The sequence below is a fragment of the Vibrio sp. 2433-A1 genome (assembly GCF_056726085.1).
Window position 1 is genome coordinate 1 of sequence record NZ_JBRESC010000027.1, and the last position, 50,044, is coordinate 50,044.

At 45.6% G+C, this 50,044-nt stretch carries 44 protein-coding genes and 6 tRNA genes; 12 read left to right on the forward strand and 38 right to left on the reverse strand.

Annotated elements, in window-relative coordinates:
• Position 1: 1 nt before the first annotated feature.
• The 9 genes from tuf to fkpA all read right to left on the reverse strand — a co-directional run bounded on the left by tuf (position 2) and on the right by fkpA (position 7,467).
• Positions 2 to 1,186 (reverse strand): elongation factor Tu, encoded by a 1,185-nt coding sequence (tuf, locus tag ACU01J_RS19390; protein WP_481087171.1) that lies wholly within the window; start codon positions 1,184 to 1,186, stop codon positions 2 to 4.
• A 153-nt stretch (positions 1,187 to 1,339) separates the two neighbouring features.
• Complete coding sequence (fusA, locus tag ACU01J_RS19395; protein WP_481087172.1) at positions 1,340 to 3,439, reverse strand: elongation factor G; 2,100 nt, start codon at positions 3,437 to 3,439, stop codon at positions 1,340 to 1,342.
• A 156-nt stretch (positions 3,440 to 3,595) separates the two neighbouring features.
• Positions 3,596 to 4,066: a 30S ribosomal protein S7 gene (gene rpsG, locus ACU01J_RS19400; protein WP_004415829.1), complete on the reverse strand. Its 471-nt coding sequence runs from the start codon at positions 4,064 to 4,066 to the stop codon at positions 3,596 to 3,598.
• A 118-nt stretch (positions 4,067 to 4,184) separates the two neighbouring features.
• Positions 4,185 to 4,559, reverse strand: coding sequence for a 30S ribosomal protein S12 (gene rpsL, locus ACU01J_RS19405; RefSeq protein WP_004399892.1), 375 nt, complete (start codon positions 4,557 to 4,559; stop codon positions 4,185 to 4,187).
• A 188-nt stretch (positions 4,560 to 4,747) separates the two neighbouring features.
• Positions 4,748 to 5,023 (reverse strand): sulfurtransferase complex subunit TusB, encoded by a 276-nt coding sequence (gene tusB / locus ACU01J_RS19410; protein ID WP_481087173.1) that lies wholly within the window; start codon positions 5,021 to 5,023, stop codon positions 4,748 to 4,750.
• Between the two features lie 7 nt (positions 5,024 to 5,030).
• Positions 5,031 to 5,387: a sulfurtransferase complex subunit TusC gene (tusC, locus tag ACU01J_RS19415; RefSeq protein WP_481087174.1), complete on the reverse strand. Its 357-nt coding sequence runs from the start codon at positions 5,385 to 5,387 to the stop codon at positions 5,031 to 5,033.
• Complete coding sequence (tusD, locus tag ACU01J_RS19420; protein ID WP_481087175.1) at positions 5,384 to 5,779, reverse strand: sulfurtransferase complex subunit TusD; 396 nt, start codon at positions 5,777 to 5,779, stop codon at positions 5,384 to 5,386. Before tusD ends, tusC begins: the two co-directional genes overlap by 4 nt.
• Positions 5,776 to 6,498 (reverse strand): helix-turn-helix transcriptional regulator, encoded by a 723-nt coding sequence (locus ACU01J_RS19425; protein ID WP_481087176.1) that lies wholly within the window; start codon positions 6,496 to 6,498, stop codon positions 5,776 to 5,778. The genes tusD and ACU01J_RS19425 overlap by 4 nt, the downstream gene beginning before the upstream one ends.
• Before the next feature lie 186 nt (positions 6,499 to 6,684).
• Positions 6,685 to 7,467: an FKBP-type peptidyl-prolyl cis-trans isomerase gene (gene fkpA, locus ACU01J_RS19430; protein ID WP_481087177.1), complete on the reverse strand. Its 783-nt coding sequence runs from the start codon at positions 7,465 to 7,467 to the stop codon at positions 6,685 to 6,687.
• A 130-nt stretch (positions 7,468 to 7,597) separates the two neighbouring features.
• Here fkpA and ACU01J_RS19435 point away from each other — a divergent pair, with 130 nt between their 5' ends.
• Positions 7,598 to 8,578, forward strand: coding sequence for a WD40 repeat domain-containing protein (locus tag ACU01J_RS19435; RefSeq protein ID WP_481087178.1), 981 nt, complete (start codon positions 7,598 to 7,600; stop codon positions 8,576 to 8,578).
• A 19-nt stretch (positions 8,579 to 8,597) separates the two neighbouring features.
• The gene (locus ACU01J_RS19440; protein ID WP_053441738.1) at positions 8,598 to 8,825 is read left to right on the forward strand and encodes a SlyX family protein; all 228 of its coding nucleotides are present in this window, start codon (positions 8,598 to 8,600) and stop codon (positions 8,823 to 8,825) included.
• Positions 8,826 to 8,851: 26 nt separating this feature from the next.
• On the opposite strand, the gene ACU01J_RS19445 is transcribed toward ACU01J_RS19440, so the two are convergent.
• From ACU01J_RS19445 to tsaE, 9 genes are all read right to left on the reverse strand, one after another.
• A complete protein-coding gene (locus tag ACU01J_RS19445) occupies positions 8,852 to 9,037 on the reverse strand; it encodes a DUF2065 domain-containing protein (protein WP_481087179.1) in 186 nt (61 codons plus the stop codon).
• A gap of 71 nt (positions 9,038 to 9,108) precedes the next feature.
• Positions 9,109 to 10,086: a protease modulator HflC gene (gene hflC / locus ACU01J_RS19450; RefSeq protein ID WP_481087180.1), complete on the reverse strand. Its 978-nt coding sequence runs from the start codon at positions 10,084 to 10,086 to the stop codon at positions 9,109 to 9,111.
• A 2-nt stretch (positions 10,087 to 10,088) separates the two neighbouring features.
• On the reverse strand, positions 10,089 to 11,276 hold the full coding sequence (gene hflK, locus ACU01J_RS19455) for an FtsH protease activity modulator HflK (RefSeq protein ID WP_481087181.1): 1,188 nt from the start codon (positions 11,274 to 11,276) through the stop codon (positions 10,089 to 10,091).
• Between the two features lie 45 nt (positions 11,277 to 11,321).
• Positions 11,322 to 12,611, reverse strand: coding sequence for a ribosome rescue GTPase HflX (gene hflX / locus ACU01J_RS19460; RefSeq protein WP_004415845.1), 1,290 nt, complete (start codon positions 12,609 to 12,611; stop codon positions 11,322 to 11,324).
• Between the two features lie 40 nt (positions 12,612 to 12,651).
• Complete coding sequence (hfq, locus tag ACU01J_RS19465) at positions 12,652 to 12,912, reverse strand: RNA chaperone Hfq (protein ID WP_004415850.1); 261 nt, start codon at positions 12,910 to 12,912, stop codon at positions 12,652 to 12,654.
• A 186-nt stretch (positions 12,913 to 13,098) separates the two neighbouring features.
• Entirely contained in the window at positions 13,099 to 14,049 is a 951-nt protein-coding gene (miaA, locus tag ACU01J_RS19470) for a tRNA (adenosine(37)-N6)-dimethylallyltransferase MiaA (RefSeq protein WP_481087182.1), read from the reverse strand.
• Positions 14,046 to 15,989 carry a DNA mismatch repair endonuclease MutL gene (gene mutL, locus ACU01J_RS19475; protein ID WP_481087183.1) on the reverse strand — a complete coding sequence of 648 codons (1,944 nt, stop codon included), beginning with the start codon at positions 15,987 to 15,989 and terminating at the stop codon, positions 14,046 to 14,048. Before mutL ends, miaA begins: the two co-directional genes overlap by 4 nt.
• A 14-nt stretch (positions 15,990 to 16,003) precedes the next feature.
• The gene (locus tag ACU01J_RS19480; protein ID WP_481087184.1) at positions 16,004 to 17,728 is read right to left on the reverse strand and encodes an N-acetylmuramoyl-L-alanine amidase; all 1,725 of its coding nucleotides are present in this window, start codon (positions 17,726 to 17,728) and stop codon (positions 16,004 to 16,006) included.
• Positions 17,722 to 18,186 (reverse strand): tRNA (adenosine(37)-N6)-threonylcarbamoyltransferase complex ATPase subunit type 1 TsaE, encoded by a 465-nt coding sequence (tsaE, locus tag ACU01J_RS19485; protein WP_481087185.1) that lies wholly within the window; start codon positions 18,184 to 18,186, stop codon positions 17,722 to 17,724. The genes ACU01J_RS19480 and tsaE overlap by 7 nt, the downstream gene beginning before the upstream one ends.
• Positions 18,187 to 18,390: 204 nt before the next feature.
• Here tsaE and queG point away from each other — a divergent pair, with 204 nt between their 5' ends.
• Entirely contained in the window at positions 18,391 to 19,503 is a 1,113-nt protein-coding gene (gene queG / locus ACU01J_RS19490; RefSeq protein WP_481087186.1) for a tRNA epoxyqueuosine(34) reductase QueG, read from the forward strand.
• Positions 19,504 to 20,116: 613 nt separating this feature from the next.
• Here queG and ACU01J_RS19495 read toward each other — a convergent pair.
• The 6 genes from ACU01J_RS19495 to ACU01J_RS19520 form a co-directional block, all read right to left on the reverse strand.
• Positions 20,117 to 20,192 (reverse strand) — tRNA-Gly (locus tag ACU01J_RS19495).
• Between the two features lie 36 nt (positions 20,193 to 20,228).
• Positions 20,229 to 20,304 (reverse strand) — tRNA-Gly (locus ACU01J_RS19500).
• Between the two features lie 2 nt (positions 20,305 to 20,306).
• Positions 20,307 to 20,383, reverse strand: a tRNA-Met gene (locus tag ACU01J_RS19505).
• Between the two features lie 186 nt (positions 20,384 to 20,569).
• Positions 20,570 to 20,645, reverse strand: a tRNA-Gly gene (locus ACU01J_RS19510).
• Positions 20,646 to 20,647: 2 nt separating this feature from the next.
• Positions 20,648 to 20,724: transfer RNA gene (locus tag ACU01J_RS19515), tRNA-Met, on the reverse strand.
• A gap of 57 nt (positions 20,725 to 20,781) precedes the next feature.
• Positions 20,782 to 20,857, reverse strand: a tRNA-Gly gene (locus ACU01J_RS19520).
• A gap of 294 nt (positions 20,858 to 21,151) precedes the next feature.
• Here ACU01J_RS19520 and ACU01J_RS19525 point away from each other — a divergent pair.
• Positions 21,152 to 21,862 carry a hypothetical protein gene (locus ACU01J_RS19525; protein ID WP_481087187.1) on the forward strand — a complete coding sequence of 237 codons (711 nt, stop codon included), beginning with the start codon at positions 21,152 to 21,154 and terminating at the stop codon, positions 21,860 to 21,862.
• A 41-nt stretch (positions 21,863 to 21,903) separates the two neighbouring features.
• Here the strand turns inward: ACU01J_RS19525 and orn are convergent, their stop codons facing one another.
• Positions 21,904 to 22,449, reverse strand: coding sequence for an oligoribonuclease (gene orn, locus ACU01J_RS19530; RefSeq protein WP_481087188.1), 546 nt, complete (start codon positions 22,447 to 22,449; stop codon positions 21,904 to 21,906).
• Positions 22,450 to 22,576: 127 nt separating this feature from the next.
• Here orn and rsgA point away from each other — a divergent pair, with 127 nt between their 5' ends.
• The 7 genes from rsgA to ACU01J_RS19565 all read left to right on the forward strand — a co-directional run bounded on the left by rsgA (position 22,577) and on the right by ACU01J_RS19565 (position 32,595).
• A complete protein-coding gene (gene rsgA / locus ACU01J_RS19535; RefSeq protein WP_481087189.1) occupies positions 22,577 to 23,632 on the forward strand; it encodes a small ribosomal subunit biogenesis GTPase RsgA in 1,056 nt (351 codons plus the stop codon).
• A gap of 378 nt (positions 23,633 to 24,010) precedes the next feature.
• Entirely contained in the window at positions 24,011 to 24,889 is an 879-nt protein-coding gene (gene asd / locus ACU01J_RS19540; RefSeq protein ID WP_481087190.1) for an archaetidylserine decarboxylase, read from the forward strand.
• A gap of 164 nt (positions 24,890 to 25,053) precedes the next feature.
• Positions 25,054 to 26,469, forward strand: a complete 1,416-nt coding sequence (locus ACU01J_RS19545) for an SLC13 family permease (protein ID WP_481087191.1) — start codon at positions 25,054 to 25,056, stop codon at positions 26,467 to 26,469.
• A 221-nt stretch (positions 26,470 to 26,690) separates the two neighbouring features.
• Positions 26,691 to 28,571, forward strand: a complete 1,881-nt coding sequence (locus tag ACU01J_RS19550) for a methyl-accepting chemotaxis protein (protein ID WP_481087192.1) — start codon at positions 26,691 to 26,693, stop codon at positions 28,569 to 28,571.
• 71 nt (positions 28,572 to 28,642) lie between these two features.
• Complete coding sequence (locus ACU01J_RS19555; protein WP_481087193.1) at positions 28,643 to 29,530, forward strand: DMT family transporter; 888 nt, start codon at positions 28,643 to 28,645, stop codon at positions 29,528 to 29,530.
• Positions 29,531 to 29,768: 238 nt separating this feature from the next.
• Entirely contained in the window at positions 29,769 to 31,301 is a 1,533-nt protein-coding gene (gpmM, locus tag ACU01J_RS19560; protein WP_481087194.1) for a 2,3-bisphosphoglycerate-independent phosphoglycerate mutase, read from the forward strand.
• A gap of 157 nt (positions 31,302 to 31,458) precedes the next feature.
• Positions 31,459 to 32,595, forward strand: a complete 1,137-nt coding sequence (locus ACU01J_RS19565) for a murein hydrolase activator EnvC family protein (RefSeq protein WP_481087195.1) — start codon at positions 31,459 to 31,461, stop codon at positions 32,593 to 32,595.
• A 56-nt stretch (positions 32,596 to 32,651) separates the two neighbouring features.
• On the opposite strand, the gene ACU01J_RS19570 is transcribed toward ACU01J_RS19565, so the two are convergent.
• The 4 genes from ACU01J_RS19570 to nudC form a co-directional block, all read right to left on the reverse strand.
• Entirely contained in the window at positions 32,652 to 33,617 is a 966-nt protein-coding gene (locus ACU01J_RS19570; RefSeq protein ID WP_481087196.1) for a DHHA1 domain-containing protein, read from the reverse strand.
• A 91-nt stretch (positions 33,618 to 33,708) separates the two neighbouring features.
• Positions 33,709 to 34,344, reverse strand: coding sequence for a TetR/AcrR family transcriptional regulator (locus tag ACU01J_RS19575; protein ID WP_134837064.1), 636 nt, complete (start codon positions 34,342 to 34,344; stop codon positions 33,709 to 33,711).
• A 120-nt stretch (positions 34,345 to 34,464) separates the two neighbouring features.
• Positions 34,465 to 35,532, reverse strand: coding sequence for a uroporphyrinogen decarboxylase (hemE, locus tag ACU01J_RS19580; protein ID WP_481087197.1), 1,068 nt, complete (start codon positions 35,530 to 35,532; stop codon positions 34,465 to 34,467).
• Positions 35,533 to 35,801: 269 nt separating this feature from the next.
• Entirely contained in the window at positions 35,802 to 36,575 is a 774-nt protein-coding gene (gene nudC, locus ACU01J_RS19585) for an NAD(+) diphosphatase (RefSeq protein WP_481087198.1), read from the reverse strand.
• 171 nt (positions 36,576 to 36,746) lie between these two features.
• Here nudC and rsd point away from each other — a divergent pair, with 171 nt between their 5' ends.
• Positions 36,747 to 37,241, forward strand: coding sequence for a sigma D regulator (gene rsd, locus ACU01J_RS19590; protein WP_481087199.1), 495 nt, complete (start codon positions 36,747 to 36,749; stop codon positions 37,239 to 37,241).
• Between the two features lie 397 nt (positions 37,242 to 37,638).
• On the opposite strand, the gene rpoC is transcribed toward rsd, so the two are convergent.
• The 9 genes from rpoC to ACU01J_RS19635 all read right to left on the reverse strand — a co-directional run.
• Positions 37,639 to 41,844 (reverse strand): DNA-directed RNA polymerase subunit beta', encoded by a 4,206-nt coding sequence (gene rpoC / locus ACU01J_RS19595; RefSeq protein WP_481087200.1) that lies wholly within the window; start codon positions 41,842 to 41,844, stop codon positions 37,639 to 37,641.
• Between the two features lie 87 nt (positions 41,845 to 41,931).
• Positions 41,932 to 45,960, reverse strand: a complete 4,029-nt coding sequence (gene rpoB / locus ACU01J_RS19600; protein WP_481087201.1) for a DNA-directed RNA polymerase subunit beta — start codon at positions 45,958 to 45,960, stop codon at positions 41,932 to 41,934.
• Between the two features lie 233 nt (positions 45,961 to 46,193).
• A complete protein-coding gene (rplL, locus tag ACU01J_RS19605) occupies positions 46,194 to 46,562 on the reverse strand; it encodes a 50S ribosomal protein L7/L12 (RefSeq protein ID WP_053441452.1) in 369 nt (122 codons plus the stop codon).
• A gap of 57 nt (positions 46,563 to 46,619) precedes the next feature.
• Positions 46,620 to 47,114 carry a 50S ribosomal protein L10 gene (gene rplJ / locus ACU01J_RS19610; RefSeq protein WP_004415880.1) on the reverse strand — a complete coding sequence of 165 codons (495 nt, stop codon included), beginning with the start codon at positions 47,112 to 47,114 and terminating at the stop codon, positions 46,620 to 46,622.
• A 287-nt stretch (positions 47,115 to 47,401) separates the two neighbouring features.
• Positions 47,402 to 48,106 carry a 50S ribosomal protein L1 gene (gene rplA, locus ACU01J_RS19615; RefSeq protein ID WP_008078230.1) on the reverse strand — a complete coding sequence of 235 codons (705 nt, stop codon included), beginning with the start codon at positions 48,104 to 48,106 and terminating at the stop codon, positions 47,402 to 47,404.
• Between the two features lie 4 nt (positions 48,107 to 48,110).
• Positions 48,111 to 48,539 (reverse strand): 50S ribosomal protein L11, encoded by a 429-nt coding sequence (gene rplK, locus ACU01J_RS19620; RefSeq protein ID WP_481087202.1) that lies wholly within the window; start codon positions 48,537 to 48,539, stop codon positions 48,111 to 48,113.
• A 160-nt stretch (positions 48,540 to 48,699) separates the two neighbouring features.
• Positions 48,700 to 49,248, reverse strand: a complete 549-nt coding sequence (gene nusG / locus ACU01J_RS19625) for a transcription termination/antitermination protein NusG (RefSeq protein WP_004415884.1) — start codon at positions 49,246 to 49,248, stop codon at positions 48,700 to 48,702.
• 13 nt (positions 49,249 to 49,261) lie between these two features.
• On the reverse strand, positions 49,262 to 49,642 hold the full coding sequence (gene secE, locus ACU01J_RS19630) for a preprotein translocase subunit SecE (protein ID WP_481087203.1): 381 nt from the start codon (positions 49,640 to 49,642) through the stop codon (positions 49,262 to 49,264).
• Positions 49,643 to 49,918: 276 nt separating this feature from the next.
• Positions 49,919 to 50,044, reverse strand: a 126-nt coding sequence (locus ACU01J_RS19635; protein ID WP_481087204.1) for an EF-Tu C-terminal domain-related protein, incomplete at its 5' end; no start/stop codon positions are given.

Sequence of the window (50,044 nt, forward strand, 5' to 3'; positions counted from 1 at the left end):
ATTAGTCGAAGATCTTAGCAACAACACCAGCACCTACTGTACGGCCACCTTCACGGATAGCGAAACGTAGGCCTTCATCCATTGCGATTGGAGCGATTAGCTCTACTTGCATTTGGATGTTGTCGCCAGGCATTACCATTTCTACGCCTTCTGGTAGAGAGATATCACCAGTTACGTCAGTTGTACGGAAGTAGAACTGTGGACGGTAGCCTTTGAAGAACGGAGTATGACGGCCGCCTTCGTCTTTAGAAAGTACGTATACTTCTGACTCAAACTTAGTGTGTGGGTTGATTGAACCAGGTGCAGCAAGTACTTGACCACGTTCAACTTCATCACGCTTAGTACCACGTAGTAGTGCACCAACGTTCTCACCTGCACGACCTTCGTCAAGCAGCTTACGGAACATTTCAACACCAGTACATGTAGTCGTTGTCGTTTCTTTGATACCAACGATTTCTACTTCGTCACCTACAGTTAGGATACCGCGCTCGATACGGCCAGTTACTACTGTACCACGACCTTGGATTGAGAATACGTCTTCGATTGGTAGTAGGAATGGTTGGTCTACTGCACGCTCTGGCTCTGGGATGTAAGAGTCTAGTGCTTCAGCAAGCTCAACGATTTTCGCTTCCCACTGCTCTTCGCCGTTTAGTGCGCCTAGTGCAGAACCTTGGATAACTGGTAGGTCATCACCTGGGAAGTCGTACTCAGATAGAAGTTCACGAACTTCCATTTCTACTAGCTCTAGAAGCTCTTCATCATCAACCATGTCACATTTGTTCATGAATACGATGATGTAAGGGATACCAACCTGACGGCCTAGTAGGATGTGCTCACGAGTTTGTGGCATTGGACCATCTGTTGCAGCAACAACTAGGATACCACCGTCCATCTGTGCAGCACCTGTGATCATGTTCTTAACATAATCCGCGTGTCCTGGACAGTCTACGTGTGCGTAGTGACGTGATGGAGTGTCGTACTCTACGTGAGAAGTAGCGATTGTGATACCGCGCTCACGCTCTTCTGGAGCGTTATCGATAGATGCGAAGTCTTTCGCAACACCGCCGTACACTTTTGCAAGTGTAGTACAGATAGCAGCAGTTAGAGTTGTTTTACCGTGGTCAACGTGGCCGATAGTACCAACGTTAACGTGCGGTTTAGTACGTTCAAATTTTTCTTTAGACACGATCGTGTTCCTTCCTAGTTATGATTCGCCACGATCCGAATTGATCGAGACGCGCCAGAAATTGCTATTTTATGCGCCAACGTCAGTCAGCGCAATATTTGGACGCATTGATCTTCAAAAAAAACCAGACTTTTTTCAGATCAAGACGTTTCATTAGTAACCACGCGCTGCAATGATTTTATCTGCAAAGTTTTTCGGTACTTCAGCGTACTCGTTAAACTCCATAGAGTAAGACGCACGGCCTTGAGTTGCAGAACGTAGGTCAGTTGCGTAACCAAACATCTCAGATAGAGGTACTTGAGCGCGGACGATCTTAATACCCGCCACACCGTCATCCATACCTTCGATCATGCCGCGGCGACGGTTAAGGTCACCAACAACATCACCCATCCAATCTTCAGGAGTCGTTACTTCAACATTCATCATAGGCTCAAGAAGCACAGGTTGCGCTTCAAGCGAACCTTTCTTGAATGCCATCGAACCGGCGATCTTAAACGCCATCTCGTTAGAGTCAACATCGTGGTAAGAACCATCGAACAGCGTTGCTTTAATATCTAGTACCGGGTAACCCGCTACCACACCGCTATTCATTTGCTCTTCGATACCTTTCGATACCGAGCTGATGTATTCCTTAGGAACCACACCACCCACAATTTCGTCAACAAAGACAAAACCTTCGCCAGGTTCAGATGGCTCCAGTTTGATCCATACGTGACCGTACTGACCACGACCACCAGATTGACGAACAAATTTACCTTCAACTTCCGCACTTCCACGGATCGTTTCACGGTAAGCAACCTGAGGTTTACCTACATTACAGTCAACGCTGAATTCGCGTTTCATACGGTCAACGATGATATCTAGGTGAAGCTCACCCATACCAGAAATCAGAGTCTGACCCGTTTCGTCGTCCGTTTCGACACGGAAAGATGGATCTTCTGCCGCTAGTTTACCTAGTGCAATAGCCATCTTTTCTTGATCGGCAACAGAGCGAGGCTCTACCGCGATCTGAATAACAGGATCAGGGAATTCCATGCGTTCCAGAATCACTTTATGGTTCTGGTCACACAACGTATCACCTGTAGTCACGTCTTTTAGGCCAATCGCAGCGGCGATATCACCCGCACGGACTTCTTTAATTTCGTCACGCTTATTTGAGTGCATCTGTACGATACGACCAAAGCGTTCTTTCTTCTGCTTAACCGAGTTGTAAACCGCATCACCTGAGTTCACGACACCAGAGTAAACACGCATAAAGGTTAGCGTACCTACGAATGGGTCAGTTGCGATCTTAAATGCAAGTGCTGAAAACGGTTCGTTGTCGTCTGCGTGACGCTCAACTTCATTTTCGTTTTCATCAATACCTTTAATCGCAGGAACATCTACAGGTGAAGGCAAGTATTCAACGACTGCATCTAGTACCGCTTGAACACCTTTGTTTTTAAACGCACTACCACAAGTGGCTAGTACGATTTCGTTGTTTAGTGTACGAGTACGTAGAGCTTGTTTGATCTCTGCTTCAGTCAGTTCGCCTTCTTCAAGGTACTTATCCATTAGCTCTTCAGTCGCTTCTGCAGCAGACTCAACAAGGTTGTTGCGCCACTCTTCAGCGATTTCTAGCATATCAGCTGGAATATCTTCGTATGTAAAGGTTGTACCTTGGTCTTCTTCGTTCCAGTTGATCATCTTCATCTTGATCAGGTCGATAACACCCTTGAAGTCTTCTTCCGCACCAACGTTAAGTTGAATTGGAACAGGATTCGCACCAAGACGGTTTTTGATTTGATCAACAACGCGTAGGAAGTCAGCACCTGCACGGTCCATCTTGTTGACAAACACCATACGTGGAACGTGGTACTTGTCTGCTTGACGCCATACAGTTTCAGATTGAGGTTCAACACCTGATGAACCACAGAACACAACAACCGCACCATCAAGTACGCGTAGTGAACGCTCTACTTCGATTGTGAAATCTACGTGTCCAGGGGTATCGATAATGTTGATGCGGTGGTCTTGGAATTGCGCTTCCATACCACGCCAGAAAGTTGTAGTTGCAGCTGAGGTGATTGTAATACCACGCTCTTGCTCCTGCTCCATCCAGTCCATGGTTGCAGCGCCATCGTGCACTTCACCGATTTTATGAGAAAGACCAGTATAGAACAGAATACGTTCACTTGTGGTTGTCTTACCTGCGTCTACATGAGCGACGATACCAATATTACGGTAGCGCTCAATAGGTGTTTTACGAGCCACGATTGAATCCTCTTGAATTAGGGACTATTGCTATCTCTAGTAGATTTTAGGACTGCATAACGCAATTTTCCTTACCCCTAGATATAGCAATAGTTCCTAGGCTTGCGCATAGGAACTAGAGTAGCGCCGCAGGGATCCCTGCGGCACAGAAAGGTATTACCAACGGTAATGTGCGAACGCTTTGTTTGCGTCAGCCATGCGGTGAACGTCTTCACGTTTCTTAACCGCAGTACCTTTGTTCTCAGACGCGTCTAGCATTTCAGCAGCTAGGCGTTGAGCCATAGATTTTTCACCACGCTTACGCGCAGCTTCAACCAACCAACGCATAGCAAGTGCGTTACGGCGAACCGGACGTACTTCTACAGGTACTTGGTAAGTTGAACCACCTACACGGCGAGATTTAACCTCTACCGCTGGGCGAACATTTTCAAGAGCTTCTTCAAATACAGCTAAGTGATCTTTACCAGATTTCTCAGCCATTGCATCTAGTGCAGTGTAAACAATTTTCTCTGCAGTAGATTTTTTACCGTCAACCATAAGGATGTTAACGAATTTTGCCAGCAATTCAGATTTGAATTTAGGATCTGGAAGGATCTTACGCTGACCGATGACGCGACGACGTGGCATGGAATTTCTCCGTTGTCTTATTCTTCAGGTTATCCAAAACTTTTCAGTTTCTTCAAAAATTAAAATTTAATTTTAGTGTTTGGCCTTACTTAACGCTTCTCTTTAAAAGAAAAGACGATTAAGACTTAGGACGCTTCACACCGTACTTAGAACGACCTTGTTTACGGTCATTTACGCCAGCACAGTCTAGTGCACCACGTACTGTGTGGTAACGCACACCCGGAAGGTCTTTTACACGACCGCCACGGATTAGAACAACTGAGTGCTCTTGAAGGTTGTGACCTTCACCACCGATGTACGAAGTTACTTCGAAACCGTTTGTTAGACGTACACGACAAACTTTACGTAGTGCCGAGTTAGGTTTTTTAGGTGTAGTAGTGTAAACACGAGTACATACACCACGTTTTTGTGGACACGCTTCTAGTGCAGGCACGTTGCTTTTAACAACTTGCTTTGCACGAGGCTTACGTACCAACTGGTTAATAGTTGCCATTAACTAGCTCCTGATTTACTTGAAAGTAAGCTTTGTGAAAAATCTATCCCTAACTACTAGTGGCAGTTAGGGACGCAAAATTCTATTCAGCAGTGAGAGGTGTGTCAAGAAATATACGGATCTTTTTTGCTCAACTCTGAGCAAAAAGCGTAAACATACGACGACACAAAGTGAGCGGTGAGATTCGGCTACTCCCAAGTCACCGAATTTGCGTGTGTGACGGTCAATTCAACGAAACCATCATAATCGACAAGCGTAATATTTGAGCTGATTCGATTTTCTATACCACGAGCTTTGGCATCACTGACCAATACAGAGATATCCAGCCCCTGGATTTGACGATATGCCTTATGCTGAGGGTTAGCAGCAAACGCCGCCTGCTCAATAAGAATCAAGCTATCGCCGTCACTAAAGACAGAAACCACCTCTTCTAACGCTTGTATGTTTTTAACGATATGGAGCATGAAACACCTAGAATGTAAGTAATTTACCAGCGCTATGAAGCAGTTCACTTATCTCAGGATGCGTCAGTGACTGAGCATCAATGACCAAATCAGCTTGCGCTAAGCCTCTTTCTTCCAGAGAGCTCTGGCAGACGAAGACTTGCTCGATATCATAGAGATCAAATAGCTTCATCATCGGCGAGTAGTCTTTGCTTAATATATCTGCCGTTTGCTGGCCATGTAGCAACTGATAGACGCCATCGCCCATAAAGATGACACTGATGTCTTCACAGTACGCTGAAGCCGCCAGCAAAGCATCAACCCCTTCGCGGCCCGAGGAAAGGCTATGAGGTGCACTACGGAAGAGATACGTTAACTGACTCAAAACTGTACTACCCTATCTTGAACTAACATCGCTTCCGCCAAGCTACCTAAACCCGCTTGATGAAAACCTTGCGCTAAGTTGCTTTGACTCAAGCCATGCTGATTCGCTTCATCCTGGCTGACAATGCCACGACGCAAAGCAGCTGCAACACAGGTTTCAAGACGAACATTGTGTTCGTGAGCAAGCTCTTGCCACGCTTTAACGAGGTCAAATTCGTCATTGGCAGGGACGGTCAACGCGCTGCCATTCGTTACGCCATCTTGATAAAAGAAAACGCTAACCAAGGTATGCCCTTTAGCTATCACAGCTTGAGCAAACTGATAGGCACTACGCGCAGATTGACTGCCGTAGACCGAGCCATTCACCACTAAGGTATAAGTCAATTGACTCAACTTTCTTCATCCTCAGTTTTACGTTGGCGAATATAGAGGTAAACGGTATGCTTAGAGATATTCAAGCGATCGGCTACACGGTTAATCGCATCTTTAATATCGAAGATACCTTTATCGTATAGCTCCATCACGATTTGACGATTCTTAGTATTGTTCGACACTGACTTATCGGCGTTGATTTCTTCAATCGTACGTTCAACCGTTTGATCCACCAGCTCTTCAACGTCACTTGCAAAGTTTACCGACGATGCGGCTTGTTTGGCCTCTTCGGTTGGCATGAACGATTGCAAAACCTGAGAAAAAGGTGCATCCAGATTAACGTTAATACAAAGCAAACCAATCACGCGGTTTTCACCGTTGCGGATAGCGACTGTGATCGACTTCATCAATACGCCACCTTTCGCTCGGGAAAAATACGAACGAGAAAAGTTGCGCTCTGAACCTTCGATATCACGCAGCATTTTTAGTGCTAAGTCAGTGATTGGCGAACCGACTTGACGACCGGTGTTTTCACCATTGGCGATCTTAATCGCTGAGGTATTCAAGTCTTCAAGCGAGTGAAGAACGATTTCACAAAACGGACCGATGAGACTCGCAATCCCATCGACGACAGCTTCATAAGATCTAAGAATAATTTTGTCGTGCTCACTAAATGGCATCACATTAACAGATTCCATTTCGAGCAGCATATCCGTGTTTACTGTTTCTGTAGTTGTCACTTCTTTGAGCCTTAGAGCGAAAAATCAACAAATTGGTGTAAGTTTATCAGAAATTTTGAATAGCACACCTAGCTAACCTGTCATCTAGTGATTTAGAACAAAAAATTCGTTAGTTATATTTCATCATAGCGAGAAATAAAAAAGGCTTGGAATCATCCAAGCCTTTAACATGTTCACTATTTAAGCTTATTTAGCTGCTTCACCGTTATCGATTTTCAGCAGTTCAACTTCAAACACTAGGGTAGAGTTTGCAGGAATAGTCGGCGTATCTTGCTCACCGTATGCAAGCTCTGGCGGAATAACAAACTTGAACTTAGAACCGACAGACATTAGCTGAACGCCTTCAGTCCAACCAGGAATTACACGGTTTAGTGGGAAGGTAGCTGGTTCACCACGATCGTAAGAACTATCAAATTGAGTACCATCAATCAAAGTACCTTTATAGTGCACTTGAACGGTATCGGTTTCTTTTGGTTTCTCACCTTTTGCTGGTGTAATTACTTGATACAGCAATCCAGAATCCGTTTTTACTACGCCTTCTTGTTTTTCAAACTCAGCACGGAATTTATCCCCTTTGCTCTTCGCTGCAGCGGCTTTTTCAGCGGCTTGCTTTTTCATTGTTTCAGCAACACGCTTGTCCAACGACTCGAGAGCAGCACGAGTTTCTTCTTCATTTAGCTCCGGCTTACCGGCAAATACGTGCTCAATACCTTTCAGTACAAGATCTTTATTTAGCTCAATACCAATCTCACTTGGCTTATCTAAACTTGTATTGAGGTAATTGGCAAAAGAGACACCAATTGCGTATGCCGCTTTGTCATCTTCTGTTTTAAAGTGAACCGCTTTGCCTGTTTCTGCTTGTACTTGCTCTGCTGCAGGTGTTGCATCTGTTTTAGGTTCTTCTTTTTGACAGCCAGCAGCTAGTGCTACAGTTGCAGCAAGCAGTGACACTTTAAAAAATGATTTCATTTAACTCTCCAGTTGAGACTTTTGTCTTTGTGCACAGTTCTTTAAGAAAGACTGGTACACATTCGCATGTTGTACCAATATAACCAATATGCATTTTAATTAAACGTAAACAAACGGATATTTGAACTTAATGCGTATAATTTTTAACTCACTAATCATTGCTGTTGTCATCTTTTCGTTAAATGGGTGTTTTTTCTCAACCCAAGATGCACAACGTTGGACCATCGAGCCTCAAGGCACTACTAGCTTTGCACTCAGCCGGGATGCACGCTTTGCCCTGCTCTACTCCAGAGAACACCAGTTAGTTCTTTGGGATCTTATTGAGAGTCAAGAGCTTGCTTCTCTAGGCCCACAAGATCCGCAATCGAGCACCGTTTCACAAATTCGAATCTCGGATAATGGACGCTTTGCCGTCACCGCAACCCAAATAAACTTTGCCGTATGGGATTTAGCTTGGACTCAAGCGCAAGGCTTATGGTCTATTTCTGATGGATTAATCCGTGACATTGATATTGCAAGTAACGGGGACCAAGTATTACTCGGCCTCTCAAATGGCAAAGCCATCTACGTAAACTTAGTCACCGGACGACGTCTAGAGTTCCTTGCTCACAATGAAAAAATTAATTCGGTGGCTCTTTCTCCCAATGGCCGCTTCGCTCTGTCAGGAGGAAACGACTATAAAGCATACCTTTGGAACACTGATACTGGGCAAATTATTCACACCTTTGAGCATGAACAAAGAGTCAATCGTGTGGCCTTACAGCGTGATGGTCAGTTAGCATTTACTTCTGACGGTGGTAACCAAGCGATCATATGGGAGCTCCCATCCGGAAAGAAACTCTCTCAACTGAGTAGTTTTTCACGCCAACTTATTTTCTCTACTGCGCGTTTTTCCGATGACGGCAAGTACTTAGTCACAGGAACACCTTCAAGCCGAATCATGGTTTGGGACACTCAAAGCGGTAAAAGGGTCGATGGTTTCGAAGCCGAGCCGCTAAAAGATACTCGCCCTCCTCGCGCAGTGGTGTATGATGCAGCCTTTGATAGCCAGAACCGCGTCATTACCGGCACATCCGCTGGGATAGCTCAAGCTTGGGACGTGGACTATTAACAACGAAGAACCGTTAACGATGACAGAAAAGCGAATTGAACAGTTAGAAAGCCGTGTAAATGACCTAGAGTGTCAGTTAGCTTTCCAAGAGCAAACTATTGAAGAATTGAATGATGCGCTGAGCCAGCAGCAGCTACTGATCACCAAGATGCGCGATCAGATGAAATACGTAGTTGGCAAAGTAAAAAACATGGACTCTTCAAATCTTGCCGATCAATCTGAAGAGACACCACCTCCTCACTACTAGTGAGTGACCACTTAGCGATTCCAAGGCTAACTAAATATATAAGCAATAACAGCTCCAGCAACGACCAGACAGCCGCCAATTCGACGTAATTGGTTGTCAGACTGTTGACTCATCTCAGCAACCATACGGCGCCAGCCATTAGGTGCGATCAGTGGGCCTAATCCTTCGACGATAAGTACTACCCCAAATGCCAACCATAATGAATTCGACATAGTTAACCTACTTGTACTAGAAACCAAAAATAAAGGCTCCATCAGGAGCCTTAATCATAACTGAATAGCCATTACTTCGCTGGTGCACCGTTGGCGTTATTCATGTACTGGAAGAAGTCACTCTTCGGATCCAATACTAGAATGTCACTCTTGTTGCTGAACGATTTCTCGTACGCTTTCAGAGAGCGCATAAAGCCATAGAACTCAGGATCTTTATTGTAAGCATCAGAGTAGATCTTTGCTGCTTTCGCGTCCGCATCACCACGTGTTACACGTGCTGTCTTATCTGCTTCAGCAAGAACTGTTGCCACTTCTAGTTCAGCTTGTGCACGGATCACTTCCGCACGCTCACGACCTTGAGAACGGTGTTTACGAGCAACCGACTCACGCTCTGCACGCATACGCTTGTAGATAGAGTCACTGATGTTATCAGGAAGGTTGATTTTCTTCATACGGAAATCAACAATCTCAACACCTAAGTCCGTTAGCGCACTGTCACGTGTACCTTCCAGTACATTTGCCATGATCTTGTCACGCTCACCATCAATCTCTAGTGCTTCTTTTGCCGCTTCTGTTGTTACTTCTTCACTGTCTACGCTATCAGGTAGAACATCGTTATTACGTGGACCAGACACAATCTGTTTGATTTCACGTGCACCGATTTCAGAACGAAGAACGTCAGTCACTTTACGCTCAAGCAGCGCTTCAGCCGTTAGTACATTACCGCCGCCAGTTGTCAGGTAGAAACGACCGAAGTCTTCGATACGCCACTTAACGTAAGTATCGATGATAACGTCTTTTTTCTCTGACGTTACGAAACGGTCAGAACGGCCATCCATTGTCTGAATACGCGCATCAAGTGTTTTCACACGGTCAAACAGAGGCATTTTGAAATGAAGGCCAGGTTCGTAGATCTTCGATACGCCATTGTCATCTAAGACACGACCGAATCGGATAACTAGGCCTCGTTCACCCTCTTGGATAACGAATACTGACATCAGCAGCAATGCAATCGTTACGACTAATACAGGGATCATTAACTTACGCATTCTTAATATCTCCCTTGACGTGAACCAGTTGTACGAGATTGCGAGTCTGAAGTTGTGTCATTTGACTGAGTTTCAAGCTCAATTTGGTCGTAAGCCGATGTTGTTTTCGCTTTACGTTTAGTTTGAGTTTGACCTTCGCCCGCTAACTTGTCGATTGGCAAGTAGAGTAAGTTGCCACTTGACTCTGAATCGATCAGAACCTTAGAAGTATTGCTGTAAACTTCTTCCATCGTATCTAGGTACAGACGGTTACGAGTAACTTCTGGAGCCGCTTGATATTCAGGTAGTAGTTTTTCAAACTGAGCTACTTGACCCAATGCTTCGTTTACAACGCGCTCAGAGTAACCCAGAGCTTCTTTCTTCAGACGCTCAGCACGACCTGTCGCTTTAGGAAGAATATCGTTACGGTAAGCTTCTGCTTCACGTTCGAAACGCTCCTCATCCTCACGAGCCGCGATAGCATCATCGAATGCATCTTTAACTTGCTCAGGTGGACGTGCAGACTGGAAGTTGACGTCAACGATGACAACACCCATGTCGTAGCTATCAATAATTTCATTCAGCGTTTCTTGCGTGCTTTGACGAATCTGTTGACGACCACTTGTCAGGATACTATCCATCAAAGAGTCACCCACAACAGCACGTAGCGCAGAATCGGTCGCTTGGCGTAAGCTGTCGTCTGCGTTCGTTACGCGGAATAGGTATTTGTATGGGTCTGCAACACGGTACTGGACATCCATTGCAACCGTCACAACGTTTTCATCTTTAGTCAGCATTAGACCTGATGAACGAAGAGAACGAATTGCCTGAACGTTAACGGCCTCATACTCGTCAATAAAACGAGGACGCCAGTTAAGACCAGGATCGACCACGCGATCATATTTACCTAGGCGTAGTACCACACCACGCTCAGCTTCACCGATAGTGTAAAAGCCGGCGAAGAACCAAATAGCTATTGCGATTGCTGCGATAACACCAAAACCTAGTGCACCACCGCCACCAATAGACGATCCTTTACCACCTTTGCCACCAAACTTTCCACCCAGTTTCTGACTTAGTTTATTAAATACTTCGTCCAAGTCTGGCGGTCCTTGATCACGGCCACCTTTGTTACCACGATTGTTATTACCCCAAGGGTCATTATCGCGGCCATTGTTGCCGTTGTTATTACCAGGCTCATTCCACGCCATTAGAAAGCTCCATCATTTGATATGACGTTATACTGTAGCAGTCATTTAAGTAACTATAAAGTCACGTAAAACTGCCTCATCTCTTTTTTCAAGTCTAGACCAATCCGCCTGTTGCATTCGAACTTCAATCAACAGGTTACCTTCTTGGTCATATTCTTCTCGTTGAATACACTTCATCTGAAAGAATGTACTACGAAGTCTGCCTTGATGTTGTGGCGGAATTCGCATTTGGTGCTGAACCATTTGACTTGCCAAACGTTCAGTCAGCGCGTCAAACAAGAGTTCAATCCCCTTGCCTTCCATTGCTGAAACCCAAACCGTTTGAGGGACACCTTCGTCATCCCTATCGATTCGAGGGTTCTGACCTTCGAGGTTATCGATCTTGTTCATGACAACCAACGCCGGAATTTCATCCGCATCGATTTCAGCTAGTACCTCATGAACAGCTTGAATATTCTCACGAAAACGCTCATCACTGGCATCAACAACATGTAACAAAATGTCAGCTTCTTGCGTTTCTTGAAGTGTTGCTTTAAACGCAGCAACCAAATCGTGTGGTAAGTGTCGAATGAAACCTACCGTGTCAGCCAAAATAGCCGGACCGACATCTGAAAGCTCGATCTTACGCAAAGTAGGATCCAAAGTAGCAAACAGTTGGTCAGCAGCATAAACACCCGCTTCGGTGATTCGGTTAAACAGCGTCGACTTCCCGGCGTTGGTATAACCCACGAGGGAAACAGTCGGGATTTCCGCTCGACTTCTTGCACGGCGACCTTGTTCACGTTGTTTAGCCACTTTCTCTAAACGACGTAATATCGTCTTAATACGTACACGCAATAAACGTCGGTCAGTTTCTAGCTGAGTTTCACCTGGACCACGTAAACCAATACCACCTTTCTGTCTTTCAAGGTGTGTCCAACCACGAATCAATCGAGTAGATATATGGCGTAGCTGAGCAAGTTCGACTTGTAGCTTACCTTCGTGGGTACGGGCACGCTGAGCAAAGATATCAAGAATTAGACCAGTACGGTCTAGTACGCGACATTTACACAACGCTTCAAGGTTACGTTCTTGGGCAGGAGAGAGGGAGTGATTAAAAATCACAATATCAGCACCAGCCAATTGCACGGCTTGTGCAATCTCTTGGGCTTTACCCTCTCCGACATAGTATTTAGGGTGTGGTGACTGGCGACTTCCTGTTACAACTTGTAACGTAGAAACGCCAGCAGAAGAGACCAGCATCTCAAATTCACTGAGATCTTCCCACTCCCCTTCTTGCGTGAAGTTGATATGAACAAGTACGGCTCGCTCACCGGCTTCATAACGGTCAAACAAGCAATCAACTCCTTAAAAACTAAATAGGTAATTCAGAAAATTAATCTTCTGATTTCTCTGGACGATCACCTTGTGGACGATCACCGCTATGGTGGCTCACTGGACGAGCAGGAACTACCGTAGAAATAGCGTGCTTGTACACCATTTGGTTAACTGTGTTTTTCAGCAAGATAACAAATTGGTCAAATGACTCGATCTGACCTTGTAGTTTAATTCCGTTTACAAGGTAGATAGATACTGGAATACGTTCACGACGTAATGCATTTAAGAACGGGTCTTGTAAAGATTGCCCCTTAGCCATTTTTATTTTCCTTATTTTGTAATTTTGTTTTAGTTATTTAGCTAGTGGTGCGCTGCACAAAGTGCGGCCTTTGCTCTGAGCTAAACGAATAAAATAACACCCTGTCGTTACCTGTTATGACGACTTTAAACCGAAATTTCAAGTAACAGATCCTTTACAGGGTACATTCACGCAAAAGCGATCACATTATACACAGCTAAAACCTTCAGATGCTATTGCATTTGAAACAGTTTCTAGCGCGTGTTCAATGTTCTCACTATCTAACCAAGTTAAATCATCCCAGCTGCGTAACCAGGTGATTTGTCGCTTGGCCAATTGACGAGTTGCACAGACACCTTTAAAGATAGCGTCATCTAACGTGCAATTCCCATCCAAATAGTCCCACATCTGCCTATAACCTACACAACGAATCGATGGTAGATCCGGATGAAGATCATCACGAGCATAAAGTGCTCGCATTTCATCTTCAAAACCCGCTTCTATCATTTTCTCGTAGCGTAGTTCAATTCGACGATGGAGCTCAGCCCTTTCCTTGGGAGCTATTGCAAACTGTTTAACTCGATAAGGCAGACTTTCGCCTTTGATTTGAGTCAACTCAGTAAGAGTTTTACCTGAAATTCGATAAACTTCCAATGCCCTAGACAATCTTTGTGGATCATTCGGGTGGATTCTCTCAGCGGAGACAGGATCAATCTCTTTCAGTTCATCGTGGAGCTTATCCCAGCCGTCAGTCAATGCTTCTTGCTCAATTTGCTGACGGATCTCTGGATTCGCAGCTGGAAGAGGTGATAAGCCTTCCAACAATGCCTTGTAGTAAAGCATTGTGCCCCCCACTAATAGTGGGATCTTGCCCTGCTTAACGATTTTGTTCATTTCATTCAACGCATCACGGCGAAAATCGGCGACTGAATAGGCTTCACGAGGATCTAAAATATCGATCAAACGGTGAGGTGCTAACGCCTGCTCTTGCGCATCAGGCTTAGCAGTACCTATGTCCATCCCTTTGTAAATCAAAGCTGAATCGACTGAGATTATCTCTACTGGGTACTTCTTTCTTAGGCGAATCGCTAAATCTGTTTTGCCTGATGCGGTTGGCCCCATTAAAAACAGAGCCAAAGGTAATTCTTTGTTTTTCATAATTCTAAAGCTGCAATAGTTGCAGAAAAATCAACAGGCCTGACGAAGGTGGCGTCCCCTAGTGGAAGCTGCCCCTGCCAAAGTTGTTCAATATCAGCAATGATTTGAATTGCTTCCGATAAAGTGTAGTCGCTTTTTACCTGAGTAATTTGATCACTTAACCAGTTTGCTAACTGGGCATGATCTAGTGGCTGTTCGCTGGCGACATACGAAGCGGCGTAAGATAACAGATCTGGCAACAGTTGTTGTAGATTTTGTTGTCGAAGCGGCTGCGGCACCCCCATGATCATCAACGCCTTGCTACCACGTGCTTTCAATTCAATGCCAAATACTTTCAACACTGGCTCTAGCTTATTGGCGGTATCAAGTAATTCATCATCCAATTTAAGAGATAACGGCACTAATAGTGGTTGGCTCTTTAAACTGCCGCGGTGTGTAGCTAATTGACCATTGACTCGCAGCCACTCTGCTTTCGCCAAGTTCACCAAGCAAGTACCTGTCTTACCGCCCATCACCAGATAATGCCCTTGAACCACATGCATCGCTTTACCTAAAGCTTCGACCACAGGCAATGGTGCTTGTTCCATAGTTTTTTCTTGCTTAGGCTGCTCTGCTTGAATGGGTTCGCACTCTGGCGTCTGCATTAGCTCTTGGTAGGCCTTTACTTCTCGCTGGCTTGGCGCAGGTTCGCTATAACGCTCAGTAACCCTTGGCTTACTGGTAGGGCGCGACTCATTCCACTCACTGCTAGGTCGCGCTTCACGAAGATTGTCTCTACTTTGTTGATAATCCGTTTTACCCGGATAGGAAGGGACCGATTCGATCGCTTGATATTCTTGCGAAGAGACTTGTGCTGACGACTCGACAGGAGCCACCTCAGACTCAGTATGCGCAGGCTCGATATGGAAAGCGGAAGCAGTTTGCTCTGGTTTGTCGATATGAGCGCTTTGCGCTAGAGCGTCACTTAGCGCTTGATAGATAAAATCATGCACTAGTCGTGCTTGATGGAAACGCACCTCATGCTTAGCAGGGTGAACGTTAACATCGACTTGGTGCGGATCAAGCTCAATAAACAATACATAGGTAGCAAATTGATCTGGGCGCAGGCTGGTTTCGTAACTCTGACGGATCGCGTGATTGATCAACTTGTCACGCATCATCCGCCCATTGACGTAGCAGTACTGAAGATCACTTTGTTGGCGAGCCCCTTCTGGCGCCGTAATCCAACCGTGAAGTTTTAACCCTTGGTGCTCCAGCTCAATTTTGAGCATATGACGAACAAACGCACTGCCGCACACTGCCGCGATACGTTTCTCTGCCTGTGCATCAGTTTTCGCTGCTCGGTACTGTTTGATCAACTTGCCGTTGTGTCTCACGTTGATCGTCACATCGAAGCGACTTAAAGCAATTCGCTTGAGCAGCTCATCAATATGGGCAAACTCGGTTTTTTCGGTACGGAGAAATTTACGCCGTGCTGGCGTATTGAAAAACAGATCGAGCACTTCTACTGTGGTGCCAATCGGGTGCGCTGCAGGTTGCAATTTGACCTGCATCTCTCGTCCTTCACTGTATGCAGACCAAGCTTGCTCTTGTGTCGCAGGGCGGGACGTCATCGTCAAACGAGAAACAGAGCTGATACTTGCCAGAGCTTCACCACGAAAGCCTAAACTGATGATGGCTTCAAGATCATCCAAGGTGTGAATCTTGGAGGTTGCATGACGACTAAGTGCAAGGCCAAGCTCATCTTTGACGATGCCTTTGCCGTTATCTCGCACGCGAATCAGCTTAGCGCCACCCTTCTCAATATCAATATCGATACGCGTAGCACCTGAATCTAAGCTGTTTTCCACCAACTCTTTGACAACAGAAGCGGGTCTCTCAACCACTTCACCCGCAGCTATTTGGTTAGCAAGACGAGCTGGAAGAATTTTAATCGTCATGTTTGATCACACTGTTAGTTACGAGGAATAATCAACACTTGGCCAACCGCCAATTGATCTGAACGTAGATTATTCGCTTTTCGAATGCCACTGACACTGACACTGTACTTGCTAGCAATCTTGCCAAGGAACTCGCCACGTTTCACAGTATGCTTACGCAGAGGTTGATCCTTCATGCTGACGGTAATATTAAGTTTCTGACCCAACTTAAGTGTGTCTGACTTCAAGTTGTTTTCACGTTTAATCGCCGAAACTGACACTTTATATTTAGCGGCAATCTTACCTAAGTAATCACCTTTTTCAACCACATGCGTGAGTGTTTTAGTCTCAACCGGGTTGCTAACTTTCGGTACACTAACAGGCTTAGATGTACCAGGGATAGTCAGCACTTGGCCAATGGCTAAACTACTGCTTTTTAGCTTATTGGTTTGCATAATCACCTTGGTCGATGTGCCATATTTCTTGGCGATGACAGACAATGACTCACCGCGCGACACTTTATGCTTAATGGTTTTACCACGGTTAGCAAATCTCGTCCCTTCTGGTGGGTTTGCTTCAAAATACTGAACGATCGCTTTGGCTAAAGAGCGAGCGATCTTATCTTGGTGACTACGCTGGAAAAGCAATCTCTCTTCAGTTGGATTAGAAATAAAGCCAGTCTCGACTAACACAGATGGAATATCTGGTGATTTCAGTACCGCAAGGCTTGCGTTCACAGGTTCTTTCTTATGTAAATAGATACCCGCATGCTTCATCTCTTTCAAAATCTTAGTCGCAACCTTGTAGCCCTCTTTTTGTGAGTGGCTAAATTGCAGATCAAGCAGCGTTTGACTGACATTTTTGTCATTGGTGTTCTTAGCAAGCACATCCCCAGCACCACCTAGTAACTGAGACTGTGCTTCATGGTTTTCAACCCAACGCGCTATTTCTGTATTCGCCCGGCGAGTATTCAACACGAATACCGAGCCGCCACGAGGCTTCGGTGAACGAAAAGCATCTGCGTGAATAGAAACTAATAAATGCGCCTTGTTTTTACGCGCAATAGCTGAACGCTTGTTGAGGTTTACGTAGTAATCACCTCTGCGGGTTAATACCGCTTTCATTCCTGGAATGGCATTAATTTGCGCTACAATTTTCTTTGAAATCGCTAACGTCACATGCTTTTCATATTTCTTACTTGGGCCGATCGATCCTGGGTCTTCACCACCGTGACCAGCATCAATTGCAACAACGATATCTGCAGTACCAAGTAACTGAGAGGCATCACGGCTCACCGTAGTTGGGCCGGTTGGTTTTGTAGTGACTGGGGTTGAGCCTTTTTGGCTACCATGAGGCATATCAATCACCAATCGGTGACCATACTGCCCGCCTGGAGTTGGGGCCAGTTTAAATAGCTGAGGCGTTACTTTGCGGCTCAGTTCAAACACCAAACGATAAGTGCCTTTATCTGGCGGAGAGCTCTTACGAATTTTTTTCAGAACTGGACTATCTGAGATATTGATAGGCAGTTTGGTGCTTAAAGTGGTCTTTTCCAGATCGACCACCAAGCGTGAAGGGCTAGAAAGCGTGAAATAGCTATATTCCGCTTCCGATTTCAGATCGATAACAACACGCGTCTCATCAGGGGATGGCCAAACACGAACGCCTTCTAAAGCGTTCGCAAAAGCCAAACTAGGTACTAAGGTAAGAGCGAGGAGAAACGGAAAGAAAACAGCTCTTAATAATCGACTCTTCAACATAACTCCAACTGTTCTAATAATTGACATCCATATTGATTGTTTGCAGTCAGCTCAACCACACGCTCTTCGCCTTGATAACGCAGGTCAATATCCAGATCGGGTTCAGGCAATAAACCATGCCCTTTTTCTGGCCACTCAACAAGACAGATTGCATCTGGAGTAAAGTAATCACGAATTCCCATAAACTCCAACTCTTCTGGATCAGCTAAGCGATAAAGATCAAAATGATAAACCTGCCATTGATCGAGCTGATACGGCTCAACCAAAGTGTAAGTTGGACTCTTTACATTACCTTGATGTCCTAGCGCACGTACAAAACCACGACTAAATGTGGTCTTTCCTGCACCAAGATCACCATGTAAGTAGATCGTGGTTTGCTGAGAACACTGGTTAGCCAAGGCTGTCCCTAATTGAATCGTCGCGTGTTCGTCTTTTAGGGCAAATTGTTTGGTGGTCATGAAGATCAATCTCTAGGGTCTAATGCGGTGACTATAAAAATCAAAAGAACAGGAATAGTAAACTGGGTTGGATTTGAGAGACAAGAGATCTTGTGTAAGTAAAACGAAAAATCAGCGATTTCTTGGTATTTTTCCCTATTAGCCGCCTAGATCCTATGAATAAGATCCGTTAAGATCCTGCCCCTTCAACTAAGGCGTATCCGCATGAACTATCAAGAGCTCGTCGAAAAGATCAAAGTTTGGGGTCAAGAACTTGGCTTCCAAAAAGTTGGTATCTGCGATGTAGACCTCTCAGCGCACGAACAAGAACTGCAAAGATGGTTAGATGCGGGCTACCACGGTGACATGGATTGGATGGCGCGCCACGGTATGATGAGAGCACGCCCAAATGAGCTACTGCCGGGGACGCTACGAGTCATTAGCGCGCGTATGGACTACTTACCCCCTGAAGCACGCTTTGCGGCAAATCTAGCCGATCCAAGCCAAGCTTATATTAGCCGCTACTCACTTGGTCGTGATTACCACAAGCTCATCCGTAATCAGTTGAAGAAGCTCGGCCAAAAAATTGAACAAGAGGTCGGCCAATTCGGTTATCGACCTTTTGTAGACTCAGCACCAATTCTAGAGCGTCCCTTAGCTCAAAAAGCGGGGCTTGGTTGGACTGGCAAGCATTCCTTAGTACTCGATAAAGAGTGCGGCTCGTGGTTCTTCTTGGGTGAGCTGCTGATCGACCTTCCTCTACCGATTGATGAACCGAGTGTAGATGAATGTGGAAAATGCAAAGCCTGCATCACTTCATGCCCAACGCAAGCTATCGTTGCTGACGGTGTTGTTGATGCAAGGCGCTGTATCTCATATCTGACGATAGAATTTGATGGTGTCATTCCCGAAGAGTTTCGTCAGGAGATGGGCAATCGCATCTATGGTTGCGATGATTGCCAATTGGTCTGCCCTTGGAATCGTTTTTCAGAGATAACTGAACAGAAAGACTTTCATCGACGCGAAGCGTTTGAAGATTCAAATTTAGTTACTCTGTTCCTATGGGATGAAGAGACTTTCTTAAAAAATATGGAAGGTTCAGCGATTCGTCGAATTGGCCACCTTCAATGGCTACGCAATTTATCTATTGCCATGGGAAATGCCCCTTTTTCACAATCGATTGTCGATGCACTCCAAACACGTATAGGACTTACTGAAGTTTTAGACGAACATATCCACTGGGCTTTAGCGCAGCAGCAGTCTCAACTGCCTCTCAGTTCAACAAAGCTCAATCGCCTTATCAGAATTGTCGAGAAAGGACTACCTAGAGATGCATAATACTTGCCGAAATTAGTTGTCGATAAGTTGATTTAGATCCAAAAATGAAAATGTGGAAAAAAGAAAGGATGATTACTCATTTTCTTACAGATAAAGAAGTTAATCACAATGCAAAGAAATGACTAGGATCAAAAAACAGTGACTTAATGATCGTAACACTATGTAGGGCCGAGTATGAAAAAATCGACATTTCATTTAAAAAACAATAACTTAAATACACAAACAACACAAGCAAGCAAGCTTAAAAAACAAAAAGATCTTTTTCGTCAAGCACTCTTTCTGAGTTAATTTTGGGTTACCCACCAAGTTATCCACAACGAGAAAAGTGTGGATAAGTCTGTTGACTGATGTGTAGATGCCTAGCTCACACAGGGTTTGCTATCGCTTTTTCATCAGCACATCCCGTGCTTATACAATAAATTCAGACATAAAAACGCCCACCTAATATATAGGAGGACTTCTTACGGTTTTTTGGGGTTCATGCTTCGCAGCATTAGCTAAAGAGCGGTGGCCTATGGCCGTTTCAAATGAATGTGTCATTTGAAGGGGATTTGGAGCGTCTCGGCTGGATTCAGTCACGAGGTTCCTCGTGTGAGCCAAGCACTCTAAAATTTGGAGCGACACACGAGGTTCGAACTCGTGACCTCAACCTTGGCAAGGTTGCGCTCTACCAACTGAGCTAGTGTCGCATTTTATCACCGTTAAGCACGATGAGGGCTATAAATTGGAGCGACACACGAGGTTCGAACTCGTGACCTCAACCTTGGCAAGGTTGCGCTCTACCAACTGAGCTAGTGTCGCTTTGGTTGCGGGGGCCGGATTTGAACCGACGACCTTCGGGTTATGAGCCCGACGAGCTACCAAGCTGCTCCACCCCGCGTCCGTATTCACCATTTGAGGCATGATGAGAGCCTTTTCCTTTCCACTTAAAGAAAAGTGGAGCGACACACGAGGTTTCCTATTCATAAGCAAAAAGGCGTGACCTCAACCTTGGTAAGGTTGCGCTCAATCAAACTGAGCGGGTGTTGCATCTTTATCACCGTTAAGCACGATGAGGGCTATAAATTGGAGCGACACACGAGGTTCGAACTCGTGACCTCAACCTTGGCAAGGTTGCGCTCTACCAACTGAGCTAGTGTCGCTTTGGTTGCGGGGGCCGGATTTGAACCGACGACCTTCGGGTTATGAGCCCGACGAGCTACCAAGCTGCTCCACCCCGCGTCCGTATTCACCATTTGAGGCATGATGAGAGCCTCTTCCTTTCCACTTAAAGAAAAGTGGAGCGACACACGAGGTTCGAACTCGTGACCTCAACCTTGGCAAGGTTGCGCTCTACCAACTGAGCTAGTGTCGCATCAACAACGTTTCCGTCATTCAGGGCTGCGAATTATAAGAGCATTTTTTTGTGATGCAAGTCCTTCATCAAAAAAATCATCTTTTTTTTTCTTATCGGATAAAAAGCACACACTTATCAATCAAAAAGCTTGAAAAATATACTAAATGTCAATTAGGCCTTGTGAGGAAACAACAAAGTGCGAGATTCAGCGGTGTTTTGAAGGTTACTCATCGCGAATGTTTTCCGTTTCTTATATAACTGTTCAGTATAAATTTTGCCCCCCCTGAAGCTACTTAAAAATAAGAGGCGCATATGCAATTCAGCGCAAGATTGTTTCAGCTCATCTGTACTGTATTACTGGCAGTAATAGTTACAGGCTGTGGCTCAATGCCTAAACCAATGCGAAACCTAGGGAAGAGCGACGTAGATTTTGTCATGGATGTTCATGCCAAACAGCTTAAAGTTCAAATGGTCGAGTTGACGCGTAAACTCTACGTTAGAAACCCAATTCAATTAAGTAAGAATCCCTCCGCTACCATCAACAGTCGTATTGAACAAATATTTGGGCCAGAAGAGAGTATTGCCCTACCGCCGCTGGTTTTTGATGAGCTTGGTGGTGTCACTGGGATTGACGCGATATTACTGAGTTTTGATGAGAGCTTCGAGGGCGATCGCGTGTTTGCTGCAACTGTTGGTCTATCGGAGATGCTAAGGCGCTCTTATAACCACCAGCAAGAATTTTTTATTCTCGATTCTTTGGATGAACAATCTCTGTATAACAGCGCAAGAAACATCGAGATATTTGTTTGGCGACTCTATCACCGCAAAGATGACAACGGCAACCCATTCATCTATACCAATCAAACGACAGAAAATGGCGGTGATATTAGCTTCGACCGTTTATTTACTAAGATGGTGATGATCCAAGATATGATGGCGCTGATTGTGGCGGACAAAACCAACCGCGGCATCACTAAAGTTGCACATGGTGTGGCGCAATTTGTCTTTTTACCGGTCCCATAAAAGAGCAGAAAAAAACCAGCATCGAGTGCTGGTTTTAATGATTAGATTGAGATAATCGTTTTGCGATAATATTGCAGCTCTGCAATCGACTCGCGAATATCATCTAGGGCTAGGTGGCTACCCGTCTTGCTAAACCCATCCAGTACTTCTGGTTTCCAACGGCGTGTTAGCTCTTTCAAAGTGCTCACATCGATATAACGGTAGTGGAAATACTCTTCCAACTCAGCCATATGTTTGTACAAGAAACGACGATCTTGACCAACGCTGTTACCACAAATCGGTGACTTACCTTTAGGGACCCATTTCTTTAGAAACTCGATGGTTTGACGAACCGCTTCTTGTTCATCAATTTTGCTTTCTTGTACGCGCTTGACCAAACCACTACCAGTATGAGTTGTGGTACACCACTCATCCATTTTTTGTAGTTCTTCTTCTGGCTGATGAATGGCAAGTACTGGTCCTTCAGCTAAAATATTCAATTCACTATCCGTGACAATGGTAGCAATTTCGATCACTTTGTGAGTTTCAGGGTCAAGTCCCGTCATCTCCAAATCAATCCAAATTAAATTTTGATCACTAAAGGACATAAATCGTTGCCTATTGGTTTTATGATAAAAGAGGTACTATACCCAAATTCCGATCCCCAAGATAGCGTGAGCTGCTCACCTTCTTGCTGGTATCACTCGATAAATTAATGAACTGAAGTAGAGAAACGTGGCTAAAAAGAAAAAGCTAACCAAAGGTCAGGTGAGACGAGTTCGTCACAACCAGAAGCGCAAACTTAAGCAAGAAGATTCCGTTCAATGGGATGAGTCCATGCTAGGTAGCAGTAAAACCGGCCTGGTTATCACCCGCTTTGGACAGCACGCTGATATCGAAGACAGCGAAACTGGTGAAGTCCAGCGCTGTAACCTTCGTCGTGGTATTGAGACTCTCGTTTCTGGCGATAAAGTAATTTGGCGCCCAGGACTAGAATCAATGGAAGGCATCAGTGGTGTTGTTGAAGCTGTTGAGCCTCGCACTTCAATTCTAACTCGTCCTGACTACTACGACGGTTTAAAACCTGTCGCTGCGAACGTTGATCAAATGATCATTGTCTCCTCAGTGCTGCCAGAATTATCGCTCAATATTATTGATCGCTACTTGGTTGCTTCAGAAACCCTCAACATCGCACCTATCCTAATGTTGAACAAAATCGATCTACTCGAACCAGAGCAATTAACACAGTACCGTGAGTGGCTTAAAGAGTACGAGCGTATTGGTTATAAAGTGTTATTCGTCAGTAAGCAGACTGGTGAAGGTATTGCTGAGCTTGAAGCAGAGCTTAAAGATCGTATCAATATTTTCGTTGGTCAATCAGGGGTGGGTAAATCGAGCTTAGTTAACGCGTTGATGCCACAGTTCAACGTTGAAGAAGGCGAGGTTTCTGAAAACTCAGGCCTTGGTCAACATACCACAACCGCTTCACGTCTTTATCATATCCCAACAGGTGGTGATCTGATTGACTCACCAGGAGTGCGCGAGTTTGGTTTGTGGCACTTAGAAGCAGAAGAAGTGACCAAAGCGTTTGTCGAGTTTCGACCTTTCCTTGGCGGCTGTAAGTTCCGTGATTGTAAACACAATGACGACCCGGGCTGTGTACTACGCCAAGCGGTAGAGGACGGAGAGATCAACGAGATCCGCTTCGCAAACTATCACCGTATTCTAGAGAGCATGGCGGAAGTGAAAGCCAATCGCCAATACTCCCGCAGCAAAAAAGCAGATTTGTAGCAGCAAATTTGCAAGCAAACTTTAGGGTCTGTTGACCTTTTGAGCTGATTTTTGCAGCGGTTTGTGGGTTCTTTATGCAAGGCAGAGGCTTTGAATTGTAGTAGCTCTACCTGATAAGCCGATAACGCAGCAGAAAGGAGCCACAAACGCTGCCCGAAGGGTTCGGCTAAAAGCGTTTTACTCTTTGTTGAGAGGTGTTTTGCTTAGAATGGCTAGGCGACAAACCTCTCGCCGCGACTAAAACGCTTTTATCTCGAACAAAATTTAACCGCAAAAGGTCAACAGACCCTAGTAACTACTGACTTTTGGGCACAATTTGAGTAACATCTCGCGCCCAGAATATAGTCAATCATGAAAATAGCATTGGAATTGAACACCATGGATAAGATTAAAGTTGGACTGCAATATTGGATCCCACAGCATGGGCTAACCCGCTTAGTGGGTAAGCTCGCTTCTGCAAAAGCTGGCGGTCTAACAACAGCAATCATTCGCTGGTTCATCAAACAATACAACGTCAATATGGATGAAGCACTGCATTCAGATCCAAAACATTTCAAGACGTTTAACGAGTTCTTTGTACGTGAGCTAAAAGAAGGCGCGCGTCCAATTACTGAAGAAGAAAGCGTAATCACCCACCCAGCTGACGCTTGCGTTAGCCAGTTTGGTCCAATTACGGACGGCAAGCTTATCCAAGCTAAAGGCCACGATTTCACAGCTCAAGAGCTACTGGGCGGTGATGCTGCACTTGCCGAAGAGTTCGCTGACGGTGAATTCGCTACCCTATACTTGTCACCACGTGATTACCACCGCGTTCACATGCCATGCGACGGTACACTGCGTCAGATGATTTATGTACCGGGCGATCTATTCTCAGTAAACCCACTGACGGCAGAAAATGTGCCTAACCTATTTGCACGTAATGAGCGTGTCGTATGTATTTTTGATACCGAGTTTGGCCCAATGGCACAAGTTCTTGTGGGTGCAACTATTGTTGGTAGTATCGAGCAAGTATGGGCAGGCACAGTAACACCACCACGTGGCAACTCAGTGTACAAGTGGGACTACCCTGCGGAAGGTGACAAAGCCGTGATCCTGAAAAAAGGTGAAGAGATGGGCCGCTTCAAGCTTGGCTCTACCGTAATCAACCTATTCGCTAAAGGTGCAATTACCTTTGATGAGACAATGCAAAATGGTCAATCGACTGTGATGGGCACGCCGTACGCACATACAGCACAAGCGGAATCAGAACAAGCTTAATATCCAATCCCTCTGTATAAGCCTCGATTCGTCGGGGCTTTTTTTGACCCAAAACAAACTCACTGCAACAATTTTAACTGTTTATTAAAACTCCAGACTCGGTCTAAGACACTCATTTTGTTGTAAATTAAGCTATAGCCTCAAACGTTGAAATTGAGGTTGATATGCCAAAGATAGATCTTGGGGTAATAGTTAAGCTACTGATTAGCTTCGGCTTGCCAATGGTCGTGCTGTTTATGCCAATTGACTGGATCCCAATCGATGATCTGACTCTCATTCAGCATCGATTATTGGCAATCTTCCTCCTCGCCGCTCTACTGTGGGTATTAGAGCCTGTCCCGGTTTTTGCTACCTCAATTTTGATCATCGCCCTAGAACTGGTCATGATCTCAGATAAAGGGCTGCACCTGTTTCGAACACCACCTGCCGGCCATGACCTTGGCGAGTTGATGAAATACACCGATATTTTTAGTGCCTTCTCTTCTCCCATTATCATCCTGTTTATGGGTGGTTTTGCGCTGGCCATTTCAGCCTCCAAATATGAGTTGGACAATAACCTTGCGCGAGTATTACTCAAACCATTTGGCCACCAGCCTAGATTCATCATGCTTGGCTTAATGCTGATCACTGCAGTGTTCTCAATGTTTATGTCTAATACCGCCACAACCGTAATGATGTTGGCACTACTAGGTCCAATTGTTGCTTCAGCACCAAAGGGCGATCTCGGCATCAAAGCGCTAGTGTTGTGTATTCCTATTGCGGCCAACACCGGCGGTATCGCGACTCCAATTGGTACGCCACCCAACGCCATTGCCCTTCAGTATTTAACCGGTGAGAACAGTATCGATTTTCTCAGCTGGATGATGATGGGTTTACCGTTCGTCATTATTCAGCTCACTATCGCTTGGTTCTTACTACAAAAGCTCTTTCCATCCGCACAGAAAGAGATGAAACTGAAACTGGAGGGTAAATTTCAAAGAAATTGGCGTGCTATCGTCGTCTATGCGACCTTTGCCTCAACTATCTTGCTGTGGATGACGACCAAACTTCACGGAATGAACACCTACGTCGTATCTATCCTCCCACTAGCGGTCTTTACGCTAACCGGAATTATGGGTAAAGCGGAGCTCAAACTGATTAACTGGGACGTTCTATGGCTGGTTGCCGGCGGTATTGCAATTGGTATTGGTTTAGATAAAACCGGACTCGCTTCAGCACTTGCTCATGCGATCGACTATGAATCCCTCTCTCCGATCGCGGTAATATTTACCCTTTCGATTGTCTGCTGGCTGATGGCGAACTTTATGTCAAACACGGCCACCGCTAACTTGTTGATGCCAATTGCTGCCGCGATCGGTGCTTCAATGGAAAGTCTTGCCACAGTTGGCGGACTGCAGGGTTTACTCGTGGTCGTGGCCTTCTCAGCGTCACTTGGCATGATCCTACCGGTATCCACCCCGCCTAACTCACTGGCCTACTCAACTGGCTTAATTGAAAGTAAAGACATGGCAAAAACCGGAGTTATCATCGGTGTGATAGGACTAGTTATTGTTTATGCCGCTAGCTTAATACTCACCTGATAAACAAATTAGATCGACCTCTAGCGTGCTGGGCTAGAGGTCACAGATTTTTACGTCTGTGAAGGGGTTTTATTAAAAGCAGCATATAGATCAACAATCTACATTCCCACCATCTATAACATTGTGCCGATATCACCATCAATGCCCCTTTTCATTGGTGTGAGGCAGTGGTGATGGGCTCTATTCTTCTCGTCCTGTTGTCTGAAAAATAAGGAAAGGCAATGAGAAATACAATAAAACTAAAAATGCAAATCGCTATTGCCGTAGTCATTGCTATCGTCAGTGGCGTGCAAGCTTGGATCTCTGTCAATCAACTGCAGCAAGAAACCACCTCTACACTCAATAGCGAAATGGCCAATATTAGCCACTCCACATCACGCTATATCAGCGATTGGCTGGCGATTCGTAGCGATATGATGCTGGCCAATGAAAAGCCTATCATTGAATCGAACAACTCTGATCGAGAATTGCTGCTTACCAAACGAGCAGGGGATTTTCTGTCGGTATACGCAGGGTTTGACGATGGTTCAATTGCCTATGGTGATAAAAGCGAAGATTGGCCTGCTGACTATGACCCTCGAACCCGTCCTTGGTATCAAGATGCGATGAACGCATCTGGATTGATCATTACAGAGCCGTACCAAGACTTCGATGGCAGCATCGTCGTCAGTTTCGCCAAAGCCTTTTCGGGCGACAAAAACGGTGTTCTCGCCGCTGACCTTACTGTCACCAATATCATCAATGAAGTTCTAAATGTCACTTTAGATAACGACGGTTTTACCTTCCTTGTCGACGGCAATAATAACATCGTCGCTTACCAAGATGAATCGCTAAGCCAGCAACCATTAACCAAGTTAAACCCTCAACTCTCTGCGACCCAAGTTCAAGATCTTGTCCGCAACTCATCAATTTCGACAATCAGTTGGCCTGAGCAAGGTGACAAACTTATTTACGTTACCAATGTCCCTTCAACAGATTGGTCGTTGGGCGTTGTGGTGGATAAAGAACTGGCATTTGCTTCAGTGAGTAAGCAAATTCAGTTCACCGCTATTGCCTCTCTAGTGTTGTACCTAATCATTGCGGCATTCAGCACCTACACCATTACTAAGCTGCTAAAACCGCTGCAAGATTTGTCATCTTCACTTTCACAGCTGGCAAAAGGTGAAGGCGATCTAACCCAGCGAATTGAGATTAAACGCCATGACGAAATTGGTGAGGTGGCTGAACACGTTAACCAGTTCCTCAGCCAGATGCAGCGCATGCTTGCTGATATTATCAATCACAGTGAGCAGTTAGTAAAGCAAGCAAGTCAAGCGAACGCCCTATCGATGCAGTCAGCGCAACAAGTGGAAGCTCAGCAGAATGACGTGAACCAAATTGCTACGGCAATCCATGAAATGTCTGCAACCGCCGCAGAGGTAGCAAGTCACGCTGAAATGACAGCCGATGCTTCTCAGACTTCGTCTAATGCTTGCCAAGACGGTCAAAAAGTCATTCAGAAAAACCGCGAATCAATTGTTGAACTAGCAGAGCAGGTCACCGCAGCCTCTAGCGTTATTTCTGAACTTGAACACAACACTCAAAGCATCAATCAGATCCTCTCGACCATTCAAGAAATTGCTGAACAAACCAACTTGTTAGCACTGAATGCCGCCATTGAGGCCGCGCGTGCAGGGGAACAAGGACGTGGCTTTGCCGTAGTGGCCGATGAAGTGCGCGTACTCAGTCAGCGTACTCACGGTTCAACCGAAGAAATTCGTCACATGATCGAAACGCTGCAAAACAATACTAAGCTTGCGGTAAATAGTATGAAGACGAGTACTACGTTAGCTGATACCAGTGTCGACTACGCCCAGCAGGCGGCGCAAAGTTTGACCGACATTACCGATGCGATCGATAAGATTAACGACATGGCGCTGCAAATTGCTAGTGCCGCGGAAGAGCAACGTGCCGTGAGTGAGGATATCAGCCGTAACACCCAAGGCATCAAGGATGCTTCCGACGTACTCGCTGGGCAAGCACAACAAAGTAGCGACAGCGCAGATAGTATGCGTGAGTCAGCGGAGAGCATGCGCATGGAGGTCACTCGCTTCAAGGTATAGCTTTGTTTTAGTCAACATTTAATGCATATTGTCAGCCTGGATTATTCCACACTCACAAGGATAACGTGTCGATGGGTTATGAATGGCTGGCACTTGCTGCAGCATTTCTTTGGGCAATAGCAAGCATACTTTCCGTCTTGCCTGCCCAACATTTAGGAACCTTTGCCTATAGCCGTTGGCGTATGGGCTGCACCTCGCTCATTTTAGGCTCTATGGCTGTCTACACTGGCGGCTGGAGCAGTGTTGAAATGAGCGCTATTTCAGCCATGATGCTATCAGGCGTCATCGGTATTTTTATTGGTGATACCGCTCTGTTTGCTTGCCTCAACCGTATGGGGCCAAGGCAAGCGGGTTTACTCTTCTCTTGTCACGCTGTTTTCTCAGCCGTACTTGGTTACTTTCTGTTTAGTGAAACCATGACTTCTATGGAGTTACTGGGGTCACTGCTGGTCTTCTCTGGCGTGTTAACAGCCATTTTCTTTGGCCGCCGCGGGCAAACTAACAATCAGCTAGAAGCTGTTAAAGGTAAAGTCTGGGTCGGAATCGGTTTAGGTTTACTGGCTGCGCTTTGCCAAGCGTTAGGTGGCATCATCGCTAAGCCAATTATGCAAACCAATATCGACCCAGTGGCTGCGTCAGCGATACGGATGATGACGGCCTTTGCCGCTCACTGCTTGTTTTTCTTCACTGGAGCAAAACTGGCGCGTGCAACTCAGCCAATGAACATCAAAATATTTTCGATTACCGCTCTCAACGGCTTTTTAGCCATGGCGGTAGGCATGACATTGATTCTGTATGCGCTGCAAGAAGGTAACGTCGGTATGGTTGCTTTACTCTCTTCGACAACACCTATCATGCTATTGCCTATACTATGGATTTATTCCGGAAAACGACCTAACCGCTTTGCTTGGATTGGCGCTATTGTCGCCGTCGTCGGGACCAGTATTTTGGTCTCTTAACCTATCGCAGCAATCGGCAATTCCCGCTTTATTTTTCTGTCTTATGCGAGAGAATAGAGCAAGAAAAAAGGTCCAAATTAACAGCTTGGCGTTGCACACACTCTTTGTAAGGTGAAAGATAACAACAATATTTCACAAACAATATTTGATCTTAACCTACAGTTTTGGTTAAAAAGTGTAGTAAAATTACGCTAATTTAGTTTCCAAAGTTACTTTGAAATTTGACGAGGTCATCACTATGACAGCTAAGAAGCCTATGGCTCTAGTTATTCTTGACGGTTACGGACACCGTGAAGATACAGCAAGCAACGCAATCGCGAACGCAAAAACTCCATTCCTTGATAGCCTGTTTGCTAACAAGCCAAACACTCTAATCTCTGCTTCTGGCATGGATGTTGGCCTACCTGATGGTCAAATGGGTAACTCAGAAGTTGGCCACACTAACATTGGCGCTGGCCGTGTTGTATACCAAGATCTTACTCGTATCACTAAATCTATCGCAGACGGTGAGTTCACTGAAACTCCAGCTCTAGTAGAAGCTATTGACTCTGCAGTAAAAGCAGACAAAGCAGTACACATCATGGGTCTTATGTCTCCAGGTGGCGTACACTCTCACGAAGACCACATCTACGCAGCCGTTGAAATGGCAGCAGCTCGTGGCGCAGAGAAGATTTACCTACACTGCTTCCTAGACGGTCGTGACACGCCACCGCGTAGCGCAGAGAACTCTCTACAGCGCTTCCAGGACCTATTCGCGACACTAGGCAAAGGCCGTGTGGCTTCTCTAGTCGGCCGTTACTACGCAATGGACCGTGACAACAACTGGGATCGCGTTCAAGTTGCTTACGATCTTCTAACTCAAGCTAAAGCTGAATTCACTTTCGATACAGCAGTAGCGGGCCTTAAAGCAGCATACGCTCGTGACGAGAACGATGAGTTCGTTAAAGCGACGGCGATCAAAGCAGAAGGTCAAGAAGATGCAGTAATCGCAGACGGCGATGCAGTGATTTTCATGAACTACCGTGCTGACCGTGCTCGTCAAATCACACGTACTTTCGTACCTGCATTCGACGGCTTCGAGCGCGCTGTATTCCCAGCGATCAACTTCGTGATGCTAACGCAATACGCAGCTGACATCCCGCTAGCAATCGCATTCCCACCAGCATCTCTAGAGAACACATACGGTGAGTGGCTATCTAAGCAAGGTCAAACTCAGCTACGTATCTCTGAAACTGAGAAATACGCACATGTAACTTTCTTCTTCAACGGTGGTGTTGAGAACGAATTTGAAGGCGAAGAGCGTCAACTTGTTGCTTCACCAAAAGTAGCAACTTACGACCTACAGCCAGAGATGAGCTCTGAAGAGCTAACTGAGAAAATGGTTGCTGCAATCAAGTCTGGCAAATACGACACGATCATCTGTAACTACCCTAACCCAGATATGGTTGGTCACACTGGCGTTTACGAAGCAGCTGAGCAAGCTATCGAAGCAATCGACGGTTGTGTAGCTAAAATTGTTGCGGCAATCGAAGAAGTGGGTGGTCAAATGCTGATCACTGCTGACCACGGTAACGCAGAGATGATGGTAGACCCAGAAACAGGTGGCACTCACACTGCTCACACTAATCTACCAGTACCTCTAATCTACGTTGGTGACAAAGAAGTTGAGTTCAAAGAGGGCGGTAAACTGTCTGACCTAGCACCAACTATGCTGTCTCTAACTGGTCTAGAAATCCCAGCTGAAATGACGGGTGAAGTACTAGTTAAGTAATTAACTCAGTTGCATCACAATTCTCAAGGCCCGAGCAATGCTTGGGCCTTTTCATTTTCATTTTGCGTCACCAGCAACTTTTGACATTCTCCTTTCTTCCAATCAAAAGGTTTGGGTATACTGGCTATCTCTCAAATAGTTAGGACAAATTTGAACAATGGCAATCACCCCATTCAGGACACTTCTCTCTCGCAAGTCTTGGTTTGCGCTCGGGTTGATACTTTCTGCCAACTCACTTTCCCCTAGCTATGCGGCAAGCAACGCTGAGCTCAAAGGTGTCAGTGGTGAAATCTCTCGTCAAAAGCAATCACTGTCCAGTCAGCAACAGAAGCTCGATACTTTACAGAAGTCGCTAAAAAGCCAAGAGACCACCATCAACCGTCTTGAACGAGAAATCAAACAGACCAAGGCTTCGCTGGCGACCACCAATGCTAATATCGCCAACTTAGACAAAAAGGTTGATCAGTTACTGGGTCAAAAAAAGCAGCAAAGCGACAAGCTAGCAGAGCTAATTCAAACCTACTACGTTACCCAGCGAGCTAAGAGTTCATCGAATATTCTCAATCAAGGTGTCGAAGAAGACCGGATTAGTCAGTATTTTCAGCACCTAGCTAAAGCCAGAGCCGAGACCATCAGTGAACTTGAAGCAACCGTCAGAGAGTTAGATGACGGCCAAGAGCAGCTTAAGCTTGAAAAAGAACAGCTGACTAGCTTGTTGAAACAGCAGACTCAAAAACGCGATCAGTTAGCTAAAACACAGTCTCAACGTAAAGGGACGGTATCTAAAATTCGTAAGAGCATCTCTAACGACAAAGTGTACCTGTCTGAACTACAACGCAACGAAACCCGCTTAAAAGCAGAAATTGCCAAGGCAGCGAAACGTAATGCCGTACCGATGGACGGTATTGCTCGTCAGAAAGGCAAGCTTCCTTGGCCAGTTAAAGGGCGTGTACTGCATAACTACGGCTCACGCCAAACAGGTCAAATCAATTGGAAAGGTGTCGTTATCGATGCTAACTATGGCCAGTCAGTTAAAGCGGTCTATTCAGGTACAGTTGTATTTGCCGACTACTTGCGTGGCTACGGTTTAGTGGTACTACTTGACCATGGTAAAGGCGATATGACTCTGTACGGCTTTAACCAGAGCCTATTGAAGAAAGAAGGCGATAAGGTGACAAAAGGCGAGACAATCGCCCTTGCCGGAGACACAGGTGGACAATCGCAAGCGTCACTCTATTTTGAGATTCGCCGTAACAGTAAACCGCAAAACCCGAAAAGCTGGTTAACGCGATAATCAGCTAAGCAGATACAAATAAGGCGTCTTTTCCTTTCGAAAAGACGCCTTATTTTTTAAGCTTCGCTACGATAGTGCTTTTCGACCGCATCAATGAACGCAGTTAGCTGCTCTTTCGGCAGGGCGTTAATGCCAGCAGCTGCAGCTCGACCTCCACCAGATGGGAATTGCGAGCAGATATCCCCTGCCCCTTGCTTATTGTTCAGCGGCGCACGCAAAGAAACGGTGTAAGTGCCATCACTGTTTTCCGTTAATACTGCGTGCGCAGAGTCTGGGGACTGATTCGCGAGTAGATTGCCGTAGACACCACTTATACGGCGTGATGACGCTTCATTAGGCAATTCAAATAGCCCCAAGGTAGCACTGTGATATTGAGGTTCTATTGCCAGAGCTTTGTCCATATCTTGCTGATAAGCAGATTGAAGATTATGAAAAGGCGAGCCTTGATCAGTAATGACAGCAAAAGGATCATCGTAGGCCAAAAGCTCTTTAAACAGTACCGCTGGGTCAAAATGAAGGTCTTCAAGCTTTGAGCCATAACCGTTGTAGTTAATCAAGGTGCCGAGCTCTTTAAGCTGCGCTTGCTGCTCGGCATTGAGCCCTGCTCTACTCGCTAACTGATCCGCTTTGGCAATTAAGTTGTCGCCATAAGCAGCGGTAATCGCCCAAGTGTGATAACGCCCTGCGAGCAACTCATCGACGATCAAGGCGGTACAGGTATTGGCATCCAAATCGATATGAGCCGTTAAGTTCTCATGCTGGGGAATATCACCAGATTTATGGTGATCGGCGTAAAAAACTTTAGCTCCTGCACTCAATATCGTTTCAAGGCCCGCTTTGTTCTTCTCCATCGAGATATCAAGCACCGTGACCGAATCCTCAGCGCTGACAGATAGCTTCTCTAGGAGCTGAATATCACGTTTAACGCCAGTAACCAGCGTGGAAGGCTTTGGCTGTGCAAGCCTAAGTTGCAGCAGCGCGATAATGCCATCAGCATCACCGTTAAAAACATCAAAATGCATAAAAGAAAACCCATTAAAATATCTTTCAATACTCTAATGGGTTCTGCATGTTTTAACAATTTCAGTTAGTTATAACTAGGATCCACACCTGTTATGCATGGATAGCTTTGACACCATCTTCCAATAACTGCAGTTGCTCTAAACCTTGTGCGGTTGCCTTTGGCTTCACTACTGAAATCATCTGTAGCATGCCTTGATGAATCACTTGCTCAGTAATCTGAGTACGTGGTGACATGGCTGCTTGATAACCTAACCAGCTAGAGGCGATTAAGTGCAATGTGGTTACCAGCGACTTCATCTCACTGTCTTCAACAGAAACTAACTCTAGATCGACAAACGCGCGCATAATGTTGATCAAGTTGGCTTGAAGCTTCTCTTGAACTTGAATGTATTCTTCATGCAGCTGTTCGTCACGCTGTAAGATCTCAGGCAGGTTGGCGTAGAAGAAGCGATATTTCCACATCAGGGTAAAGATAGAGTCAAGATAATGCTTCAAGAGTACGAGGCTTTCTTGCTGGCCTTGAATTGGCGTAAAACGCTCTAGCAACTCATTCGAATAGAGCGCAAAGATCTCGCGCACAATCTCTTGCTTATTGCGGAAATGATAGTAGAGGTTACCAGGGCTAATATCGATATGAGCTGCAATATGATTGGTTGTGATATTGCGCTCACCGTGCTCATTGAATAACTCTAGTGCTGCAAGCACGATTTTATCGCGTGTTTTCATTCTTTCCCGAACCCTATTCCATTAATCCAAACTGTGTAACTGTGTAACTGTGTAACTGTGTATATTAACCAATAACAAAAAAGCGCCTGATTAGACCAGACGCTTTCATGTGTTTCTTAGTTATTTGTGGTACGGCTTAGATAACTCGTGCACCGCTTCAACAAATACGCCCGCATTTTCAGGCGGCACATCCAAGTGGATACCATGGCCAAGGTTGAATACGTGGCCTGTCCCGGCATCACCGAAGCCTTCAAGGATAGTCGCGACTTCTTGACGAATACGCTCAGGAGAAGCGTAAAGCATTGATGGGTCCATGTTGCCTTGCAGTGCCACTTTATCGCCTACACGCTTCACAGCGTCTTGAATGTTGATTGTCCAGTCAAGGCCAACCGCGTCACAGCCTGTCGCAGCGATCTGCTCTAACCACATACCACCATTCTTAGTAAACAGTGTTACTGGTACGCGGCGACCATCGTTTTCACGGATTAGACCATCAACGATTTTGTGCATGTACTGTAGTGAGAACAGGTTGTAGTCACGTGGAGTCAGTACACCGCCCCAAGTATCAAATACCATGACAGATTGCGCACCCGCTTTGATCTGTGCATTTAGGTATTCGATCACGCTGTCTGCTAACTTATCAAGCAGTAGGTGTAGCGTTTGTGGCTCTGCATACATCATCTTTTTGATCTTAGTGAACGCTTTCGAGCTGCCACCTTCAACCATGTATGTCGCAAGAGTCCAAGGGCTACCAGAGAAACCAATCAGTGGTACGTCACCATTAAGGTCTTTGCGAATCTGACGAACAGCGTTCATCACGTACTGAAGCTCACCTTCAGGATCTGGCAGACCAATCTTTTCTACGTCCGCTTTACATGTGATTGGCTTATCAAACACAGGGCCTTCACCGGCTGCAAAACGTAATTCTAGACCCATTGCATCAGGGATAGTCAGAATGTCTGAAAATAGGATAGCGGCATCAAGAGGAAAACGGCGTAGTGGTTGGAGGGTTACTTCTGATGCAAGTTCTGCATTCTTACACAAAGACATGAAATCACCCGCTTCTGCGCGTGTCGCTTTGTATTCTGGAAGGTATCGACCTGCCTGACGCATCATCCATACTGGAGTGTAATCTACTGGCTCTTTTAGCAAGGCACGAAGATAGCGGTCATTCTTTAATTCAGTCATTCCGTTTTTCCGATTATTAGGCTTGTTTCTGTTGCGGCTATTCTAACACTGTTTGGTTCTCAAAAGCTGTGTGCTTTGCAACCTAGATCAAGTTATTAACTTTTAAATCAATGCTTAATTTGCACCCACCCAGTAACAGTGTTAAAAATCTGTTTGCTAGCGAAAACTACAATTATAAACCGAGTACTCAGTGCTTGGCATCTCATAACGACATCTTACTTACCCCCTCCTTCTGGAGGGTTTTTTTTACTTATTTTTCAGCAATATAATCAAAAATTACCACAAGTATGCTCGATCAATTCTCGGGCAATTGTTCCCTTAGGCGCGACATCAGGCAATGCGTTAAAGTCAAACCAACGCGCATCACTGAGTTCGCTATAATCGGGTTTAAGTTGTCCGGAATCGTATTCCGCGACAAACCCCATCATTAAGCTCGATGGGAATGCCCATGGCTGACTGCCGAAGTACTCGATATTTTTCACGTTTACCCCAGTCTCCTCTTTCACTTCACGAGCAACGCACTGCTCCAATGTCTCACCCACTTCAACAAAACCCGCAATCACGGTGTACATACCGTTTCGATGCCTTGGGTGTTGAGCCAATAATATTTGCCCCTGCTTACGTACGGCAACAATGATGCATGGGAATATGCGCGGATAATGCAATGTTCGACAATCACCACATTGCATCGCAAGTTGATTATGATTGAGGTGGTTTCGGCCACCACACAGCGGGCAAAAACGCAGACTCTGGGTCATATGACTGTATTGCACCGCCTTACTGAGTAAGAGGAATAGTTCTTGAGGGAAATGAAGGCACTCTCTCAGCGAAATAAGCTCAATTTCCGGCTCAAGCTCTGCTGCATTTAACCAAAATACTGGCGCTTTATTATAGCGACCAATTTCTATGGCAGAGCTTGTTGGCAGAGAAAAATCCTGTGCGATACCAAAAGGAATCGCATTATCAACCAACCAAACATCACTTCCTGATACAACGCACCAATAACAATTTTGCGTACGGTTTGTGTCACTTTTATTTAACATTCCACCCCCTCTTCACTTGCAGTCAGTCTATTTTACTGGCAATCTAAATTCATACCAGAGTTTGTAGTCCATCAATTTTGAGACTATAAATTCTAGTAAGGACAAGAGCTTGTATCTCTGCAAATGCTTTAAGCTTAATGGTCACCCAAGAAGTGACCCGATCATGAGGATATGGTCATGCTAAATAGATTCAAACAGACACAAGAACAATGGGGTGGCTCAAGCGAAGTCATCGATCACTGGCTAAAAACCCGTCAGTCACTTATCGTCGAGTACTGTAAGCTAGGTTCTCTTCAACCAGTCAATGGTCATGCGAACGTTGTCGAACTCCCTTCCCCTAAAGAAATCAGCTCATTCTGCGATCATGTAGTGGACTACATCTCCGAAGGTCATTTCAAGATCTACGATATGGTGATGGAAAAGTGGCAAGCCACTGGCTTCAAAACCAATGATGAGATCGATTCTGCCTACGCGAAAATCGTTCTGACCACTGAGCCTCTACTAGAATTTAATGACAAGTACGTCAAAGTAAGTGCCGATGATGAGCTACCTAATTTTGAAGTGGATATGTCAAAAGTGGGTGAACTGCTTGAAGTGCGTTTTGAAGTAGAAGATAACCTAATTCAGCTGATTGCCGATAGTTTAGCCATCCCGCCTGGTGCATAAGCCGAGAAGCGAGAAGCGAGAAGCGAGAAGCGAGAAGCGAGAAGCGAGAAGCGAGAAGCGAGAAGCGAGAAGCGAGAAGCGAGAAGCGAGAAGCGAGAAGCGAGAAGCGAGAAGCGAGAAGCGAGAAGCGAGAAAATCTTGGAAGGTTGACGTGAAAGCGTCAACCTTTTTTCTGTCTTTTAGACGTAAGTCCCTAACAAAAAACTCAGTGTCAGAGACTAACTCAGCAGCTATAACGCGCACCTCTCGAAGGACGAAGTCCGTTCTAGATTCTCGTAGGGCGAAGTCCTATCTCGAAGCGAAGCGTTCTAAACTCTCGCAGGGCGAAGCCCGTTCTAGTTCTCCATAAAACAAAAAAGGCACCCGAAGGTGCCTTTTATAACTTCATAGCTAGCGATTACTCGTCAACTGAGAAGCCTGCGTTAAGCAGTGCTGCAAGGTTATCAGTAGCTTGCTCAGCTGAAGGACCTTCTTGCTCTTCTACACGCTTAGCTTGACGCTCTTGGTGGTAAGCAAAACCTGTACCTGCTGGGATTAGACGACCAACAATTACGTTTTCTTTCAGACCACGTAGCTCATCACGCTTACCAGAAACTGCTGCTTCTGTTAGTACGCGAGTTGTCTCCTGGAACGATGCCGCAGAGATGAACGATTCAGTTGCTAGAGACGCTTTAGTGATACCTAATAGGTCACGTTCGAAGCGAACAAGCTCTTTACCTTCAGCTTCTAGCTGACGGTTAGCAATCTTAACATTCGCGTATTCAACCTGCTCACCCACTAGGAACTCTGTAGAGTCACCAGCGTGTGTGATTGTACACTTACGCAGCATCTGACGAACGATAGTTTCAATGTGCTTATCGTTAATCTTAACGCCTTGGAGACGGTATACTTCTTGAACTTCGTTCGCGATGTATTGAGTCACAGCGTGGATACCACGTAGACGTAGAATGTCATGCGGAGTTTCTGGACCATCTGCAATCACATCACCACGTTCAACCTTCTCGCCTTCGAATACGTTAAGCTGACGGTGCTTAGGAATCATCTCTTCGTAAGCATCACCGCCTTCACGAGTGATTACTAGACGACGTTTACCTTTCGTCTCTTTACCGAAGCTCACAGTACCTGTGTGCTCAGCAAGAATCGCAGGCTCTTTCGGCTTACGTGCTTCGAATAGGTCAGCTACGCGAGGTAGACCACCGGTGATATCTTTGTTACCGCCAGATTTCTGAGGGATACGTGAAAGTGTATCACCCACACCTACTTCAGCGCCGTCTTCGATGTTAACGATAGCTTTACCAGGTAGGAAGTAGTGAGCTGGCATTTCAGTACCAGGGATCATTACGTCGTTACCTTGCTCATCAACAAGTTTGATAGCTGGACGCATATCTTTACCTGCTGCTGGGCGAGCTGCCGCTTCAGTTACTTCGCTTGAAGATAGACCTGTTAGGTCATCTGTTTGGCGAGAAACTGTTACACCGTCGATCATGTCAACGAACTGGATGCGACCTGCCACTTCAGTGATGATTGGCATAGTGTGCGCTTCCCAGTTAGCTACTGTATCACCAGCTTCAACTGAGTCATTGTCGCCTTTAGACAGTAGAGAACCGTAAGGCAGTTTGTGTTTCTCTTTCGTACGGCCGAACTCATCAATGATAGTTAGTTCAGATGCACGAGAAGTGATTACAAGCTTGCCATCTTTGTTCGTTACATACTTAGCGTTATGTAGCTTAACTGTACCTGTTGTTTTCGCTTGGATGCTGTTCTCTGCTGCTGCAGTAGATGCCGCACCACCGATGTGGAACGTACGCATCGTAAGCTGTGTACCCGGTTCACCGATAGACTGAGCAGCGATAACGCCTACTGCTTCACCTTGGTTCACTAGGTGACCACGTGCTAGGTCACGACCGTAACACTGTGCACAACAACCGAAGTCCGCATCACAGGTAACTACAGAGCGCACTTTCATGCTGTCTACTGAGTTCTCTTCCATGATTTGACACCACTTCTCATCAATTAGAGTGTTACGTGGAATCAGAACTTCTTCAGTACCTGGCTTAAGAACATCTTCAGCAACTACACGACCTAGAGCTAGCTCAGAAAGTGCAACTTTAACGTCACCACCTTCGATGTGTGGCATCATGTTAACACCTTCGTGTGTGCCACAGTCATGTTCGTGTACTACAACGTCTTGAGCAACGTCTACTAGACGACGAGTTAGGTAACCCGAGTTCGCTGTTTTCAGTGCTGTATCCGCAAGACCCTTACGAGCACCGTGCGTTGAGATAAAGTACTGAAGTACGTTTAGACCTTCTTTAAAGTTCGCAGTGATAGGCGTTTCGATGATTGAACCATCTGGACGAGCCATCAGACCACGCATACCTGCTAGCTGACGAATCTGAGCCGCAGAACCACGTGCGCCCGAGTCGGCCATCATGTAGATGCTGTTGAATGACTCTTGTTGTTCCTCTTCACCTTCACGGTTGATTACCGTTTCAGATGAAAGGTTTTCCATCATCGCTTTCGCTACGCGATCGTTGGTCGATGCCCAAATATCGATCACTTTGTTGTAGCGCTCACCCGCAGTTACAAGACCAGATTGGTACTGTTCTTGAATTTCGCGAACTTCTGCTTCCGCTTCTTCGATCTCAGTGTACTTAGCTGCAGGTACAACCATATCGTCGATACCAACAGATACACCAGAAAGTGCTGCGTAAGCGAAACCTGTGTACATGATTTGGTCAGCAAAGATTACCGTGTCTTTAAGACCTAGCTTACGGTACGCTTCGTTAAGTAGGTTAGAAATTTGCTTCTTACCTAACTTTTGGTTAACGATGCTGTACGGTAGACCTTCCGGTACGATTTGCCATAGCATTGCACGACCGATAGTTGTATCAACCATCTTAGTCTCAGTAGTGCTATTACCATCTTCGTCTTTAACAGTCTCAGTGATACGAACTTTAACGCGAGCGTGTAGCTCAGCAGTCTTAGTGCGGTATGCCTTCTCAGCCTCAGCTGGGCTAGCAAGGTACATACCTTCGCCTTTCACGTTGATCTTGTCACGAGTCATGTAGTAAAGACCCAATACAACGTCCTGAGAAGGTACGATGATCGGATCACCTGACGCTGGCGACAGAATGTTGTTTGTCGACATCATCAGAGTACGAGCTTCAAGCTGTGCTTCTAGAGTTAGAGGCACGTGAACCGCCATTTGGTCACCATCGAAGTCGGCGTTGTATGCCGCACATACTAGTGGGTGAAGCTGAATCGCTTTACCTTCGATTAGTACTGGTTCGAACGCCTGGATACCTAGACGGTGAAGTGTAGGTGCACGGTTCAATAGTACTGGGTGTTCGCGGATTACTTCGTCTAGGATATCCCAAACGATCGCTTCTTCGCGCTCTACCATCTTCTTAGCTGCTTTGATTGTAGTCGCAAGACCACGAGTCTCTAGCTTGCTGTAGATAAATGGTTTAAACAGCTCAAGTGCCATCTTCTTAGGAAGACCACACTGGTGCAGACGAAGGTATGGACCTACTGTGATTACAGAACGGCCAGAGTAGTCTACACGCTTACCTAGAAGGTTCTGACGGAAACGACCTTGTTTACCCTTGATCATATCAGCAAGAGATTTCAGAGGACGCTTGTTCGAACCAGTGATCGCACGACCACGACGACCGTTATCTAGAAGTGCATCAACAGACTCTTGCAGCATACGTTTTTCGTTACGTACGATGATGTCCGGAGCAGCTAGCTCTAGAAGACGCTTCAAACGGTTGTTACGGTTGATTACGCGACGGTATAGGTCGTTCAGATCAGACGTCGCGAAGCGACCGCCGTCTAGTGGTACTAGAGGACGTAGATCTGGCGGAAGTACCGGAAGCACAGTTAGGATCATCCACTCTGGGTTGTTACCAGATTGAACGAACGCTTCAACTAGCTTAAGACGCTTAGTGATCTTCTTACGCTTAGTCTCTGAGTTAGTAGACTGAAGCTCTTCACGCATCTCTTCGATTTCAGCAGGCAGATCCATAGACGCAAGTAGGTCTTTGATCGCTTCCGCACCCATCTTAGCCGTGAACTCGTCACCCCACTCTTCTAGACGATCTAGATACTCTTCTTCAGTAAGCATCTGAGATTTTTCTAGATCAGTCATACCTGGTTCAGTTACTACGTACATTTCGAAGTAAAGAACACGTTCGATATCACGTAGAGGGATATCCATTAGTAGACCGATACGAGACGGTAGTGATTTTAGGAACCAGATGTGAGCAACTGGTGAAGCAAGCTCGATGTGTCCCATACGGTCACGACGAACTTTAGTTTGTGTAACTTCAACGCCACACTTCTCACAGATAACGCCACGGTGTTTTAGACGCTTATATTTGCCACAAAGACATTCGTAGTCTTTTACTGGACCAAAGATACGCGCACAGAACAGACCATCACGCTCAGGCTTGAACGTACGATAGTTGATCGTTTCAGGTTTCTTAACTTCACCGAAAGACCATGAACGAATCATGTCTGGTGAAGATAGACCGATTTTGATTGCATCAAATTCTTCGGTCTTATGCTGCGCTTTTAGAAAGTTTAATAAGTCTTTCACAATCAGCTCCTGTAAGGAGTTAAAAGGAGCTCACCCGCAAAAGTGAGCACCTTCTACCAAATAATCGTATTCTCTAAAGAGAAAGGATTACTCTTCGTCTTCTAGCTCGATGTTGATACCTAGCGAGCGGATCTCTTTCAACAATACGTTGAACGATTCAGGCATGCCAGGTTCCATGCTGTGGTTGCCATCTACGATGTTCTTATACATCTTAGTACGGCCGTTAACGTCATCCGACTTAACTGTTAGCATTTCTTGAAGCGTGTAAGCAGCACCGTATGCTTCTAGTGCCCATACTTCCATCTCACCGAAACGCTGACCACCGAACTGAGCTTTACCACCAAGTGGTTGCTGAGTTACTAGGCTGTACGAACCAGTTGAACGAGCGTGCATCTTGTCATCAACAAGGTGGTTCAGTTTCAGCATGTACATGTAACCAACAGTTACAGGACGCTCAAACGCATCACCTGTGCGACCATCAAATAGCGTTAGCTGACCAGATTCTGGTAGGTCACCTAGTTTTAGAAGCTCTTTGATTGAAGATTCGTTCGCACCGTCAAATACTGGAGTTGCGATCGGTAGACCACCACGTAGGTTCTTGATCAGCGTACGAACTTCGTCATCAGATAGAGACGCGATGTCTACTTTCTGACGAGTTTCACCAAGATCGTAAACCTTCTGTAGGAAGTCACGGAACTTAGCTAGCTCTTGCTGCTCTTTCACCATTTGGTTGATCTTGTCACCGATACCTTTCGCTGCCAGACCTAAGTGTACTTCTAGGATCTGACCGATGTTCATACGCGATGGTACACCCAGTGGGTTTAGTACGATGTCAACCGGCTGACCTTTCTCATCGTAAGGCATGTCTTCAACAGGGTTGATCTTAGAGATTACACCCTTGTTACCGTGACGACCCGCCATCTTATCACCAGGCTGGATACGACGTTTAACCGCTAGGTAAACCTTAACGATCTTCAGTACGCCAGGTGCTAGATCATCACCTTGTGTGATCTTACGACGCTTAGTTTCAAACTTCTTATCGAAGTCAGCTTTTAGCTCATCCCACTGCTCAGCAAGTTGCTCAAGCTGTGATTGTTGTGCATCGTCTTCAAGCGTTAGCTCTAGCCACTTCTTACGATCGATAGAGTCTAGTTTCGCTTCAGTGTAACCACCGTCGATTAGTACAGCTTTAACACGGTTTAGAAGGCCACCCTCAAGAATCTGGAATTCTTCAGTTAGGTCTTTCTTCGCTTCTTTCAGCTGCATCTGTTCAATTTCAAGTGCACGTTTGTCTTTTTCAACACCGTCACGAGTAAATACTTGAACGTCGATGATCGTACCTGATACAGAGTTTGGTACGCGTAGAGACGTATCTTTAACGTCTGACGCTTTCTCACCGAAGATAGCACGTAGTAGCTTCTCTTCTGGTGTTAGCTGAGTTTCACCTTTAGGCGTTACTTTACCTACAAGGATGTCACCGCCTTTCACTTCCGCACCGATGTAAACGATACCTGACTCGTCTAGTTTAGACAGAGCAGACTCACCTACGTTTGGAATGTCAGCAGTGATTTCTTCAGCACCAAGCTTAGTATCACGCGCCACACAAGATAGCTCTTGAATGTGGATAGTCGTGAAACGGTCCTCTTGAACTACGCGCTCAGATACTAAGATCGAGTCTTCGAAGTTGTAACCGTTCCAAGGCATGAATGCGATACGCATGTTCTGACCAAGCGCTAGCTCACCAAGGTCTGTTGAAGGACCATCAGCAAGAACGTCGCCACGTGCTACTGGTTCACCCGGCATCACACATGGACGCTGGTTGATACACGTGTTTTGGTTCGAACGAGTGTATTTAGTTAGGTTGTAGATATCGATACCTGCTTCACCAGGGATCAGCTCGTCTTCGTTAACTTTAACAACGATACGAGAAGCATCTACAGACTGGATTACACCACCACGTTTCGATACTGCTGTAACACCAGAGTCAACGGCGATGTTACGCTCGATACCAGTACCAACTAGAGGCTTATCAGCCTTAAGTGTTGGAACTGCCTGACGTTGCATGTTGGCACCCATCAATGCACGGTTCGCATCATCGTGTTCTAGGAACGGGATAAGCGATGCAGCGATAGATACAACCTGGTTAGTTGCAACGTCCATGTAGTCAACATGTTCGCGTGGGTGTAGGCCAGATTCACCTTTCTGACGAGCAGTGATTAGCTCTTCAGAGAATGTGCCTTCTTCAGTAAGAACAGTGTTCGCCTGAGCGATAACGTACTGACCTTCCTGAATAGCAGATAGGTAATCTACTTCGTCTGTTACTACGCCATCTACAACACGACGGTATGGCGTCTCTAGGAAACCGTACTCGTTACAACGTGCAAACGCAGATAGAGAGTTGATCAGACCGATGTTTGGACCTTCCGGCGTTTCGATAGGACATAGACGGCCGTAGTGAGTTACGTGTACGTCTCGAACTTCGAAGCCAGCGCGTTCACGAGTTAGACCGCCAGGACCCAATGCAGAAATACGACGCTTGTGCGTTACTTCTGATAACGGGTTGTTTTGGTCCATGAACTGTGAAAGCTGTGAAGAGCCAAAGAATTCTTTAACCGCAGCAGAGATCGGCTTAGCGTTGATAAGATCTTGAGGCATGATTGCATCAAGGTCACCAAGGCTTAGACGTTCTTTAACAGCACGTTCAACACGTACTAGACCAACGCGGAATTGGTTTTCTGCCATTTCGCCAACGCTGCGGATACGACGGTTACCTAGGTGGTCGATATCGTCCACTTCACCGATGCCGTTACGGATAGCGATTAGCTTCTTCATCACTTCAACGATATCAGTTTCGTCAAGAGTGCCTTGCTCTTGAGCATCTTCACGTTCGATAGAGCTGTTGAACTTCATACGACCAACAGTCGATAGATCGTAACGCTCTTCAGAGAAGAATAGGCTTTCGAATAGTGATTCAGCAGCTTCTTTCGTTGGCGGCTCGCCCGGGCGCATCATGCGGTAGATTTCTACCAGTGCAGAAATACGATCAACAGTGCTGTCGATGCGTAGTGTTTCTGACATGAACGGACCGTGGTCTAGATCGTTAGTAAATAACGTCTGTAGAGCTTTGTGGCCTGCCTGAGAAAGGTTAGCTAGCGCTTCAAGGCTGATTTCTTGGTTTGCACCAACAATGATCTCGCCAGTCGCTTCGTTGATGTAATCTTGCGATGCAACTTTGCCTACGATGTACTCAACTGGTACTTCGATATGCTCAACGCCATCTTTTTCAAGCTGACGGATATGGCGTGCAGTTACACGACGACCTGTTTCAACGTAAGTCTTGCCGTTAGCTTCGATATCGAATGACGCAGTTTCACCACGTAGACGATCAGGAACAAGCTCCATAAGTAGAGTTTGATCTTTAACTTCGAAGTTCACCTTCTCAAAGAAGATGTCCAGAATCTCTTCTGTCGTCTTACCTAGTGCGCGAAGAATGATAGATGCTGGTAGCTTACGACGGCGGTCGATACGTACGTATAGGTTATCCTTAGGATCAAACTCGAAATCAAGCCATGAACCACGGTAAGGAATAACACGTGCGTTATACAGAACTTTACCTGAAGAGTGAGTCTTACCCTTATCGCTGTCGAAGAATACGCCAGGGCTTCTATGAAGCTGGGATACGATAACTCGTTCAGTACCATTGATTACAAAGGTACCATTGTCTGTCATAAGCGGAATTTCGCCCATGTAGACTTCTTGTTCTTTGATGTCTTTAACGGTGCCTGCTGGCGCGTCTTTATCAAAAATAACTAGACGTAGTTTTACGCGTAGTGGCTTTGAGTACGTTACGCCGCGGATTTGACATTCTTTAACATCAAATACTGGCTCACCAAGACGGTAGCTAACGTATTGCAGCTCAGAGTTGCCGTTGTAGCTCTGAATCGGGAATACAGAACGGAAAGCAGCTTCAAGACCGTATTGACCCTCAGGATCCTGTTCGATGAATTTTTCGAACGAATCGAGCTGGATCGATAGCAGGTATGGAATGTCCAAAACTTGTGGACGAGTACCAAAGTCCTTACGGATGCGCTTTTTCTCGGTATAAGAGTAAACCATGGGGTTCCTCAGCTCGCTGATAAGTGACCCAAACTGTCTCCAATCGTTATGAGACAGTGACTGAAAATCTGTTTGATAGTAGTGACATACCATTAAGAGATAATGACATGTTTTTTGCTAGGAACTTGGGTGCTCAAACAGCGGAAAAATCACCCAACCCCTACAGCGCAAAAAGGCCGGTGGTTATAAAACCACCAGCCATTAGCCGTTAGGCTAAGAAGCTTAAGTAATAATTACTTAACAACAACAGTTGCGCCAGCTTCTTCTAGCTGAGCTTTAAGAGCTTCAGCTTCATCTTTCTCGATGCCTTCTTTTAGTGGAGCAGGAGCTGAGTCTACTAGACCCTTAGCTTCTTTAAGGCCTAGGCCAGTTGCGCCACGTACTGCTTTGATTACAGCAACTTTGTTACCGCCAGCAGATTCTAGGATTACGTCGAATTCAGTTTGCTCAGCAGCAGCTTCGCCTGCAGCAGCGCCGCCAGCTACAACAGCAGCAGCAGCAGAAACACCGAATTTCTCTTCCATTGCTTCGATTAGTTCAACAACTTGCATTACAGACATTTCTGCAACTGCGTCTAGGATTTGCTCGTTAGTGATAGACATAACAATTCTCTTTTAAATCAACAATAAGTTTAAATAGCAACCAGTGAAAAGCAAGGCTTAAGCAGCAGCTTCTTCTTTTTGGTCGCGTAGTGCAGCGATAGTACGTACCAGCTTGCCTGCAGAAGCTTCTTTCATGCACATCATTAGGCGTGCGATAGCTTCGTCGTAAGTTGGTAGTGTCGCTAGTACTTCAGCGTCAGTTAGCGCGCCTTCAAATGCAGCAGCTTTGATCTCGAAGTCTTTGTTCTCTTTAGCGAAGTCTTTGAAAAGACGCGCTGCAGCACCTGGGTGCTCGTTAGAGAATGCGATTAGAGTAGGACCAGTGAAAGTGTCAGTTAGACACTCGTAGTCAGTACCTTCAACCGCACGACGCATAAGCGTGTTACGAACAACACGTACATAAACACCAGCTTCACGAGCTTGTTTACGTAGTGAAGTCATAGCACCAACTTCAACGCCACGAGAATCAGCTACAACTGCAGAAAGTGCACCACTGGCAGCTTCGTTGACTTCAGCAACAATTGCTTTTTTGTCTTGAAGGTTTAAAGCCATCTTGGATTTACTCCTGGTTGTCGTTACACCACTCACTATCATCACGACAGTGAGAGTTATTTAGGTGCTTCCCAGAAGAAAGTAACTATTTACATAGAGCTTTCTGTCAGTTCGGGCACCATCTACGTAGGAAAATTAAGTTTACAAAAGCAAACACCTACGGTCTTGGACGGAGACTGGGTCATAATTCAGACTAAATTCTAACGAATTTAATGAACCAAAGTTCAGCCCCAACCACAAATATTAGGCGCAGAATTATACACCAATTCCACGCCTAAGCAAATATATTAGTTTGCTAGAGTGTTCAGGCTACCCTGATCAACAGCAACACCAGCACCCATTGTAGTAGAGATGCTAACCTTCTGAAGGAATGTACCCTTAGCAGAAGACGGCTTAGCTTTCTTCAGAGCAACTAGAAGAGCTTCTAGGTTCTCTTTGATCTGCTCAGCAGAGAAGTTTGCTTTACCGATTGTAGTGTGGATGATGCCGTTTTTGTCGTTACGGTAACGAACCTGACCAGCTTTAGCGTTCTTAACAGCTTCAGCAACGTTAGGAGTTACAGTACCAACTTTAGGGTTTGGCATTAGACCGCGAGGACCTAGGATAGTACCTAGTTGACCTACAACGCGCATTGCATCTGGAGAAGCAACAACTACGTCAAAGTTCATTTCGCCTTTCTTCACTTGCTCAGCAAGATCTTCCATACCTACGATGTCTGCGCCAGCTTCTTTAGCTGCTTCAGCGTTTGCACCTTGAGTGAACACTGCAACGCGGATTTCGCGGCCAGTACCGTGAGGTAGTACAGTTGCACCACGTACGTTCTGGTCAGATTTACGAGCATCGATGCCAAGGTTAACAGCAACGTCTACAGACTCAACGAATTTAGCAGTCGCTAGTTCTTGAAGAAGAGCAACAGCTTCGTTGATTTCGTATTCTTTAGTTACGTCAACTTTTTCGCGGATTACGCGCATGCGCTTAGTTAGTTTAGCCATCTTATTAACCCTCTACCACTAGGCCCATTGAACGAGCAGTACCAGCGATTGAACGCTTCATTGCTTCGATGTCAGCACCAGTCATATCAGCAGCTTTAGCTTCTGCGATTTCTTGGATTTGAGCGTCTGTTACAGTACCCACTTTTTCAGTGTTTGGACGACCAGAACCAGACTTAACGCCAGCAGCTTTCTTAAGAAGAACAGCAGCAGGTGGAGTCTTAGTGATGAACGTGAAAGAACGGTCGTTGTATACTGTGATAACAACTGGTGTTGGTAGACCTTTCTCTAGAGATTCTGTTTTTGCGTTGAACGCTTTACAGAATTCCATGATGTTAACACCGTGTTGACCTAGTGCAGGACCAACTGGTGGACTTGGGTTCGCCATACCAGCAGCAACTTGTAGCTTGATGTAAGCTTCAACTTTCTTAGCCATGATTATTCCTAATTTTGGGTACAAACGCTAATCGGCTGATCAGCTCCCCGTTGATATAAATACTTTTTACTCCAGCTGTAACTTTCGCTTCAGCCAAAATAATAAGGCGCGAAATTATAGTCATAATTCGCGCCCTAAACAACCCTATTAAGGTGTTTTTTTAATCAAGTTTTTCAACCTGACCAAACTCAAGCTCAACTGGTGTTGCACGACCAAAGATCGATACAGACACTTTTACGCGGCTCTTGTCATAATCCACTTCTTCAACAGTACCGTTGAAGTCTGCGAACGGACCGTCAGTAACACGTACCACTTCACCCGCTTCGTACATAGTACGTGGACGAGGAGCTTCACTTGCTTTCTCTAAACGGTTAAGAATCGCATCAGCTTCTTTATCAGTGATAGGAGCTGGACGATCAGAGGTACCACCAATGAAGCCCATGACACGCGGCACACTGCGTACTAAGTGCCATGATTCATCGTTCATGATCATCTGAACAAGGACGTAACCAGGGAAGAACTTGCGTTCAGATTTACGACGCTGACCCGCGCGCATTTCAACTACTTCTTCAGTAGGAACTAGTACTTCACCAAACAGCTCTTCCATGCTGTGCATTTTGATATGCTCGCGAAGAGATTGGGCTACACGGCCTTCAAATCCAGAGAAGGCTTGAACCACATACCAGCGTTTTTTTGGAGCTTCACTCATGAATTAAAACCCTCTATACCCCAGTTGCTAGAGCTACAAGACGAACCATAATGCCGTCAATACCCCATAGCACTAGAGCCATTACAATACTTACAGCTAAAACGATCAGTGTTGTTTGCATAGTTTCTTGGCGTGTAGGCCAAACAACTTTACGTACTTCCATACGAGATTCTTTTGCAAACTCGATCGCAGCTTTACCTTTCATTGTTGTAGCAGCAACACCAAGTGCCGCAGCGATTAGTACAACAACACCTGCAGCGCGAATAACTACAGACATCTCACCGTACAGGTAATTACCCACAACAGCAGCAGCTAACAGAGCAAAAGTGACAATCCACTTAAAGATATCTGCGCCATTTGAGCTCTCAGGAGTTTCAGCATTATTTGCTTTCATAAAACCAACCTGTCTAAGTCTTAATATAGACGACAACAACCCCGCTGTTGCAGGGCAAATCCATGAAACGACAATCTTAATGAATTGACGTACTCTTTTTATTGATCAAGACGCAACACCTCGACCAAAAAATTCCTGCTAAACACCTATTTGGATAAGAAACCAACAGGCATTTTATTTAGTGCAGAAAAAGGGCATCAAATGATGCCCTTTTTGCTACTGGTTCGTCAAATCTAATTAATAGATTTTCCGAAGTCTTTAGCTAATTCGTAAGAATTAGTCGAAGATCTTAGCAACAACACCAGCACCTACTGTACGGCCACCTTCACGGATAGCGAAACGTAGGCCTTCATCCATTGCGATTGGAGCGATTAGCTCTACTTGCATTTGGATGTTGTCGCC

Bases quoted from the DNA above. Each gene is read 5' to 3' on its own strand.
- rpsG (WP_004415829.1), bottom strand. From the start codon at position 4,066: ATGCCACGTCGTCGCGTCATCGGTCAGCGTAAGATCCTTCCAGATCCT.
- rpsL (WP_004399892.1), bottom strand. From the start codon at position 4,559: ATGGCAACTATTAACCAGTTGGTACGTAAGCCTCGTGCAAAGCAAGTT.
- tusB (WP_481087173.1), bottom strand. From the start codon at position 5,023: ATGCTCCATATCGTTAAAAACATACAAGCGTTAGAAGAGGTGGTTTCT.
- fkpA (WP_481087177.1), bottom strand. From the start codon at position 7,467: ATGAAATCATTTTTTAAAGTGTCACTGCTTGCTGCAACTGTAGCACTA.
- ACU01J_RS19435 (WP_481087178.1), top strand. From the start codon at position 7,598: ATGCGTATAATTTTTAACTCACTAATCATTGCTGTTGTCATCTTTTCG.
- ACU01J_RS19440 (WP_053441738.1), top strand. From the start codon at position 8,598: ATGACAGAAAAGCGAATTGAACAGTTAGAAAGCCGTGTAAATGACCTA.
- ACU01J_RS19445 (WP_481087179.1), bottom strand. From the start codon at position 9,037: ATGTCGAATTCATTATGGTTGGCATTTGGGGTAGTACTTATCGTCGAA.
- hflC (WP_481087180.1), bottom strand. From the start codon at position 10,086: ATGCGTAAGTTAATGATCCCTGTATTAGTCGTAACGATTGCATTGCTG.
- hflK (WP_481087181.1), bottom strand. From the start codon at position 11,276: ATGGCGTGGAATGAGCCTGGTAATAACAACGGCAACAATGGCCGCGAT.
- hfq (WP_004415850.1), bottom strand. From the start codon at position 12,912: ATGGCTAAGGGGCAATCTTTACAAGACCCGTTCTTAAATGCATTACGT.
- miaA (WP_481087182.1), bottom strand. From the start codon at position 14,049: ATGAAAAACAAAGAATTACCTTTGGCTCTGTTTTTAATGGGGCCAACC.
- mutL (WP_481087183.1), bottom strand. From the start codon at position 15,989: ATGACGATTAAAATTCTTCCAGCTCGTCTTGCTAACCAAATAGCTGCG.
- ACU01J_RS19480 (WP_481087184.1), bottom strand. From the start codon at position 17,728: ATGTTGAAGAGTCGATTATTAAGAGCTGTTTTCTTTCCGTTTCTCCTC.
- tsaE (WP_481087185.1), bottom strand. From the start codon at position 18,186: ATGACCACCAAACAATTTGCCCTAAAAGACGAACACGCGACGATTCAA.
- queG (WP_481087186.1), top strand. From the start codon at position 18,391: ATGAACTATCAAGAGCTCGTCGAAAAGATCAAAGTTTGGGGTCAAGAA.
- ACU01J_RS19525 (WP_481087187.1), top strand. From the start codon at position 21,152: ATGCAATTCAGCGCAAGATTGTTTCAGCTCATCTGTACTGTATTACTG.
- orn (WP_481087188.1), bottom strand. From the start codon at position 22,449: ATGTCCTTTAGTGATCAAAATTTAATTTGGATTGATTTGGAGATGACG.
- asd (WP_481087190.1), top strand. From the start codon at position 24,011: ATGGATAAGATTAAAGTTGGACTGCAATATTGGATCCCACAGCATGGG.
- ACU01J_RS19545 (WP_481087191.1), top strand. From the start codon at position 25,054: ATGCCAAAGATAGATCTTGGGGTAATAGTTAAGCTACTGATTAGCTTC.
- ACU01J_RS19550 (WP_481087192.1), top strand. From the start codon at position 26,691: ATGAGAAATACAATAAAACTAAAAATGCAAATCGCTATTGCCGTAGTC.
- ACU01J_RS19555 (WP_481087193.1), top strand. From the start codon at position 28,643: ATGGGTTATGAATGGCTGGCACTTGCTGCAGCATTTCTTTGGGCAATA.
- gpmM (WP_481087194.1), top strand. From the start codon at position 29,769: ATGACAGCTAAGAAGCCTATGGCTCTAGTTATTCTTGACGGTTACGGA.
- ACU01J_RS19565 (WP_481087195.1), top strand. From the start codon at position 31,459: ATGGCAATCACCCCATTCAGGACACTTCTCTCTCGCAAGTCTTGGTTT.
- ACU01J_RS19570 (WP_481087196.1), bottom strand. From the start codon at position 33,617: ATGCATTTTGATGTTTTTAACGGTGATGCTGATGGCATTATCGCGCTG.
- ACU01J_RS19575 (WP_134837064.1), bottom strand. From the start codon at position 34,344: ATGAAAACACGCGATAAAATCGTGCTTGCAGCACTAGAGTTATTCAAT.
- hemE (WP_481087197.1), bottom strand. From the start codon at position 35,532: ATGACTGAATTAAAGAATGACCGCTATCTTCGTGCCTTGCTAAAAGAG.
- nudC (WP_481087198.1), bottom strand. From the start codon at position 36,575: ATGTTAAATAAAAGTGACACAAACCGTACGCAAAATTGTTATTGGTGC.
- rsd (WP_481087199.1), top strand. From the start codon at position 36,747: ATGGTCATGCTAAATAGATTCAAACAGACACAAGAACAATGGGGTGGC.
- rpoB (WP_481087201.1), bottom strand. From the start codon at position 45,960: ATGGTTTACTCTTATACCGAGAAAAAGCGCATCCGTAAGGACTTTGGT.
- rplL (WP_053441452.1), bottom strand. From the start codon at position 46,562: ATGTCTATCACTAACGAGCAAATCCTAGACGCAGTTGCAGAAATGTCT.
- rplJ (WP_004415880.1), bottom strand. From the start codon at position 47,114: ATGGCTTTAAACCTTCAAGACAAAAAAGCAATTGTTGCTGAAGTCAAC.
- rplA (WP_008078230.1), bottom strand. From the start codon at position 48,106: ATGGCTAAACTAACTAAGCGCATGCGCGTAATCCGCGAAAAAGTTGAC.
- rplK (WP_481087202.1), bottom strand. From the start codon at position 48,539: ATGGCTAAGAAAGTTGAAGCTTACATCAAGCTACAAGTTGCTGCTGGT.
- nusG (WP_004415884.1), bottom strand. From the start codon at position 49,248: ATGAGTGAAGCTCCAAAAAAACGCTGGTATGTGGTTCAAGCCTTCTCT.
- secE (WP_481087203.1), bottom strand. From the start codon at position 49,642: ATGAAAGCAAATAATGCTGAAACTCCTGAGAGCTCAAATGGCGCAGAT.